53 protein-coding genes (1 of these 53 running past the window's edge) are annotated in these 55,697 nt (G+C 68.2%); 29 read left to right on the plus strand and 24 right to left on the minus strand.

The window, feature by feature from the left end:
• Window positions 1-221: 221 nt before the first annotated feature.
• From ACIGII_RS11200 to ACIGII_RS11215, 4 genes are all read right to left on the minus strand, one after another.
• On the minus strand, window positions 222-2,198 hold the full coding sequence (locus tag ACIGII_RS11200) for a M2 family metallopeptidase (RefSeq protein ID WP_399638144.1): 1,977 nt from the start codon (window positions 2,196-2,198) through the stop codon (window positions 222-224).
• Window positions 2,199-2,274: 76 nt separating this feature from the next.
• Window positions 2,275-3,927, minus strand: a complete 1,653-nt coding sequence (locus ACIGII_RS11205; protein WP_399638146.1) for a phosphoethanolamine transferase — start codon at window positions 3,925-3,927, stop codon at window positions 2,275-2,277.
• A complete protein-coding gene (locus ACIGII_RS11210) occupies window positions 3,924-4,667 on the minus strand; it encodes a phosphatase PAP2 family protein (RefSeq protein ID WP_399638148.1) in 744 nt (247 codons plus the stop codon). Before ACIGII_RS11210 ends, ACIGII_RS11205 begins: the two co-directional genes overlap by 4 nt.
• Window positions 4,668-4,775: 108 nt before the next feature.
• On the minus strand, window positions 4,776-6,488 hold the full coding sequence (locus ACIGII_RS11215) for an ArnT family glycosyltransferase (RefSeq protein ID WP_399638150.1): 1,713 nt from the start codon (window positions 6,486-6,488) through the stop codon (window positions 4,776-4,778).
• 133 nt (window positions 6,489-6,621) lie between these two features.
• Here ACIGII_RS11215 and ACIGII_RS11220 point away from each other — a divergent pair, with 133 nt between their 5' ends.
• The 3 genes from ACIGII_RS11220 to ACIGII_RS11230 all read left to right on the plus strand — a co-directional run bounded on the left by ACIGII_RS11220 (window position 6,622) and on the right by ACIGII_RS11230 (window position 9,963).
• Window positions 6,622-7,323 (plus strand): response regulator transcription factor, encoded by a 702-nt coding sequence (locus ACIGII_RS11220; protein ID WP_399638151.1) that lies wholly within the window; start codon window positions 6,622-6,624, stop codon window positions 7,321-7,323.
• The gene (locus ACIGII_RS11225; RefSeq protein ID WP_399638152.1) at window positions 7,310-8,599 is read left to right on the plus strand and encodes a sensor histidine kinase; all 1,290 of its coding nucleotides are present in this window, start codon (window positions 7,310-7,312) and stop codon (window positions 8,597-8,599) included. The genes ACIGII_RS11220 and ACIGII_RS11225 overlap by 14 nt, the downstream gene beginning before the upstream one ends.
• Before the next feature lie 113 nt (window positions 8,600-8,712).
• A complete protein-coding gene (locus tag ACIGII_RS11230) occupies window positions 8,713-9,963 on the plus strand; it encodes a DUF819 domain-containing protein (RefSeq protein WP_399638154.1) in 1,251 nt (416 codons plus the stop codon).
• A gap of 305 nt (window positions 9,964-10,268) precedes the next feature.
• Here ACIGII_RS11230 and ACIGII_RS11235 read toward each other — a convergent pair whose 3' ends face one another.
• Both ACIGII_RS11235 and ACIGII_RS11240 read right to left on the minus strand, forming a co-directional pair.
• Window positions 10,269-10,493: a YbdD/YjiX family protein gene (locus ACIGII_RS11235; protein WP_068853636.1), complete on the minus strand. Its 225-nt coding sequence runs from the start codon at window positions 10,491-10,493 to the stop codon at window positions 10,269-10,271.
• Window positions 10,493-12,574 carry a carbon starvation CstA family protein gene (locus ACIGII_RS11240; RefSeq protein WP_399638156.1) on the minus strand — a complete coding sequence of 694 codons (2,082 nt, stop codon included), beginning with the start codon at window positions 12,572-12,574 and terminating at the stop codon, window positions 10,493-10,495. Before ACIGII_RS11240 ends, ACIGII_RS11235 begins: the two co-directional genes overlap by 1 nt.
• Before the next feature lie 203 nt (window positions 12,575-12,777).
• On the opposite strand from ACIGII_RS11240, the gene ACIGII_RS11245 reads away from it, so the two are divergent.
• Complete coding sequence (locus tag ACIGII_RS11245; protein ID WP_399638158.1) at window positions 12,778-13,629, plus strand: pirin family protein; 852 nt, start codon at window positions 12,778-12,780, stop codon at window positions 13,627-13,629.
• Between the two features lie 39 nt (window positions 13,630-13,668).
• Here ACIGII_RS11245 and ACIGII_RS11250 read toward each other — a convergent pair whose 3' ends face one another.
• The 4 genes from ACIGII_RS11250 to ACIGII_RS11265 all read right to left on the minus strand — a co-directional run bounded on the left by ACIGII_RS11250 (window position 13,669) and on the right by ACIGII_RS11265 (window position 18,278).
• Window positions 13,669-14,130, minus strand: a complete 462-nt coding sequence (locus ACIGII_RS11250) for a hypothetical protein (protein WP_399638159.1) — start codon at window positions 14,128-14,130, stop codon at window positions 13,669-13,671.
• Between the two features lie 135 nt (window positions 14,131-14,265).
• Window positions 14,266-14,994, minus strand: a complete 729-nt coding sequence (aqpZ, locus tag ACIGII_RS11255; protein WP_399638161.1) for an aquaporin Z — start codon at window positions 14,992-14,994, stop codon at window positions 14,266-14,268.
• Between the two features lie 61 nt (window positions 14,995-15,055).
• Window positions 15,056-15,919, minus strand: a complete 864-nt coding sequence (locus tag ACIGII_RS11260; protein WP_399638163.1) for a pirin family protein — start codon at window positions 15,917-15,919, stop codon at window positions 15,056-15,058.
• Window positions 15,920-16,214: 295 nt separating this feature from the next.
• Window positions 16,215-18,278 carry a 3-hydroxyacyl-CoA dehydrogenase NAD-binding domain-containing protein gene (locus tag ACIGII_RS11265; protein ID WP_399638165.1) on the minus strand — a complete coding sequence of 688 codons (2,064 nt, stop codon included), beginning with the start codon at window positions 18,276-18,278 and terminating at the stop codon, window positions 16,215-16,217.
• Between the two features lie 213 nt (window positions 18,279-18,491).
• On the opposite strand from ACIGII_RS11265, the gene rpoE reads away from it, so the two are divergent.
• The 9 genes from rpoE to recO all read left to right on the plus strand — a co-directional run bounded on the left by rpoE (window position 18,492) and on the right by recO (window position 27,008).
• Complete coding sequence (rpoE, locus tag ACIGII_RS11270) at window positions 18,492-19,112, plus strand: RNA polymerase sigma factor RpoE (RefSeq protein WP_399638167.1); 621 nt, start codon at window positions 18,492-18,494, stop codon at window positions 19,110-19,112.
• On the plus strand, window positions 19,109-19,930 hold the full coding sequence (locus ACIGII_RS11275; RefSeq protein ID WP_399638169.1) for a sigma-E factor negative regulatory protein: 822 nt from the start codon (window positions 19,109-19,111) through the stop codon (window positions 19,928-19,930). Before rpoE ends, ACIGII_RS11275 begins: the two co-directional genes overlap by 4 nt.
• Window positions 19,931-19,997: 67 nt before the next feature.
• On the plus strand, window positions 19,998-21,518 hold the full coding sequence (locus ACIGII_RS11280; protein WP_399638171.1) for a DegQ family serine endoprotease: 1,521 nt from the start codon (window positions 19,998-20,000) through the stop codon (window positions 21,516-21,518).
• A gap of 145 nt (window positions 21,519-21,663) precedes the next feature.
• Window positions 21,664-23,454 carry a translation elongation factor 4 gene (gene lepA, locus ACIGII_RS11285; protein ID WP_399638352.1) on the plus strand — a complete coding sequence of 597 codons (1,791 nt, stop codon included), beginning with the start codon at window positions 21,664-21,666 and terminating at the stop codon, window positions 23,452-23,454.
• A 24-nt stretch (window positions 23,455-23,478) separates the two neighbouring features.
• Window positions 23,479-24,273, plus strand: a complete 795-nt coding sequence (gene lepB, locus ACIGII_RS11290; protein WP_399638172.1) for a signal peptidase I — start codon at window positions 23,479-23,481, stop codon at window positions 24,271-24,273.
• 39 nt (window positions 24,274-24,312) lie between these two features.
• A complete protein-coding gene (locus ACIGII_RS11295; RefSeq protein WP_399638353.1) occupies window positions 24,313-24,690 on the plus strand; it encodes a DUF4845 domain-containing protein in 378 nt (125 codons plus the stop codon).
• Complete coding sequence (gene rnc, locus ACIGII_RS11300; RefSeq protein ID WP_399638174.1) at window positions 24,680-25,360, plus strand: ribonuclease III; 681 nt, start codon at window positions 24,680-24,682, stop codon at window positions 25,358-25,360. Before ACIGII_RS11295 ends, rnc begins: the two co-directional genes overlap by 11 nt.
• Complete coding sequence (gene era / locus ACIGII_RS11305; protein ID WP_399638176.1) at window positions 25,357-26,253, plus strand: GTPase Era; 897 nt, start codon at window positions 25,357-25,359, stop codon at window positions 26,251-26,253. The genes rnc and era overlap by 4 nt, the downstream gene beginning before the upstream one ends.
• A gap of 32 nt (window positions 26,254-26,285) precedes the next feature.
• Window positions 26,286-27,008: a DNA repair protein RecO gene (gene recO, locus ACIGII_RS11310; RefSeq protein WP_399638177.1), complete on the plus strand. Its 723-nt coding sequence runs from the start codon at window positions 26,286-26,288 to the stop codon at window positions 27,006-27,008.
• 23 nt (window positions 27,009-27,031) lie between these two features.
• Here the strand turns inward: recO and ACIGII_RS11315 are convergent, their stop codons facing one another.
• On the minus strand, window positions 27,032-27,760 hold the full coding sequence (locus tag ACIGII_RS11315) for a response regulator (RefSeq protein ID WP_399638179.1): 729 nt from the start codon (window positions 27,758-27,760) through the stop codon (window positions 27,032-27,034).
• 137 nt (window positions 27,761-27,897) lie between these two features.
• Between ACIGII_RS11315 and rlmD the strand changes: the two genes are divergently transcribed.
• The 8 genes from rlmD to ACIGII_RS11355 all read left to right on the plus strand — a co-directional run bounded on the left by rlmD (window position 27,898) and on the right by ACIGII_RS11355 (window position 34,075).
• A complete protein-coding gene (gene rlmD, locus ACIGII_RS11320) occupies window positions 27,898-29,232 on the plus strand; it encodes a 23S rRNA (uracil(1939)-C(5))-methyltransferase RlmD (protein WP_399638180.1) in 1,335 nt (444 codons plus the stop codon).
• A gap of 1 nt (window position 29,233) precedes the next feature.
• A complete protein-coding gene (locus ACIGII_RS11325; protein WP_399638182.1) occupies window positions 29,234-29,722 on the plus strand; it encodes a CYTH domain-containing protein in 489 nt (162 codons plus the stop codon).
• 91 nt (window positions 29,723-29,813) lie between these two features.
• Window positions 29,814-30,821, plus strand: coding sequence for a beta-N-acetylhexosaminidase (gene nagZ / locus ACIGII_RS11330; protein ID WP_399638183.1), 1,008 nt, complete (start codon window positions 29,814-29,816; stop codon window positions 30,819-30,821).
• Window positions 30,821-31,375, plus strand: coding sequence for a hypoxanthine-guanine phosphoribosyltransferase (locus tag ACIGII_RS11335; protein WP_399638185.1), 555 nt, complete (start codon window positions 30,821-30,823; stop codon window positions 31,373-31,375). Before nagZ ends, ACIGII_RS11335 begins: the two co-directional genes overlap by 1 nt.
• 9 nt (window positions 31,376-31,384) lie before the next feature.
• Window positions 31,385-32,131: an S-methyl-5'-thioinosine phosphorylase gene (locus tag ACIGII_RS11340; protein WP_399638186.1), complete on the plus strand. Its 747-nt coding sequence runs from the start codon at window positions 31,385-31,387 to the stop codon at window positions 32,129-32,131.
• Between the two features lie 88 nt (window positions 32,132-32,219).
• Window positions 32,220-32,429: a cold-shock protein gene (locus ACIGII_RS11345; protein WP_399638187.1), complete on the plus strand. Its 210-nt coding sequence runs from the start codon at window positions 32,220-32,222 to the stop codon at window positions 32,427-32,429.
• A 72-nt stretch (window positions 32,430-32,501) separates the two neighbouring features.
• Window positions 32,502-33,761: an FAD-dependent oxidoreductase gene (locus ACIGII_RS11350; RefSeq protein WP_399638188.1), complete on the plus strand. Its 1,260-nt coding sequence runs from the start codon at window positions 32,502-32,504 to the stop codon at window positions 33,759-33,761.
• 59 nt (window positions 33,762-33,820) lie between these two features.
• Window positions 33,821-34,075, plus strand: coding sequence for a hypothetical protein (locus ACIGII_RS11355; RefSeq protein ID WP_399638189.1), 255 nt, complete (start codon window positions 33,821-33,823; stop codon window positions 34,073-34,075).
• Window positions 34,076-34,079: 4 nt separating this feature from the next.
• Here the strand turns inward: ACIGII_RS11355 and pdeM are convergent, their stop codons facing one another.
• The 4 genes from pdeM to ACIGII_RS11375 are packed head-to-tail and all read right to left on the minus strand — an operon-like array spanning window position 34,080 to window position 39,787.
• Entirely contained in the window at window positions 34,080-34,727 is a 648-nt protein-coding gene (gene pdeM / locus ACIGII_RS11360) for a ligase-associated DNA damage response endonuclease PdeM (protein WP_399638191.1), read from the minus strand.
• Window positions 34,717-37,164: a ligase-associated DNA damage response DEXH box helicase gene (locus tag ACIGII_RS11365; protein WP_399638355.1), complete on the minus strand. Its 2,448-nt coding sequence runs from the start codon at window positions 37,162-37,164 to the stop codon at window positions 34,717-34,719. Before ACIGII_RS11365 ends, pdeM begins: the two co-directional genes overlap by 11 nt.
• Before the next feature lie 14 nt (window positions 37,165-37,178).
• Entirely contained in the window at window positions 37,179-38,783 is a 1,605-nt protein-coding gene (locus ACIGII_RS11370) for an ATP-dependent DNA ligase (RefSeq protein ID WP_399638192.1), read from the minus strand.
• Entirely contained in the window at window positions 38,780-39,787 is a 1,008-nt protein-coding gene (locus tag ACIGII_RS11375; protein WP_399638193.1) for a ligase-associated DNA damage response exonuclease, read from the minus strand. The genes ACIGII_RS11370 and ACIGII_RS11375 overlap by 4 nt, the downstream gene beginning before the upstream one ends.
• Before the next feature lie 104 nt (window positions 39,788-39,891).
• On the opposite strand from ACIGII_RS11375, the gene ACIGII_RS11380 reads away from it, so the two are divergent.
• Window positions 39,892-41,523, plus strand: a complete 1,632-nt coding sequence (locus ACIGII_RS11380) for an isovaleryl-CoA dehydrogenase (protein WP_399638195.1) — start codon at window positions 39,892-39,894, stop codon at window positions 41,521-41,523.
• Between the two features lie 43 nt (window positions 41,524-41,566).
• On the opposite strand, the gene ACIGII_RS11385 is transcribed toward ACIGII_RS11380, so the two are convergent.
• From ACIGII_RS11385 to ACIGII_RS11395, 3 genes are all read right to left on the minus strand, one after another.
• Window positions 41,567-41,971 (minus strand): hypothetical protein, encoded by a 405-nt coding sequence (locus tag ACIGII_RS11385; protein ID WP_399638197.1) that lies wholly within the window; start codon window positions 41,969-41,971, stop codon window positions 41,567-41,569.
• A 387-nt stretch (window positions 41,972-42,358) separates the two neighbouring features.
• Window positions 42,359-42,700 carry a hypothetical protein gene (locus tag ACIGII_RS11390; protein WP_068853606.1) on the minus strand — a complete coding sequence of 114 codons (342 nt, stop codon included), beginning with the start codon at window positions 42,698-42,700 and terminating at the stop codon, window positions 42,359-42,361.
• Between the two features lie 124 nt (window positions 42,701-42,824).
• On the minus strand, window positions 42,825-44,000 hold the full coding sequence (locus ACIGII_RS11395) for a thiolase family protein (RefSeq protein ID WP_399638199.1): 1,176 nt from the start codon (window positions 43,998-44,000) through the stop codon (window positions 42,825-42,827).
• A gap of 179 nt (window positions 44,001-44,179) precedes the next feature.
• On the opposite strand from ACIGII_RS11395, the gene ACIGII_RS11400 reads away from it, so the two are divergent.
• The gene (locus tag ACIGII_RS11400) at window positions 44,180-47,020 is read left to right on the plus strand and encodes a S8 family serine peptidase (RefSeq protein ID WP_399638201.1); all 2,841 of its coding nucleotides are present in this window, start codon (window positions 44,180-44,182) and stop codon (window positions 47,018-47,020) included.
• 82 nt (window positions 47,021-47,102) lie between these two features.
• Here ACIGII_RS11400 and ACIGII_RS11405 read toward each other — a convergent pair whose 3' ends face one another.
• Entirely contained in the window at window positions 47,103-48,200 is a 1,098-nt protein-coding gene (locus ACIGII_RS11405) for a Glu/Leu/Phe/Val dehydrogenase dimerization domain-containing protein (protein WP_399638203.1), read from the minus strand.
• 299 nt (window positions 48,201-48,499) lie between these two features.
• Here ACIGII_RS11405 and ACIGII_RS11410 point away from each other — a divergent pair, with 299 nt between their 5' ends.
• Window positions 48,500-49,591 (plus strand): HDOD domain-containing protein, encoded by a 1,092-nt coding sequence (locus ACIGII_RS11410; protein ID WP_399638205.1) that lies wholly within the window; start codon window positions 48,500-48,502, stop codon window positions 49,589-49,591.
• A 33-nt stretch (window positions 49,592-49,624) separates the two neighbouring features.
• On the opposite strand, the gene ACIGII_RS11415 is transcribed toward ACIGII_RS11410, so the two are convergent.
• Window positions 49,625-51,205, minus strand: coding sequence for a phospholipase D family protein (locus tag ACIGII_RS11415; protein ID WP_399638207.1), 1,581 nt, complete (start codon window positions 51,203-51,205; stop codon window positions 49,625-49,627).
• 55 nt (window positions 51,206-51,260) lie between these two features.
• Window positions 51,261-51,971, minus strand: a complete 711-nt coding sequence (locus ACIGII_RS11420; RefSeq protein ID WP_399638209.1) for an rRNA pseudouridine synthase — start codon at window positions 51,969-51,971, stop codon at window positions 51,261-51,263.
• 104 nt (window positions 51,972-52,075) lie between these two features.
• Between ACIGII_RS11420 and ACIGII_RS11425 the strand changes: the two genes are divergently transcribed.
• On the plus strand, window positions 52,076-52,795 hold the full coding sequence (locus ACIGII_RS11425) for an AzlC family ABC transporter permease (RefSeq protein WP_145479660.1): 720 nt from the start codon (window positions 52,076-52,078) through the stop codon (window positions 52,793-52,795).
• Entirely contained in the window at window positions 52,792-53,103 is a 312-nt protein-coding gene (locus ACIGII_RS11430; protein ID WP_399638211.1) for an AzlD domain-containing protein, read from the plus strand. Before ACIGII_RS11425 ends, ACIGII_RS11430 begins: the two co-directional genes overlap by 4 nt.
• Before the next feature lie 3 nt (window positions 53,104-53,106).
• On the opposite strand, the gene ACIGII_RS11435 is transcribed toward ACIGII_RS11430, so the two are convergent.
• On the minus strand, window positions 53,107-53,604 hold the full coding sequence (locus tag ACIGII_RS11435; protein ID WP_399638213.1) for a YgjP-like metallopeptidase domain-containing protein: 498 nt from the start codon (window positions 53,602-53,604) through the stop codon (window positions 53,107-53,109).
• A 72-nt stretch (window positions 53,605-53,676) separates the two neighbouring features.
• Between ACIGII_RS11435 and ACIGII_RS11440 the strand changes: the two genes are divergently transcribed.
• Together ACIGII_RS11440 and ACIGII_RS11445 are read left to right on the plus strand one after the other, a co-directional pair.
• Window positions 53,677-54,237: a DUF2058 domain-containing protein gene (locus ACIGII_RS11440; RefSeq protein ID WP_399638215.1), complete on the plus strand. Its 561-nt coding sequence runs from the start codon at window positions 53,677-53,679 to the stop codon at window positions 54,235-54,237.
• Between the two features lie 132 nt (window positions 54,238-54,369).
• A complete protein-coding gene (locus ACIGII_RS11445) occupies window positions 54,370-54,636 on the plus strand; it encodes a DksA/TraR family C4-type zinc finger protein (protein WP_399638217.1) in 267 nt (88 codons plus the stop codon).
• Window positions 54,637-54,696: 60 nt separating this feature from the next.
• Here the strand turns inward: ACIGII_RS11445 and ACIGII_RS11450 are convergent, their stop codons facing one another.
• Together ACIGII_RS11450 and ACIGII_RS11455 are read right to left on the minus strand one after the other, a co-directional pair.
• Window positions 54,697-55,278 carry a mechanosensitive ion channel domain-containing protein gene (locus ACIGII_RS11450; RefSeq protein ID WP_399638219.1) on the minus strand — a complete coding sequence of 194 codons (582 nt, stop codon included), beginning with the start codon at window positions 55,276-55,278 and terminating at the stop codon, window positions 54,697-54,699.
• Window positions 55,279-55,311: 33 nt separating this feature from the next.
• On the minus strand, window positions 55,312-55,527 hold the full coding sequence (locus tag ACIGII_RS11455; protein ID WP_399638221.1) for a hypothetical protein: 216 nt from the start codon (window positions 55,525-55,527) through the stop codon (window positions 55,312-55,314).
• A gap of 108 nt (window positions 55,528-55,635) precedes the next feature.
• On the opposite strand from ACIGII_RS11455, the gene ACIGII_RS11460 reads away from it, so the two are divergent.
• Window positions 55,636-55,697, plus strand: partial view of an RNA polymerase sigma factor gene (locus ACIGII_RS11460; protein ID WP_399638222.1) — the 5' portion only. 523 nt of this gene lie beyond the right edge of the window; the window shows 62 of its 585 coding nt (coding positions 1-62); it begins with the start codon at window positions 55,636-55,638; its stop codon lies off the right edge, out of view.

Below are 55,697 nucleotides of genomic sequence, written 5' to 3' on the forward strand. Positions count from 1 at the left end.
CGGTAGGTCCCTGGCAAAGTAAAGGAGGAGGTGGCGGCCGCAGGCCGCCGCCGGGGGACATTTGCATAGGGGCCTGCCGGCCGCGGCGGGGCCCCACACGCTCGCGATGAACCTGATCGAAGACCGTACGCCAAGCCTCGACGGACCTTGGGAGCGTGACGTTCCACTCCCTTCCGCGATGAACCAGAAAAAAGCCGGCCATGCAGGCCGGCTTTTTGGGTTCAAGGCGCCTTCGGCGCTGCCGCCGCGGCGGGCGGCTGCCAGCCACACATCTGGCCCTGGTTCTGCTGCTTCAACCACTCGTTGACCGGGGTGAAGTATTCGATCATCGGGCCGGCGTCCAGCTTGTCGCCCCCGGTGATTTCCTTCAGCGTCGCCTGCCACGGCTGGCTGGCGCCCTTGCTCAGCATCGCCCAGAACTTCTGCCCGGCTTCCTTGTTGCCGTAGAAGCTGCACTGGTGCAGCGGGCCCTTGTAACCGGCCGCATCGCACAGGCCCTTGTAGAACTGGAACTGCAGGATGCGCGCCAGGAAATAGCGGGTGTACGGCGTGTTGCCCGGCACGTGGTACTTCGCGCCCGGATCGAAGAACTCCTCGCCGCGCGCGCTGGCCGGTGCCACGCCCTGGTACTTCGCCTTCAGGTCCCACCACGCCTTGTTGTAGTTGTCCGGGGTGATCGAACCATCGAACACGCCCCAGCGCCAGCGGTCGATCATCAGACCGAACGGCAGGAACGACACGCCGCTCAGTGCCATCCGCATCTGCGCGTTGATGGTCGCCTCGCGGCTCTCCTGCGGCTTGTCAACCAGGCCGATCGAGTTCAGGTACTGCGGGGTCATCGCCAGCACGATGGTGTCGCCGATCGCTTCGTGGAAGCCATCGTTGGCACCGCCCTGGAACAACGGCGGCAGCGGGTTGTAGGCCAGGTCGTAATAGATGTGGCCCAGCTCGTGGTAGATGGTGGTGAAGTTTTCTTCGTTCGGCTTGATGCACATCTTGGTGCGCACGTCGCCTTCCATGTTCATGTCCCACGCACTTGCGTGGCAGACCACGTCGCGGTCCAGCGGCTTGATGAACTGGGTCTTGTCCCAGTACGACTTCGGCAGCGCCGGCATGCCCAGCGACACATAGAAGTCCTGCGCGCGTTCGGTCATCTGCTTGGCGGTACGCAGTTCGGCCTCACGCTGCGCCTTGTACAGCGCTTCCACGTTCGCGTTGCTGCCGCCGGCCTTGGCCAGCGCACCGCTCAGGTTGGCCTGGTACTGCTTTTCCAGCGCCGCGGTGATGTCCAGGCTGCCCGCGCCCGGGTACGGCTCAAGCTGGTCCCACAGGTTGGACCAGTCCTGCTGCCACATGTTGCCCAGCAGGTGCGCGGCGATCAGGCCGCCTTCGGTTTCGGCCTTGTCCTTGCCATAGGTGGTGTCCAGCTTGGTACGCGCGTAGCAGTGCAGCTGCTCGTACATCGGCTTGACCTGCTCCCACAGGCGGTCGGTCTCCGGTCCGATCTGCTCGGCCGGCATGTCGTAGCCGCTGCGCCACATCTGCCCGGCATCGGCGAAGCCCATTTCCTTGGCCCCTTCGTTGACCAGGCCCACGAAGCGCTGGTAATCGGCGCGCATCGGCTTGGTGGTGGCGTGCCAGCCCTGCCAGGCGTCCAGCTGCTTGTCGTAGTCGCGGCTGCTGGCCAACACCTGCTCCAGGTCGCCGAGCTGGCGACAGGTGGCCGGGTTCGCCTCGTCGGTGCAGTACTTGCCCGAGCCGTAGGCGCCTTCCATGCGGCTGGCGATGCGGGTCAGCTCGCCCAGCTTGGCCGGGTCGCGCGGCGCCGGCATCGCGGTCATCAGCTTGAGCAGGTGGATCTGGCGCTTGGTGTCCTCGCTCATCGGCTGGCCGTCGTAGGTGCCGGCCTGGGCGATCCAGCCATTGAGGATGGTCAGCCAGCGCTCGTTGGCCTTGGCCGCCACACGCTCGGAATCGTCATTGATGTAGGTCGACGACAGCCACTGGGCCGAGGTCATTTCCGGGTACAGGGCCTTGTACTCGGCGTTGACGCGGGCGATGAACTGATCCGCGGTTTCGGTGGGCTTGGCGGTGCCGGCGGCCGGTGCATCGGCCGGCGACGGTTCCTTCTGGCAGGCCGCCAGGGTCAGCGCGGCAGCGCCGACCGCCAGGGCCAGCAGGAGCGGGCGGTGGTTCACGGGGACATCCTTGGGTGGTGACAGACCGGCGAAGGCTAGTGGGGCGGCCGCCGCACCGCAAGGGCCACAGGTCCCGTCAGCGGGCGCAGCCGGCGAACAGATCGCGGTCGCGCTCGTACAGCGCGGTCTTCACCTGCATCAGGCCCAGGACCGAGGGGAACAGGTTGTCATGGTCGGTGTACTGGCCGGCACGGCGGCGCACGCAGGCCAGGTCCAGCCCACGGCTGGCGGCAAACCCCGGCGAGAACCACATCGTCATCGGCACCCGGGTCTGTTCCTGCGGGGCGATCGCGTAGGGCACCCCGTGCAGGTACAGGCCCTTTTCCCCAAGCGACTCGCCATGGTCGGACAGGTAGATCAGGGCGGTGTCGTAGTCCTGCATGCCCTGCAGCGTGCCGAGGGTGCGGGCCAGCAGCTGGTCGGTGTACAGCAGCGCGTTGTCGTAGCTGTTGGTGATTTCCTCGCGGCTGCACCTGCCCAGGTCCGGGGTGTCGCAGGTCGGGGTAAAGCGGCGGAAGGCCGCCGGGTAGCGTTCGAAGTAGCTGGGGCCGTGGTTGCCCAGCTGGTGCAGCACCACCACCCGGTCGCCCGGCGTTGCACGGACCTGTTCGGCGAGGTGGTCGATCAGGATCTCGTCCATGCAACGGCCGTTGGCGCACAGGGTGGGATGCGTTGCATCGTCCAGTGCCTGCATCGGCAGCCCTTCGCACACGCCCTTGCAGCCGGACTGGTTGTCGCGCCACAGCGTGCCGATGCCGGCGTGGTCGAGCACGTGCAGCAGCGACTGGTGCGCGCGGATATTCTTCTCATCGTAATCGTGGCGGCCATAGGGCGAGAACAGGCAGGGCAGCGACACTTCCGTGCTGGTACCGCACGAATGCATGTCCGGGAAGTTGATCGCGCTGGTCTGCGCCAGCTGCGGCGTGGTCTGCCGGGCGTAGCCGTTCAAGCCCCAGTTCTGCGCACGCGCGGTTTCACCCATCACGATCACCAGCAGCCGCGGCTTGCTGTCGGCCGCGCGCGGGGTGGCCTTGGCGTCCATCCCGATCGGCAGCTTCGGTGCGCGCTGGATCGGGTTGTCGCCGCGCAGCGCCTTGGGCAGGCCCAGCAGGTAGTTGCCCGGCGTGGCCAGGTAGCGCACCTCGCGCTGGTTGCGCATCAGCGCCGACATTTCCTGGAACGACAGCAGCGAACCGCCCAGTGCCACGGCGGCCGACAGCAGCAGGAAGCCGCCACGCCACAGCAGCGCCTTGCCCCAGCTGCGGCGCAGCAGCTGCACGCGCCACAGCACGACCATCGGCAGCGCCGCCAGCAGCACCAGCGGCGCGATCAGGCTGGGAGTGATCAGCTCGCGGCTTTCCTTGTGGTCGGTCGCCAGCACGTTGCGCAGCATGTCCGCATCCAGGTAGATGTGGTAACTGCCCATGTAATGGGCGGCCATCGCCGTGCCCAGCAGCAGCACGCCGACCATCACCTTCGCATTCCAGCGCCACACCAGCAGGCCCATCAGCAGGCTGTGCGCGCCGACCAGCAGCAACAGCAGCGAAAGACCGAAGCGCAGGCTGCCCGGATGGGTGGCCATCGCGCTGTGCCAGAACAGGCCGTTGCAGGCCAGCGCGAAGAACACGCTGGTGAGCGCGATCAGGACTTCCGTGGACCAGGTCGGGCGCCAGTTGCGCACGGTGGTGAACGCGGAGAGGCGTGGCACGCGCGATGCGAGGGTGTTCATGCGCGGACTCCGCGGGCGGTGATGCGGCGTACCAGCAGGAACAACAGCAGCGACACCGTCCAGCAGGTCGCCAGCGTCCACAGGTCATGCGAAAGGAAATGCGCGCCGCGCAGCTGCTGCGCGGCACCGAACACGCCGCCGGCGACCAGCCCCACGGCAAGGCCACGCCATCGCCATGCAGGGCGCACCAGCAGCGCGAAGAAGTACAGGCTCACCCAGGCAAAGCCGGCGCTGGAATGCCCGGCCGGGAAGCACACCCCGCGCGGCATGCCGTGCGGGCGGGTGGCGAACAGGCCCACGTACTCGCGCAGGCCGCCGTAACGCGCCAGGTCCCACGGGCAATCCATGTTGGTGAGCGACTTCAGCAGCGACACCACGCCGGTGCCCAGCGCGACGGCCATTACCAGGTACAGCAGCGGCCAGCGCCATGCGGCCGCGCGTTCGTGGCGCCAGGCGTGGAAGCACAGCACGAGGGTCAGCAGCGTTGCCGCTGCGCTCAGCCACTTGCCACCCTTGTGGATCAACTGGCTCGTCGCCCATGCGTTCTGCAGGAGCCAGTGATGGCCTTCCATGCGGTACAGCTGGTCCGCAAGCCACTGGTCACCCCCGCCCGCCATCAGTGCGGCACTGGCGGCCAGCACGGCCAGCAGCGGCCAACCGAGATGGCGGCGCAGGAACCCGGACGCCTGCGCGGGCGCATCGGAAGCGAGCGGGACAAGTGCAGGGGAAGCAGGAAGCATCAGGCAGGGCCGGCGGGGAAACCGGCGCCATGGTCATCAGCGGCGTGTCGGAGACCGGTCGGAGCGATGTTCCCCGCGCGTTAATCGGCCGCGCCGTGCATCCGCGATTCAGTCACCGTCGTCCACGCCGGCGGCTGCATCCTTGGACAGTTCCGCGTGGCAGGCTGCATTCCATGCCGTGCCGGGTACCAGCCACCAGCGGTTGCGGTTGGCACTTCCGATCATCACCGCCTGCGCGCGATCCACGCACGGACTGATGGCCTGTTCCAGCACCAGCAGCCAGCGGTTGTGCGGCGCCTGCGCCAGCCACGGGCCGGCGTCATGCCACTGTTCGTCCCAGGGGCGCTTGAACCCGAAGTCGGTCACCGGCCGGTCGGCCTGCAGCAGGTTCTGCTCGCGCCAGGCCAGCGCGCCCAGCTCGGCCGACGGGCCGATCCGCTCGCCGACCTGCTGCATCAATGCCGACGAAGAACTGTACGGACCCAATGCAGGCATCAGGCCCCAGCCGTGCAGGTTCCACAACAGCATCGCAGTCAGCACGGCAAGCATGCCGGCACGCCGCTGGCGCAGCCAGGCGGCCAGCAGCAGCACCACAATGCCGAAGCCGAGGAGCCACGCCCCGAGTACCGGCAGCAGGGTTTCCGGCATGCCGCGCTTGGCCAGCTGCGCATGCGCCCAGGCACCGTCGCCCAGCAACTGCGCGCCAATCCCCAGCGCCGCTGCGCCCAGCACCAGCACGTAGGCCAGCAGCAGCCAGCGCGGACCAGCCCGGCGCAGCAGGCCGGGCAACAGCGGCGCCGCGGCCACGCACAGCGCCGGCAGCATCGGGAAGATATAGACCTCGCGCTTGCCGGGGCTGGCACTGAAGAACAGCAGCACCAGCAGCGCCCAACCGAGCAGCAGCCAGTAGCGTCCATCCAGACGCTTCAGCCGCCTCCACCACGCCGGAACCAGCGCGGGCAGCAGCAGGCTGCCGGGCAGCCACAGCGTGGCGATCACCTGCAGGTAATACCAGGCCGGCTGCACGTGGTGCCACGCGTTGGCGTAGCGGGTGCCGGTCTGCTTGAACAGCAATTCGCGCGCATAGCCCTGCAGCTCCGGCGAGGGGTCGTTGAGCAGGGCGATGCCAAGTGGGCCCAGCCACACGGCGGTGCCGAGCAGGAATGCCGGTATCAGCCACAGCAGTGAACGCGCGCGGGGCGGGGCAGCGCCAGGCCGCGGCTGGACCTTCCAGCGCCACAGCGCCCACGGCAGCAGCACCAGCAGCGGCAGGAAGCCTACGCCCTTGGTGACCGTGCCGAGACCCGCGGCGAACCCGGCCACCCACAGCATCCGCGTGTTCGGCCGTTCCAGCAGGTGGCGCAGCAGCGCCCACAACGACAGGGTGGTGAGCGCGACCAGCACCATGTCGATCTGTGCACGCTTGGCCATCAGCCCGAACTGCAGGCAGCTGGCCAACGCCAGCAGCGCCCACCAGGCGATGCGCCGGTTCCACAGGCGCCGCGCCAGGTCCCAGCTCAGCCACAACGTGGCCAGCGCGGCCGCCAGCGAGGGCAGCAGGAAGGCCAGGTTCCAGTTCCCGATGACCTGGTAGGTCGCCGCCTGGATCCACATGAACACCGGCGGCTTTTCGGCGTACAGCTCACTGCCGCGGTGGGGCAGGAGCCACTGGCCGGTCTCCACCATGGCCCGGGCGGCCAGCACGAAACGGGGCTCATCCGGCGGGGTAGGGGCGCGCAGTCCGATCCCTGCGGCAAGGGCCAACAGCAGGGCGAGGCAGGCCAGCAGTCGCCACCGATGGCGGGTCAGGATCGTCGGCAAGGGCAAGGGATCGGTTGGAAAGCCCGCACTGTCGCCCAGCCGATGTAAGAAAGGCGTCGAATCGGGGCGATTGCGACCGGATTCCGACATTGCAGGAGCTACCATGGCGGTATCACCCCCGAGTTCCCGACGCATGCGGCTCCTGGTCATTGAAGACAACCGCCAACTGGTCGCCAACCTGTTCGAGTATTTCGAAGCGCGTGGCCATGTCCTCGACGTCGCCCCCGATGGCGTCACCGGCCTGCACCTGGCCGCCACCCAGAACTACGACGCGCTGATCCTGGACTGGATGCTGCCGCGCATGGAAGGCCCCGACGTGCTGCGCCGCCTGCGAAACGAGCACGGCTCGGAAGTGCCGGTGATCATGCTCACCGCGCGCGATGAACTGCCCGACAAGATCGCCGGCTTCCGCGCCGGCGCCGACGACTACCTGACCAAGCCGTTCGCCCTGCCGGAACTGGAAGTCCGGCTGGAAGCGCTGCGCGTGCGCGCGCAGGGGCGCAACCCGCGCAAGGTGCTGGAAGTAGCCGATCTCACCCTGGACCTGGCCACGCTGGAGGCACAGCGCGACGGCCAGGCCCTGCACCTGTACCCGGCCTGCCGCAAGCTGCTTGAAGTGTTGATGCGCGCCAGCCCGGCGGCGGTCACCCGCCAGCAGCTGGAATTCGCGCTGTGGGGCGATGAGCTGCCCGACGGCGACCTGCTGCGTTCCCACATCTACGAACTGCGCCGCAGCGTGGACGGCCCGTTCCAGCGCAAGCTCATTCATACCCTGCCGCGCGTGGGGTATCGCCTCGGTGCACCGGCCACCGAAGGCCACGATGAAACTGCGTAAACCCGCGCCGCTGCACCGGCGGCTGGTCTGGTGGCTGCTGGGCTACCTCGCGTTGATCTCGCTGGCGGTATTCAGCGTGGGCAACTACGTGCACGAACACGCCGAGCATTCGGCGTGGCGCGCACTGTTGAACTCCGAACTGGACAGCATCGTCAGCCACATCGAACACGAACCGCACTACCGCTGGCAGGACTCGGACACGCTGCGGCTGTTCACCGTCGATGACAGTCCCGAGGTTCCGCCGATCCTGCGCACCCTGCATCCGGGCCTGCACGACGGCGTGGAAATCGCCGGCCGCGCCAGCGCGGTGATGGTGCGCGACACCGCCGGGCAGGGACGTCTCGCACTGGCGCTGGACATCAACGACTTCCACGACCTGGAAGAGTTCGCCACCCGCTGGGTGATGCTGGCCAGCGTGGTGATGATCGTGGTGACCGTGGTGATGGCCTCGTTCGGTGTCAGCCGCCTGGTCAGCCCGCTGCGCTCGCTGGCCCGGCGAATCGACGGCCTCAAGCCCGGCGTGCCCGGCCAGCGCGTCGAAGTCGACCCGCGCGGCAGTTCCGAGCTGTACGTCATCGCCGCCGCACTCAACGACTACCTGTACCGAAACGAGCAGTTCGTGGAACGCGAACGGGTGTTCATCAGCACCGCCAGCCATGAACTACGCACCCCCATCGCGGTGATCACCGGTGCCGCCGAACTGGCACTGGAGCAGCCCGCGCTGCCCGACCGTGCGCGCCAGCAGATGCAGCGCGTGCACCGCACCGCCCAGGGCGTGGAGCAGCTCATCCAGCTGCTGCTGGTGCTCGCGCGCGAACCGGCGCGCCTGGCCGCGTTGAAGGAACGCATCCCGCTGGACCAGCTGGTGCCGGACATCATCGAAGACCATCGCCACCTGATGGGCGACAAGGACCTGCAGATCGCCGTGCAGGGCCTGGCCAACGTGGACATCATCGCGCCCCTGGGCGTGGTCCAGGCCGCGATCGGCAACCTGCTGCGCAACGCCATCGAAAACAGCGGCCGCGGCACCATCACCATCAACGTATCCGACCGTGCCGTGGTCACCCTTCAGGATCCTGGCGAAGGCATGAGCCCCGAAGAAATCGCCGCGGTGTACGCGCGCATGGCCCGCGGTGACCGCAACGGACAGAGCGGCATCGGCCTCGAACTGATCGCACGACTGTGCGAACACCTCGGCTGGGCGCTCACCATCGAACAGAGCGAACCGCGCGGTACCCGCGTCATCCTCGACCTGAGCGCATCGCTGCCAGGGTAGGCGTGGCACTGCGCGGCAGCGCAACGTGGCATGTGGTGAAGACAGTGTTACGCTCAAAGAGGCGTCGCATCATGCGGCGCTTTTTTTTGCCCTTTCGATCGACAGAGGATCGCATGCCGACCGAACCCAGTACTGCCCTCATCACCAACGACATCGTTGGCCTTGGCCTGATCGCCGCCACCCTGGCCCTGATTTTCTGGGCCGCCAGCGGCCCGACCCCCCTGCTGAAGAAAATCTTCGCCTGGGTGCCCGTGCTGCTGCTGTGCTACTTCATCCCGGCCATCTACAACACCGCTGGCCTCATCGACGGCCACGACACCGCCCTCTACAACCCCATCGCCCGCGACGTGCTGCTGCCCGCGGCCCTGGTGCTGCTCACCCTTTCCATCGACCTCAAGGGCATCCTCAAGCTCGGCCCCAAGCTGCTCATCGTGTTCTGCGCCGGCACCTTCGGCATCATGCTCGGCGCCGTGGTGTCGTTCCAGCTGATGTCGTGGATACATCCGGACACCATGGCCGGCGATACCTGGGCCGGCATGGCCGCACTGGCCGGCAGCTGGATCGGCGGCGGTGCCAACATGGTGGCCATGCGCGAAGTATTCGGCACCGACGCCACCACCTTCGGCCAGTTCGCCGTCGTCGACGTCGCCTGCGCCAGCCTGTGGATGGCGGTCCTGCTGTTCCTTGCCAACCGTGCGCAGCAGATCGACAGCCGCAACGGCGCCGATACCCGCGCCATCGATGAAATGAAAGCGCGCATCAGTGCCTACGAGGCCCAGAACGCGCGTATTCCCAGCCTGACCGACCTCATGATGATCGTCGGCGTCGCCCTCGGTGGCGTCGGCCTGGCCCACGCCATCGCCGCCCCCCTGAGCGCCTGGTTCAAGGCCAACATCAGCTGGGCCAGCCAGTTCAGCCTCGACAGCGCCTTCGTCTGGGTGGTCCTGCTCTCCACGCTGCTGGGCCTGGGCCTGAGCTTCACCCGGGCACGCAGGCTCGAATCGGCAGGCGCATCCCGCCTGGGCACCGTGTTCCTGTACTTCCTGATCGCCTGTATCGGCATGCAGATGAACCTGCTGTCGCTGCTGGATCGCCCGTGGCTGTTCCTGCTCGGCGTGATCTGGATGCTGACCCACGTTCTCGTCCTGTGGACCGTCGCCAAGCTGGTCAAGGCGCCGCTGTTCTTCTTCGGCATCGGCTCGATGGGCAACATCGGCGCAGCGGCATCGGCGCCGGTGGTGGCGGCAGCATTCCATCCCAGCCTGGCGCCGGTGGGAGTGCTCCTCGGAACAGTCGGGTACGCCACGGGAACTGCTCTGGCATACGTAACCGGCTTGATCCTTAAATGGATGGCCGGAGCATAACGACACCATCAGCATCGGGAAGGCCAGCCAACGGCTGGCGCTACCTGCTCTAGGTTCCGTCATCTGCCATCTGTGGATGGCGGGGCGGCGGTGGGGGTGCGGGACTGTAGAAAACATGGATGTTTTCTACAAGCCCCCATGGATGGGTTCACGGCGTGTCCCGCACCCCCACCGCCGTCTCGCCAAAGCCGACGGAAATGCAGAGCCAAAAGAAAAGGCGGCGCAGATGCGCCGCCTTTTCGCTTCTAGAAGCCGTCTCGACCAACGGTCGAGACCTACCGTTCAACAGCGCGATATCGCAAATGTCAGCAGCAGCGACCCCCATTGCGGCCGCCGTAACGCGCTTCCTGGCGTTCGCGGAAGAACGTCTTGTAGTCCATCGGCGTGCGATCCGGATGCTTCTCCAGTACGTGCCGTACGTAGTTGTCGTAATCGGGGATGCCGCAGCACAAGCGTGCCGTCTGCACCAGGCGCCGCCAGATCCGGCGGTGCGCCTGGTACTGCCCGACCGGAACCAGACCCGTACTCATCACAGGTCCGCCATCTGGTGCGGTTCCAGCGCCACGTACGGAGTTTCACGGTCCGTGCGCTGCGGTGCGCGACGCGCCACCACGATCGTCTTGATCGCATAGGCCAGGATCGCGAACACCACGAACAGGAACAGCACCGTCAGGCCCGTGTTGACGTACGCATTGACCACGATCTGCTGCATCTGCGCCACCGTCTTGGCCGGCGCCGTGATCGTGCCGCTGGCGATCGCATCCTGGAACTTGTGCGCCTGCGCCAGGAAGCCCTGCGACGGATTGCTGTCGAAGATCTTGATCAGGCCCGCATACGTGGTGCAGATCAGCAGCCATACCGCCGGCACCGCCGTCACCCACGCATAGCGGTCACGCTTCATCTTGAACAGCACCACCGTACCCAGCATCAGCGCGATACCCGCCAGCATCTGGTTGGAGATGCCGAACAGCGGCCACAACGTCTGGATGCCACCGAACGGATCGACCACGCCGGTGTACAGCAGGTAGCCCCACAGCGCCACGCAGCCGGCGGTGGCGATGATGTTCGCCGTCCACGACTCGGTCTTCTTCAACGCCGGGATGAAGTTGCCCAGCAGGTCCTGCAGCATGAAGCGGCCCGCACGCGTACCCGCATCCACCGCCGTCAGGATGAACAGTGCCTCGAACAGGATCGCGAAGTGGTACCAGAATGCCATCATCGCGTTGCTGCCACTCGGGATCGCCTGGTGCAGGATCTGCGCGATACCCACCGCCAGCGTCGGCGCGCCACCCGCACGGTGCAGGATCGTCGGCTCGCCAATCGCCGCCGCCGTCGCCTCCAGCTGCTCCGGCGTGATCGTGAAGCCCCACGTCGTGGTGATGTAGTGTGCCGCCGAGACCGCATCGGCGCCGATCACCGCCGCCGGGCTGTTCATCGCGAAGTAGATGCCCGGATCGATGATCGACGCCGCCACCAGCGCCATCACCGCCACGAACGATTCCATCAGCATGCCGCCGTAACCGATGTAGCGCATGTGGCGCTCATTGGCCAGCAGCTTCGGCGTCGTACCCGACGCGATCAACGCATGGAAGCCCGACACCGCACCGCACGCAATGGTGATGAACAGGAACGGGAACATGCCGCCCTTCCACACCGGACCATCGCCGCTGGCCGCGAACTGCGTCAGCGCCGGCATCTTCAGCTCCGGCATCACGATCAGGATGCCGATCGCCAGCGCCACGATCGTGCCGATCTTCAGGAACGTCGACAGGTAATCGCGCGGAGCCAGCAGCAGCCACACCGGCAGCACCGACGCCACGAAGCCGTAACCGATCAGCATCCAGGTGATCTGGATCCCGGTGAACGTGAAGGCCGGCCCCCAGACCGGGTCCGCCGCCACCTTGCCGCCGTACCAGATCGCCAGCAGCAGCAGGATCAACCCCACCACCGAGATTTCGCCGATCTTGCCGGGCCGGATGTAGCGCATGTACACGCCCATCAGGATCGCGATCGGCATCGTCGCGATCACCGTGAACATGCCCCAGGGGCTTTCCGCCAGCGCCTTCACCACCACCATCGCCAGCACCGCCAGGATGATGATCATGATCAGGAACGCACCGAAGAGTGCGATCGTGCCCGGCACCTGGCCCATTTCCTCGCGGACCAGGTCACCCAGCGAACGCCCGTTGCGGCGGCTGGAGATGAACAGCACCATGAAGTCCTGCACCGCACCGGCCAGGACCACGCCGACCACCAGCCACAACAGCCCGGGCAGGTAGCCCATCTGCGCCGCAAGTACCGGGCCCACCAGCGGGCCGGCGCCGGCGATCGCCGCGAAGTGGTGACCGAACAGCACGTGCTTGTTGGTCGGCACGTAATCCAGGCCATCGTTGTTGAGTACCGCCGGGGTTGCCCGGGTCGGGTCCAGCTGCATCACCTTGTCGGCAATGAACAGGCTGTAGAAGCGATAGGCGATCAGATAGATGGAGACTGCGGCGACCACGATCCACAGCGCGTTGATGTGCTCGCCCCGCCGCAGTGCGACGGTGCCAAGACAGAATGCGCCGAGCAGCGCGAGCGCCGCCCAGCCCAGCTTGGAAAAACCTTTCATGAGATTGCGTCTCCCTGAAGAACTCCGTAAGGGTCCGCCCTGGCAGTGACCGGGTCAATGCGCGTGCGGAGGCTTGCCGCTAGTACTTTGGTCGTACACGGGTACAGAACACCACGCTTGGAACAATCGGTTGCGGGCATGACGGTTGGCGCCTCCAGGGGCTGCGCCCATCTTGTATCCATCTTCCTTTGGCCGGAGTCAACATGAGCAGCCCAACCCCGGTGCGCGTGCAGCGCACCATCCGTGGCATGGCCACCTCCGACGGGGCCGGCGTGCGCCTGACCCGGGTCATCGGCGGCCCCTCGCTGCCGGACCTGGACCCGTTCCTGCTGCTGGATGAATTCGGCACCGACCGCGCCGAGGACTACATCGCCGGCTTCCCCAGCCACCCCCACCGTGGCTTCGAGACCGTGACCTACATGCTCGATGGCCGCATGCGGCACAAGGACAACCACGGCAACGAAGGCCTGCTCACCCCCGGCAGCGTGCAGTGGATGACCGCCGGCCGCGGCCTGGTGCATTCGGAGATGCCCGAGCAGGAGTCGGGGCAGATGCGCGGCTTCCAGCTGTGGGTGAACCTGCCCGCGCGCGACAAGATGACCGACCCGAAGTACCAGGAGTTCGCACCGGATCGCATTCCGGTGGTCACCCCGGCGCCGGGCGTGCAGGTCAAGGTGATTGCCGGGCAGGTGGGCGACACGGTGGGCCCGATCGTGCAGCCGGCCACCGATCCGCTGTATCTGGACATCCAGCTGGACGGCGACGCGGGCTGGGACTACGCGCTGCCGGAAGGCCACAACGCGTTTGCGTACGTGTTCGAAGGCACGCTGGCGATCGGCGAAGGCGAGGATGCCCGCCCGGTCGACCGGCAGGAGATGGCGGTGCTGGGCGGCGGCGAGCTGCTGCAACTGCGCGCCGGTGCCGCGGGCGCGCGGTTGATCCTGGTGGCGGGGCGTCCGTTGCGCGAACCGGTGATGCGCCATGGGCCGTTCGTGATGAATACAAAGCAGGAACTGATGCAGGCCTTCGTGGACTTCCAGGAAGGCCGCTTCTGAAACCCGGTAGCGCCGGCCAACGGTCGGCGCTACCCGATGTCACCGCTCGGCAGCCACCGCGGTGGGATTGAGGCTCAGGCCCTGCGACATCGACTGCAGCGAGCGCAGTTCGCTGGCATCGCTGGGATAGAGCGAAATCTGCGCGTACTGGTTCTTGTCGAACTTGACCACGGTCATGCGGCGGGTGGCATACCCCGGGGGCTCCTGGCCGCCCAGGTCGGGCTGGTACCAGTACAGCGACTCCCCGGCGAAGCCGCCTTTTTCCTGCCGCAGCGATCGGGACAGCGGAATTTCGGGGTCACGACCGGTCAGCATCAAGGTCATCACCTCGCGTCCGCCGGTATCGACGGCCTTGCACAGCACGTACGTGGATTGCGTCGTTTCCTGCCATTGCAGTCCACTGGCGGCGGGCAGGGCAGGACATCTGGCCGCCGACTGTGCCGATGCCACACCGGCCGTGAGTGAAAGCCCCAGCATTACCAAGGCGTGCAGGATCTTCATACGTTCCCCCGTGTCGAATTGGCCGCACCGTCCCCGAGGGGCGTTTCCACCCGCCAGGTGACGGCCTGGTGATTTTGACCTTAACGGAATGTGACTGGATCTTCAAATAACCGTTTCAATTGAATCTGAAGCCGGTTAGCGAGGTGAGGGCTCCGCGCCGATCCATCGGTAGACCATTCCGCCGATCATTCCGCCCAGCAGCGGCGCCAGCCAGAACAACCACAGCTGCCCCAGCGCGCCGCTGCCGGCGAACACCGCCACGGCGGTGGAGCGCGCAGGATTCACCGAGGTATTGGTGACCGGAATGCTGATCAGGTGGATCAGGGTCAGGGCCAGGCCGATGGCCAAGGGGGCGAACCCGGCCGGGGCGCGCCCATGGGTTGCCCCCATGATCACCACCAGGAACATGGCGGTGAGCACCACCTCGCACAGGAATGCGGCCGCCACGCTGTAGCCGCCCGGCGACAGCGCGCCGTAGCCGTTGCTGGCAAACGCACCGGCCTGGGCCCCGTCGATCTGGAAACCGGGGGCGCCGGAGGCGATCTGCAGCAGGATGAAACCGGCCAGCAGGCCACCCAGGACCTGCGCGACAAGGTAGGGCAGCAGCTCGCGTGCGGGGAAGCGGCCGCCGGCCCACAGGCCGACGCTCACCGCGGGGTTGAAGTGGGCGCCGGAGATGTGGCCGAACGCATAGGCGCCGGTCAACACGGTCAGGCCGAAGGCCAGGGCGACGCCAAGGAACCCGATGCCCAGCGGGTTGCCCTCGCCGCCGAAGTGGGCGGCGAGCACGGCACTGCCGCAACCGCCCAATACCAACCAGAACGTGCCGAGGAATTCGGCAACCACGCGCTTGCCCATGCTCATCGGGAATCTCCACGAGTGTCCAAGGGGGAACACGGCGGAAATCGGACAATGCGGCGTGTGCTCAGCGCACCGGCAGTGGAATGAATTCCATGTCATCGCCGGGGATGGTGCCGAAACGTCCGGATTCCCAGTCGTGCTTGGCCTGCTCGATGCGTTCCTGGGAGCTGGAAACGAAGTTCCACCAGAGATGGCGGGGCGCATCCAGCGGTTCACCACCGAGCAGCATGGCCTTCAACGGCGTCTTGGCGCGCAAGCGGCCACGCGCGTTCTTTTCGGGAATCACCAGGTGTTGGGCGGGCAGGTCGACGCCGTCGAGCTGTGCGTCACCCTCGAGGATGTAGAGGGCACGTTCGACGTGACCGGTATCCAGGTCGAGCTCGGCGCCGGGATCAAGATCGATGGCTACATTGAGCGTGCCGGCGAACACCTTCACCGGAGACTCCTCGCCATACGCCGTTCCGGCGATGATGCGCAGCCAGGCGCCGTTGCGCCGTTGCTGGGGCAGGGTGGCGGCGCTGTGGTGGAAGAAGCCGGGATCGGTTTCCTCGAACTCTTTCGGCAGCGCCACCCAGGTCTGCATGCCGTGGATGGGGTGGTCGTGTTCGCGTTCCACCGTCGGAGTGCGTTCGGAGTGGGCGATGCCACGGCCAGCGGTCATCCAGTTGACGTCGCCGGGGCGGATGACCTGGTCCGACCCCAGGGTGTCGCGGTGGCCGATCGCGCCGGACCAGAGGAAGGTGACGGTGGCCAGCCCGATATGCGGGTGCGGACGCACATCGATGCCGGCACCGGCGCCCATCACCGCGGGGCCCATCTGGTCGACGAACACGAACGGGCCCACGCTGCGGGCCTGGATGCTGGGCACGGCGCGGCGCACTTCCAGGCCGCCGATGTCATGGACGCGCGGGGCGATGATGGTCGTCATGCGGGCTTTCTCGCTGGCGGGGACAGGTCGAAAGGATGGCACGCGGGTCGGGCCGGTGCATGGCCCGTTCGGGTAACAGGTTGTTCCAGCCAACCGCAGGTCGCCCGCGTTTGATGTTGGTGGGTTGACCTCGTTGCGCAACCGCCTTCGGATGCTTGGACCGCGCTGCGCGCGGTGTCCGGCCAACGGCCGGGGCTACGAATTGTTACGTAACGTCCGCAGATCGGGATCAACCAACCAACGGCAAACAAAAACGCCACCGGGCGGTGGCGTTTCTGTTTTGGTCAATCAATCGTCAGATCACCGGTTCGCGCAGCACCGCCGCGTCCCACCCCGGGCGCGGGGCAAAACGGTCGCCATGACGCTGCTGCAGCACCTTCAGGCGCTCCACCAGCGCATCGGCGCCGGTGGCGCGGATGTACTGGATCGGGCCGCCGCGGAACGGGGCGAAGCCGGTGCCGAAGATGACACCGGCATCGAGCAGGTCGGCGTCAGCCACCACGCCGTCGTGCAGGCAGGCGACCGCTTCGTTGAGCAGCGGCAGGATCAGGCGGTCTTCCAGATCGTCGGGTACCTGGTAGTTGGCCGGCACGTCCGGCTTCTGCGCGCGGCCGCTGTCCCATTTGTAGATGCCCTGGCCGTCCTTCTTGCCGCGCTTGCCCGGTTCCACGGTCTGCAGCGCGGCGGGAATCTGCAGGCCCAGGAACGGCGCCAGTTCCTTGCCAACGCCAGCGGCGACGTCCAGCCCGACAGTGTCGAGCAGCTCGATCGGGCCCATCGGCATGCCGAACTTCACCGCGGCCTTGTCGATGACCGGGCCGGGGATGCCTTCGGCGTAGGCGGTCGCCGCTTCCAGCATGTACGGGAACAGCACGCGGTTGACCAGGAAGCCCGGCGTGCCGGCCACGGGCACCGGGAACTTGCCCAGCGCCTTGCAGAACGAGGCCAGGCGACGCTCGGTTTCCGCCGCCATGCCATCGTGGTGGATGATCTCCACCAGCGGCATCTGCGCCACCGGGTTGAAGTAATGCAGGCCGGCAAACTGGGCCGGGCGCTGGATGTGGTCGCGCAGTTCCACCAGCGGAATCGACGAGGTGTTGGTGGTCAGCAGCGCGTCGGCCTTCATCCTCGGCTCCAGCGTCTGGTACAGGCCGCGCTTGGCCTCGGCGTCTTCGATGATGGCTTCGATCACCAGGTCGGCCACGGCCACGCCGTCACCGGCCAGGTCGGCCTTGAGCCGCGCGGCGACCGCCGGGCGCTTGGCGTCGTCGCGTACCTTCTTCGCGAACAGCGCCTGGGCCCGCTCCATCGCCGGGTCGATGAAGCGCTGCTCGCGGTCCTGCAGGGTGACCTCGAAGCCCTTGTAGGCCGACCAGGCCGCAATGTCGCCGCCCATCACGCCGGCGCCGACCACGTGCACGTGGCGGATGCCATGGTCCTTCCCGCCCAGCGCCTTGAGACGCTCGGTCAGGAAGAAGATGCGGATCAGGTTGCGTGCGGTCGGGGTGCCGGCCAGCTTGACCACGGCGCGGCGCTCGGCATCCAGGCGGGCCTGGATGCCGCTGCCACCGGTGCGCGCCCAGGTGTTGATCAGCGCATACGGGGCGGGGTAGTGGTCCTTCTTCGCCTTGCGCGCCACCTGCTTGGCCATCTGCGGCGCGAGCAGCTTCCGCGCCAGCCAGGTGTTGGTGGCCCAGGCGGTCAGGCGCTGCCTGAGCGGGCGGGTGGTGCCCGACAGGCCCAGCGCGACGGCGGTATCCAGCAGCACCGCCGGGGCCACGACCTTGTCGACCAGGCCGATGTTGCGGGCGGCCGATGCCGACAGGTTGCGCCCGGTCAGCATCATGTCCATCGCGGCCGGCGCGCCCACCAGGTGTGGCAGGCGCGCGCTGCCGCCCCAGCCCGGGAAGATGCCGAGCTGGGTCTCGGGCAGGCCGATCCGGGTGGACGGGTCGTTGGAGGCCACGCGGTAGCGGCAGGCCAGGGCCAGCTCGGTGCCGCCGCCCAGGCAGTGGCCATGGATGGCCGCCACGGTGGGGCAGGGCAGCTCGGCCAGCTTCTGGTAGGTGGTCTGGCCACGGCGGATGGCGTCGTTGACGGTACCGCGGCGATCGAATTCCTGGAATTCCTTCAGGTCGGCGCCGGCGATGAAGCCTGCCGCCTTGATCGACTGCACCACCACCGCCTTGGGCGGGTCCAGGGCCAGGCGTTCCACCAGATCGCCCAGTTCCAGCAGCACGTCCTGCGACATCGCATTGACGCTGCTGTCCTGGCGGTCGAGGCTGAGCACCACGACACCATCGTCACGGATCTCGGGGTGCCAATGTGAGAAGCGGAGCCCATCGAAGCCTGAAAGCATGGGGACGTTCCATCCGGTTGTGTATGGAGAAGGGGGCTATGATCCAGAGGTTGTTTCCCCCCCGTCAAATCCCAATAGCAGGGGGAGAAAGGGAACCTTAACGGAACCGTAGTTAAAAGCTGGTGCGGCGTTCACGGATGGGCGCTGAACTTTTCCCGGGATTGGCAGTCTCATTGCCCGACGTCGGTTGGGCTGACAGGAGTGCGGCCCCCCATGGCCGAGGTTGAAACACCACAGGAGCTGGACCTGGAGCTGGTCCGGCGCGTGCAGCGCGGCGAAAGCGCGGCGTTCGACGTACTGGTGCGCAAGTACCAGCACCGGATCGTTGCGTTGATCGGGCGCTACATCGCCGACTGGAGTGAATGTCAGGACGTCGCCCAGGACACGTTTGTTCGCGCCTACCGCGCGATCAACAGTTTCCGCGGGGATGCGCAGTTCTATACCTGGTTGCATCGGATTGCCGTGAACACCGCCAAAAACCACCTTGCCGCCCATAACCGCCGCCCGCCCACCGATGACATCGACATCGGCGATGCCGAGCAGTTCGACAGCGGTACCCGCCTGCGCGACACCGACACGCCCGAACGCGAGCTGATGCGCCAGGAACTGGAGAACACGGTGATGAAGGCGGTGGCGGCGTTGCCGGAGGAGCTGCGGTCGGCCATCACCCTGCGCGAGGTGGACGGCCTGAGCTATGAGGACATCGCGCAGAAGATGGGGTGCCCGATAGGCACCGTGCGGTCGCGGATCTTCCGCGCCCGCGAGGCGATCGACACTGAACTTCGGCCGCTGCTGGACATCGGCAGCGCCACCCGCGAGAAGAGCCGCGCATGAGCAATCAACATCCCGACACATTCGACGCCCACCACCGCCAGCAGCTGTCGGCGCTGGTCGACGGTGAGCTGCCGCTGGAGCAGGCGCGTTTCCTGGTGCGTCGGCTGGAACACGATGACGACCTGTCGCGCTGCCAGGAGCGCTGGCAGCTGCTGGGCGACGTGCTGCGCGGGCAGGCCTGTGCGCCTGCACCGTCGGGCTTTGCCGAGCGTATCCAGCTCGCCGTGGCCGCCGAGCCGCGCCCGATGGAGTCGAATGCGACACCGACGACACCGACGACGCCGGTGCGCCGGCGCGGCTGGCTGCGCATGGGCGGCGGTGCGGCGCTGGCCGCCTCGGTCGCCGCCATTGCCCTGTTCATCTCCCGCGAGCCGCTGCCCGGCGAGACCGCGCCGGTCCCGTCGACCACGGTCATCGCCAGCCAGGCGCAGCTGCCCCCGGCACCGCCGCGCGCGCCCGCTTCGCCGTCCGTGCCGGCCGTCGTGGCAGACGCCGCCCTGGCCGTGGCGACCGTGCCTGCCGCGGCCACCGCGCGCCGCAACAGCGCCACCCGTACCCAGCAGGCCGCGCGCAGCGTGGCCAGCCGTAGCGTCGAACCGATCCGTGCCGTCGCCAGTCAGGCGCCTCTGGCGCCGACCGTACCGGCCGCGACCGGCCGGTCGTTGCCGTTCGGCGATGTCAGCAGCCTTCAGGCGCGGCCCTGGCCTCGTTCGAGCCTGGGCGAGCAGGGCGCGCTCAATGCCAGTTTCCGTTCCCAGCAGCCGCAGGCCGCGTTCTATCCGTTCGAACCGCGCCTGCAGGATGACGGCGCCGATTGAGCCCGGTTCGATCTCCTGCTGCCGTCCCTTTCCCCCTGATGACCCCTGACCCGGAGGTTCGAGTCTGATGACCGCCCGTATCCGTACGCACGCCTTGGCCCTGCTGGCCATCACCCTGCCGCTGGTGGCCTGCGCGCAGTCCCCGTCTCCCGCGGCACCTGCCGCCCAGGCCGCCGCCCCGCGTGCCCCGGCCGCGCCGCTGGTCAGTGGCCTGCCGGACTTCACCCAGCTGGTCGAGCAGGTTGGGCCGGGCGTGGTGAACATCGAAACCACCATCGTGCGCAGCAACCGCCAGGCGCGCGGCGCCGGTCCGGGTCCGGGCGAGGATGAAATGCCCGAATTCTTCCGCCGCTTCTTCGGCCCGGACTTCCAGATGCCGGGCCAGCCCGGTGGCGAGGACCCGGGCCCGAGCATCCGCGGCCGCGGCATGGGGTCGGGCTTCATCATCTCGCCCGACGGCTACGTGCTGACCAACCACCACGTGGTGGCCGACGCCGGTGAGGTGAAGGTCAAGCTGGGTGACCGCCGCGAGTTCACCGCCAAGGTGGTCGGCAGCGACCAGCAGTACGACGTGGCCCTGCTCAAGATCGATGCGAAGAACCTGCCCACCGTGCGCGTGGGCGATTCCAACACGCTCAAGCCGGGCCAGTGGGTGGTCGCGATCGGTTCGCCGTTCGGGCTGGACCACTCGGTCACCGCCGGCGTGGTCAGCGCGGTCGGGCGCAGCACCGGTGGCCAGGACCAGCGCTACGTGCCGTTCATCCAGACCGACGTGGCGATCAACCAGGGCAACTCGGGCGGTCCGCTGCTCAATACCCGGGGTGAAGTGGTCGGCATCAACTCCCAGATATTCTCCGCCTCAGGCGGCTACATGGGCATCAGCTTCGCCATTCCGATCGACCTGGCCATGGGCGCGGTCGAGCAGATCAAGAAGAACGGGCGGGTCAGCCGGGGCCAGCTGGGCGCGATCGTCGGCGCGATCACCGGCGACGTCGCGCAGGGCTTCAACCTGCCCGACAGCCGCGGTGCGCTGGTCAATGATCTGGTCCCGGGCAGTGCCGCGGCCAAGTCCGGGCTGGAAGTGGGCGATGTGATCCGGTCGGTCAACGGTACCCCGATCAACACCTTCAGCGACCTGCCGCCGTTGATCGGCGCGCAGGCGCCGGGCAGCAAGGTCCGCCTGGGCGTGCTGCGCGACGGGCGCGAACGCGAGATCACCGCCACCCTGACCGAGCTGGCCGAAGATGCCGAACGCGGCGCCGCGGCCCCGGCCGCCGCCGACGCCGCGCCGCAGGCCGGCGCCAATGCCCTGCTGGGCCTGGAGGTGGCCGACCTGACCGCGCCGCAGCGCCAGCAGCTCGGCCTGGAGTCGGGCGAGGGCGTACGCATCACCGGGGTGAACGGCCAGGGCGCCCGCGATGCCGGCCTCTCGCCGGGCATGGTGGTGCTGCAGGTCGGCCGGACCCCGGTCGGCAGCGTCGCTGCGCTAAACAAGGCGTTGGCCGGCTACAAGAAGGGCGATGTGGTCATGCTGCTGGCGCGTACCCGCAACACCACCGGCTTCGTAGCGGTCAAGACCGGGCAGTAAGCCCCGCCAGTGCTGCGTTTCCGGGCCCGCTTCGGCGGGCCCGGTCGTTTCCGGCCCCCGGCACGCGGGAAGGGGCCGGCCATGCGATAATGTGCCGTTATCCTGACGACGCGCCGCGCCGCCGCCACCTATGTCCTCTGATTCGATGCGGAATATCCGCAACTTCTCCATCATCGCCCACGTCGACCACGGCAAGTCCACGCTGGCCGATCGCATCATCCAGCTTTGCGGTGGCCTCCAGGCCCGCGAGATGGAGGCGCAGGTGCTCGACTCCAATCCGATCGAGCGCGAGCGCGGCATCACCATCAAGGCGCAGTCGGTGTCGCTGCCGTACGTGGCCAAGGATGGGCAGACCTACCACCTGAACTTCATCGACACCCCCGGCCACGTCGACTTCTCCTATGAAGTCAGCCGTTCGCTGGCGGCCTGCGAAGGCGCCCTGCTGGTGGTCGATGCCGCACAGGGCGTGGAAGCGCAGTCGGTGGCCAACTGCTATACCGCCGTCGAACAGGGCCTGGAAGTGGTGCCGGTGATCAACAAGATCGACCTGCCCACCGCCGATATCGAACGCGCCAAGGCCGAGATCGAAGCGGTCATCGGCATCGATGCCACCGACGCGGTTCCGGTCAGTGCCAAGACCGGCCTGAACGTGGTGGACGTGCTGGAGGCGATCGTGCATCGCATCCCGGCCCCGCAGCCGCGCGATACCGACAAGCTGCAGGCGCTGATCATCGACTCCTGGTTCGACAACTACCTCGGCGTGGTCTCGCTGGTGCGCGTCATGCAGGGCCAGATCAAGGCCGGCGACAAGCTGCAGGTGATGTCCACCGGCCGCAACCACCAGGTCGACAACGTCGGCGTGTTCACCCCCAAGCGCAAGGTGCTGCCAGCCCTGCGCGCGGGCGAGGTGGGCTGGGTCACGGCCAGCATCAAGGACGTGCACGGCGCGCCGGTCGGCGACACCCTGACCCTGGCCGCCGACCCGGCACCGACCCCGCTGCCGGGGTTCCAGGAAATGCAGCCGCGCGTGTTCGCCGGCCTGTTTCCGGTCGACGCCGAAGACTACCCGGACCTGCGCGAAGCGCTGGACAAGCTGCGGTTGAACGACGCCGCGCTGCGTTTCGAGCCGGAAAGCTCCGAGGCCATGGGTTTCGGCTTCCGTTGCGGCTTCCTGGGCATGCTGCACATGGAAATCGTGCAGGAGCGGCTGGAGCGCGAATACAACCTGGACCTGATCAGCACCGCGCCGACGGTGGTCTACGAAGTGCTCAAGACCGACGGCACCATCATCAACATGGACAACCCGGCCAAGCTGCCGCCGGTGAACATGGTGAGCGAGATCCGCGAGCCGATCATCCGCGCCAACGTGCTCACCCCCGAGGAGTACATCGGCAACATCATCAAGCTCTGCGAGGAAAAGCGCGGCAGCCAGATCGGCATCAATTACCTGGGTAGCCAGGTGCAGATCAGCTATGAGCTGCCGATGGCCGAAGTGGTGCTGGACTTCTTCGACAAGCTCAAGTCCGTCAGCCGCGGCTATGCCTCGCTGGACTATTCGTTCGTGCGCTTCGATGCCGGCCCGTTCGTCCGCGTGGACGTGCTGATCAACGGCGACAAGGTCGACGCGCTGTCGCTGATCGTGCACCGCAGCCATGCCGACCGGCGCGGCCGCGAGCTGTGCGAGAAGATGAAGGACCTGATCCCGCGGCAGATGTTCGACGTGGCCATCCAGGCCGCCGTCGGCTCGCAGATCATCTCCCGAACCACGGTCAAGGCGATGCGCAAGAACGTCCTGGCCAAGTGCTATGGTGGCGACGTTTCGCGCAAGAAGAAGCTTCTGGAAAAGCAGAAGGAAGGCAAGAAGCGCATGAAGCAGGTGGGCCGCGTGGAGATTCCGCAGGAAGCCTTCCTGGCCGTGCTGCAGATGGACAAGTAAGGCTCCCGTTCCCAAGGACACTGCATGAAACTGTTTGAAATCCTGCTGGTCGTACTGACCCTGGCGTCGGGCCTGATCCTGCTCGCCGACAAGCTGTATTTCGCCCGGCGCCGCGCCCGGCGGGCCGGCCTGCTGGACAGCGAGCCGGTGCTGGTGGATTACTCCCGGGCGTTCTTCCCGGTGCTGGCGATCGTGCTGGTGGTGCGCAGTTTCATTGCAGAGCCGTACAAGATTCCGTCCAGCTCGATGATGCCCAACCTGCTGATCGGCGATTTCATCCTGGTCAACAAGTTCGCCTACGGCCTTCGCCTGCCGCTGAACAATGCCAAGGTCGTGCCGATCGGCGAACCGGCACGCGGCGACGTGGTGGTGTTCCACTTCCCGGGCCACTCCGACAACGATCCCAACAAGGGCGAGAACTTCATCAAGCGCGTGATCGGCGTCCCGGGCGACGAGATCGCCTTCCAGGGCGACCAGGTGATCCTCAACGGCACCCCCCTCAAGTACGAGAGCAAGGGGTTGTATGCTGGGCACCGTGGCCAGGGCGAAGGCGCGTCACTGCTGGTGGAGCACCTGCCGGGCCGCACCCATACCGTGCTGGAGACCGACTACCCGCGTGGCGAGGGGCAGTGGACCGTACCGGCGGGCAAGTACCTGGTGATGGGCGACAACCGCGACAACAGCGACGATGGCCGTTTCTGGGGCCTGCTGCCGGAAGAGAACCTCCGCGGCAAGGCGTTCCTGATCTGGCTGAACTGCTCGGGCTGGTTCTGCAAGGATGGCTTCGAGCCGTCCCGCATCGGCACCGGCATCAACTGATTCCATGTCTAACGCGCATCTGGGGAGATCGCAATGAAGATGATGAAAACGCAGCGTGGCATGACCCTGACCTCGTTCCTGGTCGTGTTGGCGGTGGTGGGGTTCGGTCTTTACATCGGCATGAAGCTGTTTCCGATGTATTCCGAGTTCTATGCAGTGAAGACCGCGCTCAAGGGCCTGGCCAAGGAGCCGGGCATCGCCAACAAGGAGCCCGGCCAGGTCCAGGAGATGTTCTTCCGCCGCCTGGACGTGAGCTACTCGGAAAGCGTCAAGCCGGCCAACGTCAAGTTCGAGCGCGTGAGCGGTGGCTGGAACATGAAGGTCAACTACGAAGTGCGTCGCCCCCTGGTGGGCAACCTCGACGTGGTTGGGAAATTTGATGCACATCAGGAATTGACCCTCAGCGGTGCCGAATAACTCTTTCAAACGTGGTGACCGCATCGGTCACGTCTTCCAGGATCCGGGCCTGCTCCAGCAGGCCCTGACGCATCGCAGCGCCGGCACGCCCAACAACGAACGGTTGGAGTTCCTGGGCGACAGCGTCGTCAACATGATGGTCGCCCATGCGCTGTACCAGCGCTGGCCGAAGGCCGACGAAGGCGCGCTGACCCGCGCCCGCGCCGAGCTGGTGCGTGAAGGCGCACTGGCGGTGATCGCCCGCACCCTGGAACTGGGCGAGCGCCTGACCCTCGGGCCGGGCGAAATGAAGTCCGGCGGCCATCGCCGTGACTCGATCCTGGCCGATGCGCTGGAGGCGGTGGTCGCCGCGATCTACCTGGACGCCGGCTTTGCGGCCTGCCAGGCGGTGGTGCTGCCCTGGTTCGCCGCCTCCATGGAGGCGCTGCCGGCGACCGGCAAGCCGGAGAAGGATCCCAAGACCCGCCTGCAGGAATGGCTGCAGGGCCGACAGAAGGCGCTGCCGCAGTACGAATTGGTGTCAGAATCGGGCGACGATCATGCCAAGACGTTCCGCGTGCGCTGCGGCGTAGCCGATCCCGCCGTCAGCACCGAAGGCGAAGGTGCCTCGCGACGGCTGGCCGAACAACAGGCGGCCGCCGCCGCCCTCGAGCAACTGGATTCCAAGTGAGCGAAGCAATTCCCCATCATTGCGGCAGCGTGGCCGTCATCGGCCGTCCCAACGTCGGCAAGTCGACCCTGACCAACGCCCTGGTGGGCGCCAAGGTCAGCATCGTCTCCAACCGCCCGCAGACCACCCGCCACCGGCTGCTGGGCATTGCCAGCTATCCGGAAGGCCAGCTGGTGCTGGTCGACACCCCCGGCCTGCACCGTGTGCAGAAGCGCGCGATGAACCGGGTGATGAACCGCGCCGCGCGCGGCTCGCTCGAAGGCGTGGACGCCGGCATGCTGGTGATCGAAGCCGGTCGCTGGGACGAGGAAGACACCCTGGCCTTCAATGTGCTCAGCGACGCCGGCATTCCGGTGGTGCTGGTGGTCAACAAGGTCGACCGGCTCAAGGACAAGGCCGCGCTGCTGCCGTTCCTGCAGCAGGTGACCGAGGGCCGCAGCTTCGCCGCCGTGCACCCCATTTCGGCGCAGAAGCGCAATGGGCTGGAAGCGCTGGTGCGCGACCTGCTCAAGCTGCTGCCCGAGGCCCCGCCGATGTTCGGCGAGGATGAGATCACCGACCGCAGCCAGCGTTTCCTGGCCGGCGAACTGGTCCGCGAGCAGCTCATGCGCCAGCTGGGCGAAGAGCTGCCGTATGCGACCACGGTGGAAATCGAGCGCTTCGTCGAAGACGGCAACCTGCTGCGCATCGGCGCGGTGATCTGGGTCGAGCGCGAGGGCCAGAAGGCCATCGTGATCGGCAAGGCCGGCACCCGCCTGAAAGACATCGGGGCCAAGTCGCGCCTGCAGATGGAGCGTCTGTTCGGGGCCAAGGTGTTCCTGGAAACCTGGGTGCGCGTGCGTGAAGGCTGGTCGGACGACGAAGCCGCGCTGAAGGCCTTCGGCTACGAGTAAGCCCGGCAGGGTAGCCTCGCCACGTCCAGGCCATGCGTATCGACGATGAACCGGCCTTCGTGCTGCATGCCCGCTCCTGGCGGGAGACCAGCCTGCTGGTCGAAGTGCTCAGCGAACAGCACGGTCGGCTGGGCCTGCTGGCCCGGGGGGTAAGCAGTCCGCGCAGCCAGGCGCTGCGCGCGGCCCTGCAGCCGCTGCAGTGGATCCGCTTCAGCGCCGTGCAGCGCGGCGAACTGGCCCAGCTGCGCGGCGCCGAGGCGCTGGACGCCGCGCCGCGCCTGAACGGCGATGCCATGCTCGCCGGCTTCTATGTCAATGAACTGGTGATGCGGCTGGCGCCGCGCCAGGACCCGCTGCCCGACCTGTACGACCACTACGCGCAGGTGAGGCAGCGGCTGGCGGCGGCCGAGCCCTTGGCCTGGACGCTGCGCCGCTTCGAACGCGACCTGCTGGAGGCGCTGGGGTTTGGTTTCGACCTGGCCCATGGCAATGACGGCGAAGCGATCGATCCTGCAGCCCGGTATGAGCTGGATCCGCTGGAGGGACCGCGACGGCTGTTGAGCGAGCGTGGGGTGGACCCGCGGCGGGGCACGGCGACCGGGAGTGCGCTGTTGGCGTTGGCCGGCGATGTCGCGCCCGGGGCGGAGGATCTGGCCAGCCTGCGCCGGGGGATGCGTGCGGTGCTGCTGCACCATCTGGGCGGGCGTGGGCTGAAGTCGTGGGAGATGCTGGAGGATCTGGCGCGCAGGCGGTGATGGGGGGCGTATCTGCGGGGTGCCTAATGCAACAGGGAATCCACCGCCGCCTTGAACTGGGTGTGGGCGCCGTTGGACTCGGGGGCCTGGTGCAGCTGGCGTACCGCGCGCGCGAGGCGCGCGGCGCCGACGAAGCCGCAGCTGGCCTGCAGGCGGTGCAGCTGGCCCTTCAGGGTGCCCAGGTCGTGCTGCTGGACCGCCTGGGCCACGGCGTCGCGGACGCCGGGCAGCTCGGCCAGGAACAGCTCGCGCAGGGCGATCAGGTGCTGGCGCTGCCCATTCAGGGCCGCCAGGGCGGTGATCTCGTCCCAATCCTCGCGCTCGGTGTCGGTCCCCGTGCCGGTGGACGCCGCTGCGGCACTGCCGGGACTGTTGACCAACGCCCGACGGACCGCCTGCAGCAACTGCTCGCGGGACAGCGGTTTGACCAGGGTTTCGCTGAATCCGGCATCGCGCAGCCGCGCGTGGATGCTGGTGTCGCCATCGGCCGTATGGGCCAACGCCGGGGTGTCCGGGCGCGACACGCGCAGGGCGCGCAGCAGCTCGCTGCCGTTGCCGTCGGGCAGGTTCACGTCGATCAGCCAGAGATCGTGTTCGCTGCCTCGGCCGCGTTCCAGCGCCGAGGCCAGTGAATCGGCGGTGTCCACCTGCGCCGGCAGGGTTTCCAGCGCGGCCCGGAAAAAGCCGCGGCTGATGGTGTCGTCCTCGACGAGCAGGAATCGGGGCATGGGAACCCTCGGGGTCATCTGCATTGGGGCTGCCTCCATGTCAGCGATGTGCATATTAAACACGATATGGCGTCCTGCAAGCGTCGGCGCCTGAACGCACGGCAGTCCACGCTGCGTATCTGCGACAATACGCACCCTTTTCGCCCGCAGCCTGTTGCCACGTGGCCCGATCCCGCTCCCGACTCGACCGTACCCCCTTCCAGACCGACATCCTCGACCTCAGCCATGACGGCCGCGGCGTTGCCCGCCGTGAAGGCGAGGGTGGGAAGGTCACGTTCATTTCCGGCGCCCTGCCGGGCGAGGTGGTGCGCGCCGAACCGACCGCCCGCAACCGCCACTTCGATGAAGCCCGGACCGTCGAGGTCCTGCAGGCGTCACCGCAGCGCGTCACCCCGCGCTGCCCGCACTTCGGGGTCTGTGCCGGCTGCGTGCTGCAGCACCTGGCCGAAGACCAGCAGATCGTGGCCAAGCAGCGCGTGCTGCTGGACAACCTGACCCGGATCGGTCACGTCAGCCCCGGCACCGTGCTGCCACCTCTGGTCGGGGAGAGCTGGGGCTATCGCCGCAAGGGGCGCTTCTCGGTGCGCCGGGTGGAAAAGAAGGACAAGACCCTGGTCGGCTTCCGTGAGCAGGATCCGCGCTTCGTCGCCGACCTGAGCCAGTGCCTGACCGTGATCCCGGAAATCGGGATGAAGGTCGCCGCACTGTCGGCCTTCATCGAAACCCTGGATGGCAAACGCGACATCCCGCAGGTCGAGTTCATCGCCGGCGACGATGCCATCGTCCTCACCATCCGCCACATGCAGCCGCTCAGTGACGCCGACAAGGCCGCCTGGGCCGGCTTTGGTGCCGAACACGGCTTCGCGATCTTCCTGCAGCCCGGCGGCGTTGAATCGGTGCATCCGCTGCTGCCCGGCGAGGTGCCGCTCTCGTTCCGGCTGGCCCCGTGGAACGTGGAGCTGGCGTTCCGGCCGCTGGACTTCATCCAGGTCAATGCCAAGCTCAACGAAAAGATGATCGCCCTGGCGCTGGAGCTGCTGGACGCCGGTCCCGACGAGCGCGTGCTTGACCTGTTCTGCGGGCTGGGCAACTTCACCCTGCCGCTGGCGCGCACCGTGCGCGAGGTAGTGGGCGTGGAAGGCGAGGCGGGGCTGGTGGCGCGGGCCAGGGAAAACGCCGCGCGCAACGGCCTGGACAACGCGCAGTTCTTCGCCGCCGACCTGACCCAGGACCAGCGCCAGACCCCGTGGATGCGCCAGGGCTTCGACAAGCTGCTGCTGGACCCGCCGCGTTCGGGTGCGATCGAAGTGCTGCAGCAGCTGCCGCTCAAGCAGTTCAAGCGCATCGTCTATGTCAGCTGCCACCCCGGCTCGCTGGCGCGCGACGCCGGCTACCTGGTCAACGAGCAGGGCTTCACCCTGGTGTCGGCCGGTGCGATGGACATGTTCCCGCATACCGCGCACGTGGAAAGCATCGCCGTGTTCGAGAAGCGCTGAGATGGGCGTGGAGATCGAGCGCAAGTTCCTGGTCAGCGGCGAGGGCTGGCGTGCCGCCGCGCACGCGGTGATCCCGATGGCGCAGGGGTACGTCAACGACACCGCGTCGATTGAAGCGGGTACGCAGAAGGCCTCGGTGCGGGTGCGTGTCCAGGGCGATGCGGCGTTCCTCAACCTGAAATCGCGCGAGATCGGCCACACCCGCCAGGAGTTCGATTACCCGATCCCGGTGGACGACGCGCGGGCGCTGCTGGCGCTGTGCGTCGGCGGGCTGATCGACAAGCGCCGCCACCTGGTCCGCCACGGCGGCCTGCTGTGGGAAGTGGACGAGTTCCTGGGCGACAACGCCGGGCTGGTGGTGGCCGAAGTCGAGCTCGAACAGGCGGACCAGGCCATCGACCTGCCGGACTGGGTGGGCGAGGAGGTCACCGACGACGTCCGCTACTACAACCTCGCCCTGGCCGCCCATCCCTACTGCCGCTGGCCCTGAATAGGCGCCCCGCGCCCGTGGCCTCCCACATGCGGCTTCTGCGACAATGCGGCAGTGCGCCATCATGGCGCCCCGTTTTGGAGATCGACCCATGCTCGTGATCGGCGTTGCCGGGACCGAACTTACCGCCCAGGAACGCGATTGGCTGCAGCACGATGCCGTGTCCGGCGTCATCCTGTTCAAGCGCAATTTCGCCTCGCGCCAGCAGGTCGCCGCGCTGTCGGCCGCGATCCGCGCCGCCGCGCCGCGCCCGCTGCTGATCTGCGTGGACCAGGAGGGCGGCCGCGTGCAGCGCTTCCGCGAAGGCTTCAGCGCGTTGCCGCCGCTGCAGGGCTTCGACTCCCTGTACGCACAGGACCCCGAGGCAGCCCTGGCCCTTGCCGAACAACACGCCTGGCTGATGGCCAGCGAAGTGCGCGCCAGCGGCGTGGACCTCAGTTTCGCCCCGGTGGTCGACCTGGGCCGCGGCAACCGCGCCATCGGCGACCGTGCCTTCAGTGCCGACCCGGCGGTCGTTGCCGCCTTCACCCGCGCCTACGTGCGCGGCATGCACAGCGTCGGCATGGCCGCCACCCTCAAGCATTTCCCCGGGCACGGCAGCGTGCTGGAAGACACCCATGTGGCCGCCGCCAGCGACCCACGCCCGCTCGAGGAACTGCGCGCGCTGGACCTGGTGCCGTTCGCCGCCGGCATCGACGCCGGTGCCGACGCGGTGATGATGGCGCACGTGGTCTACCCCCGGGTCGCGCCGGAACCGGCCGGCTACTCGGCGCGCTGGATCCAGCAGATCCTGCGGGGCGACATGGGTTTCCGTGGCGTGGTGTTCTCCGACGACATCGGCATGGCCGCCTCGTTCTCTGCCGGTGGCGTGGCCGCGCGCGTGCATGCCCACCTGGATGCCGGCTGTGACGTGGTGCTGGTCTGCCACCCGGAACTGGTCGACGACGCGCTGCGCGCGGTCGACGGCCGCCCCCTCAATACTGCCGCGCTGCTGGGCCTGATCGGGCGTGGCGCGCTTGGCTGGGACGGCCTGCTCGCCGACGCCCGCCATGGCAGCTCCCAATCCCGTTTGCTCGACACCCTTGGAAGAACCGTCTGATGCCCAACCTCACCATTTCCCAGGCCCTGGCCCAGGCCGACCTGCTGGTCGACCGCCCCACCATCGATGCGGCCATCGCACGCATCGCCGATGGCATTGCGGCTGATTACAAAGGCGAGGTGCCGCTGTTCCTGTCGATCATGCACGGCGCGCTGCCGTTCGCCGGCCAGCTGGCGCTCGAGCTGGGCGCACGCGGCCAGGACCTGCAGTTCGATTACCTGCATGCCACCCGCTACCGCGGCGAACTGACCGGCGGCGAGCTGGTCTGGAAGCACAAGCCGGCCACCTCGCTGTTCGGCCGCCGCGTGCTGCTGGTCGACGACATCCTGGACGAAGGCTTCACCCTGCAGGGCGTTCGCACCTGGTGCCTGGAGCAGGGCGCCACCGACGTGCGCATCGCCGCGCTGACGGTGAAACAGCACGACCGCGCGCTGCCTGACGTCAAGGCCGATTACGCCGGCGTCGAGCTGCCCGACCGCTACGTGTTCGGCTTCGGCATGGATGTCAACGAAGGCCTGCGCGGCGTGCCGGCCATCTACGCGATGAAGGAATAAGCAGCGCCCATGGAACCCATCAGCCTGGCCGTGATCGGCGGCACCGGTGTGTACAAGCTGGCCCAGCTCGATGACGTAAGCAGCCATGCGGTGGAAACCCGCTATGGCACGCCGTCCGGGCCCATCCGGGTCGGCACGCTGCTCGGCCAGCGCGTGGCCTTCCTGGCCCGTCATGGCGAGGGGCACTCGCTGCCGCCGCACAAGATCAATTACCGCGCCAATCTTGCGGCACTGCAGCAGATCGGTGCCACGCGCGTGCTGGCGTTGAACACCGTGGGCGGCATCACCGAACACTTCGGTCCGCGCGTGCTGGCGTGCCCGGACCAGCTGATCGATTACACCTGGGGTCGGATCTCCACGCTCAGCGAAGAGCCGGGCAGCGAGGTGCTGCATGTCGATTTTGGCCACCCCTACACCCCGATGCTGCGCAGCAAGGTACTGGCCGCAGCGAAGGTCACCGGCGTGCGCCTGCAGGAGGGTGGCTGCTACGGCGCCACCCAGGGCCCGCGGCTGGAAACCAATGCGGAGATCGCGCGGATGCGCCGGGATGGCTGCGACCTGGTCGGCATGACCGGCATGCCCGAAGCCGGGCTGGCCCGGGAACTGGGGCTGGACTACGCCTGCCTGGCCATCGTGGCCAACTGGGCGGCCGGGTGTGGCGATGGCGACGAGATCACCATGGCCGAAGTGCTGGCCAATGTTGACGCGGCTTCCGCGGGATTGCCGGAACTGATTGGCGAATTGGCACGCGGGTGATTGTCATTGCCTGACAAGCTTTGCATACTCCGGCAGTGCGCTGGTTGAGCGTACACCACCCATTCATTGAAGAAGGTCTTGCATTACCATGCCGAACGGTACCGTCAAGTGGTTCAACGACGCCAAGGGATTTGGCTTTATTTCGCCGGAGGACGGCAGCGCAGACGTCTTCGCGCACTTCTCCGCGATCAACGCCAAGGGCTTCCGCAGTCTGCAGGAAAACCAGAAGGTCACCTATGACGTGACCCAGGGCCCGAAGGGCGCCCAGGCCTCGAACATCGTGCCGGTTGCGGAGTAATTTCCACGACCGCGCATTGAAAACCCCGCTCCGGCGGGGTTTTTTTTGGACCGGGACAGGACAGGACGTCGGATGACACGACCACGCACCATCGCCATCGTCGGGTATGGCACCGCAGGGCAGGCGCTGTCGGTCCTGCTTTCACGCGACGATCACGTCGTCCACGTCTACGAGCGCGCGCCGACGCCGGGGCCGGTGGGCGCGGGGTTCCTGCTGCAACCCAGTGGGCTGGACGTGTTGTGGCAGATGGACCTGCTGCCGCCGGTGCTGCAGCATGGTGCAGCGGTGCGTCGCCTGTACGGCGAAACCCCGTGTGGGCGCGCGGTGATGGACATGCGGTACGCGGCCCTGCATGCGCACCTGCACGGCGTCGGCATGCAGCGCGGTGCGCTGTTCTCGATGCTCGCAGACGCCTGGGAACAGCCGGGCAACCTGCAGGCCGACACCACGATCGTCGACGTCGACTGCGCCAACGGGCGCGTGCGCGACGCGCGCGGGCACTGGCATGGGCCCTATGACCTGGTCATCGCCGCGGACGGATCGGCGTCGACGCTGCGCGCGCGGGTGCAGGCCACGCGGCTGGACCGCGAGTACCCGTGGGGGGCGTTGTGGTGCCTGCTGCCGCGCGGCGACTGGCCGCATTACGACGAATTGCGGCAACGCTACGTGGCCGCCCGCAAGATGATTGGCCTGCTGCCGGTGGGCACGCGTCCAGGTGACGCACAACCGCGACTCAGCTTCTTCTGGAGCCTGCCACGTGACCGGTTCGCCCAGTGGGAGCGCGATGGCCTGCCGCGCTGGCTGGAGGAGGTCCAGGCGTTGTGGTCACAGGCGCATCCGCGCCTCCAGGGCGTCACGGACGGTGCCCAGCTGGCGCGTGCCGGCTATCGCGATGCGGTGATGACGCGCTGGCACCGCGACCGGCTGGTGCTCGTCGGCGATTCGGCCCACGCCATGAGTCCACAACTGGGGCAGGGCGTGAACATGGCGCTGATGGATGCACTGGCGCTGCGAGACGCATTGCGCGCGCACCCGGCCACGCCTGCCGCGCTGCAGGCGTACCAGGCGCAGCGCAGCGCACACGTGGGCATCTACCAGTTCTGGAGCCGCTGGCTGACGCCGGTGTTCCAGTCCGAGCGGGACCTGCTGGCCGGCGCACGCAACGTCCTGTTCAAGCCGATGGGCAACCTGCCGGGCGGACGGGGGCACATGCTGCGCGTGCTGAGCGGCACCCAGCGGGGCTGGTGGGGAAGGCTGGGTCTGTCGCCCGGGTTCGTCGCTGCGATGGCGGCGAACCCGGGGGCGGATGAACGAAGCCCTCCCCTTCATTGACGGGGGAGTCACCTCGCTCGTGGCAAAAGGGTCGGGTACCCCTGAAGGAGAAACACATCATGCTGTTCCGGCCCGACGTTCTCGACTCCGAACTCTGCAAACTGCGTGGTCTGTTGCAGATGCTGCATGAGGACCAGCCGGATGTGATGGAAGAGGTGTTCGATTTCCATGTCACCAGCCTGATCACCCATGCCGCGCCGGAACACCATGCGCGCATCCGTTCGGTAGCGCGTTCCATGCTGGCCGAGGTGGTGGGCCAACCGGTGCGGCGCAATCCGCACGCACCGGAAATCCGGTTGATGGACGCTGCCTGACGGCCTAGCGCTGGAGCGGCAGCGCGATGGCGGCATCTTCCACGCAGGCCACCAGGCGTTCGCCCGCATCCAGTACCGGCGCGATTCCCGCAGTGAAATGCGAATAGGCCGGAAGCACGGTCAGGCGCTCGCGCAGCCAGAACGCAGGCCATCGCCGCTGCATGCCCGGCAGCCGCGCCAGCGGGTGCAGATGACCGCACAGCACATGCAGGGTAGGGTGCGGCTGCGGATCGTGGCGCAGCAGGAACGGCCCTTCCTGCACGCGTTCGCCGAGCAGGCGGATGCCAAGGTCCGCCTTGGGCAGCACGCGGTCGTGGTTGCCCGCCAATGCGCCGATATCCAGTGCCTGGTGTTGCTCCCGCCACCCCTGCCATTGCCGGTACCAGGACGCGCGGTGCGCGGCTCCGTGCAGCACGTCGCCGAGTATCCACAGCGTGCGCACCGGATGCTGCCGGACCAGTCGGGTCAACCGCGCCAGGTCATCGCCGGTGCCGCCGCTGGGCAGCCCGATGCCGGCCCGCCGGAACAGGTCGGCCTTTCCCAGGTGGAGGTCGGCGATCAGCAGGGCGTGGCGTGCGGGCCAGTACAGGGCACGCTCGCCCAGCAGATGGACGGGCTCGCCCGCGAGGGTGATGGCGCAGTCAGTCGGCATGGCGTTTCTCCAGCTGGCCGACCGCACGCAGCACGCGGGTCTTCCAGTCTTCATTGCTGAGCTGGCCGCGCAGCCGTTCGGCCCACAGCGGGAACGACAACGGCCCCAGCGTTGCCGGCTGCTGCACGCATACCGTGCGCGACTGGCAGCGGCGCAGGGCATGGGCCAGGTTGCCCAGCTCAAGCTGGGTGTGCAGGACTTCGCGGTCGGCCAGGCCGAGCAGGATATGGTCCGGATCATGCTGGCGCAGCACGTCGTAGAGCAGGCCGGCCGAGGCCTGCAGCTGGCGCATGCTGCGCGGCGTGCGCCCGGGCAGCGCCGGAATCAGCAGGCCCGACACGCGCGCGATGTCGCGGAACTGGCGGCGGGCCAGTTCGCTGAGGTTGAGGCTGTCGCGCAGATCCTCGAACAGGCCCTCGGGCTGCAGCAGCACGCCGACGCGTTCGGCATCGAGCTCGACCGCGCGCGCCGGTGCCAGCACGAATCCGTAATCGTTGGCCGCGTAGCCGAACGTGTTGGCCTGCAGCCGGGTCCAGCGCAGCGCCATCAGCGCGGCCATGCCCTCGTTGACCTGGCGGCCGGCGAACGGATACACGAACACGAACTGGCCCTCGCGGCGACGCACCTGTTCCACCAGCAGCAACGAGGGGCCCGGCAACGCCGACACGCGCGCCTGCAGTCGCAGCAGCGGCTCAAGCCAGCGCATCTCCGGGCTGTCCGCGCTGCTGGCGAGTACGCTCTCCATTTCCTGCCCCAGCGCTTCCGACAGCGGCAGGCGCCCCCCCTGCCAGCGCGGCACCACGCCGTCGCCGCCCTTCGCCGTCTTCACGTACGCCGTCAGGTTTTCAAGCCGGACCAGTTCAAGCAGGCGCCCGGCGAACTGGAAGCGATCGCCCGGGCGCAGGCGGCCCACGAACTGTTCTTCCACCGTGCCCAGTCGCCCGCCGCGCAGGAACTGCACCACCGCGCTGCCATCGCTGGTGATGGTGCCGATCGACAAGCGATGGCGCAGGGCCACGCGGCGGTCGTGGACGCGGTAGATGCCATCGTCGTCGCGCACCACCTTGTGGAAGTCGGGGTACTGCGCCAGCGCCCGCCCGCCCTGCACGATGAAGTCGAGCACGCCTTGCCAGTGCGCGTCGTCCAGCGCAGCGAAGGCATGCGTGCGCCGCACCTGGGCCAGCAGCGCATCGGCGTCGAATCCGCCGCCCAGCGCGCAGCTCACGCAGTGCTGGGCCAGCACGTCCAGCGACAGCTGCAGCGGGCGCCGCGCTTCGATCACCCCGCTGGCCAGCGCGCGCCGCGCGGCCGCGTATTCGACCAGCTCGAGCGCATGCGAGGGCACGCACACGATGTGCCCTGATTCGCCTGGACGGTGGCGGGCGCGTCCGGCGCGCTGGACCAGGCGCGCGATGCCTTTCGGGCTGCCGATCTGCAGTACCTGGTCCACTGCCGGAAAATCCACGCCCAGGTCGAGGCTGGAGGTGGCGACCACGCACCGCAGCGCGCCATCGCGCAGGCCCTGTTCGACCACGCGACGCTGCGCCGGGTCCAGCGAACCATGGTGCAGGGCCAGCGTGGCCGCGTCCTCCGGCCACACGGCGGCCAGCGCCTGGTGCCACAGTTCGGCCTGCGCGCGGGTGTTGGTGAACAGCAGGCTGGTGCCTACGGCGAACAGCTTCTGCTGCACGCGCTGCAGCTGCGACAGTCCAAGGTGGCCCGCCCACGGGAAGCGCTCGCCGTGCGCCGGCAGCAGCGTTTCCACCGCGACCGGGCGCGGCCGCGCACCCGCGACCAGCGGCGCGTCGGGCCGATCGGGCAGCAGCACCTGGCGCGCCTCGTCCAGGTTGCCCAGTGTTGCCGACAGGCCCCACACCTGCAGCGCGGGCAGCGCATCGCGCAGCCGGCGCAGGTTCAACTGCAGCAGCACGCCGCGCTTGTTGCCAAGCAGTTCGTGCCACTCGTCCACCACCACGCAGCGCAGCCGGCGCAGCTTTTCCGGGGTGTCGGGGTAGCTCAGCAGCAACGCCAGCGATTCGGGCGTGGTCACCAGCACATCGACCCGGCCCTCGCGCGCCAGCCGCTTGTCGCGCGCACTGGCATCGCCGGTGCGCAGCCCCACCTGCCAGTCCAGTCCCAGTGCGGACAGCGGCTCGCGCAGCGCGCGGGCGGTGTCGCTGGCCAGTGCGCGCAACGGGGTGATCCACAGCACCTGCAGCGCCGGCACGGTCTTGCCACCGCGGCCGCCCTTTGCGCGCGGCACCGGGTCGGCCAGTGCCTGCAGCAGCGGGCCGCCGAACATCGCCAGGGTCTTGCCGCTGCCGGTGGGCGTGTGCAGCAGTCCGGACTCGCCGGCCAGATAGTGTCGCCACATCGTTTTCTGGAAGGGCAGGGGAGCCCAGCCGCGACTGGCGAACCACGCGGCCAGCCGTGCCATCGCCTCGCGGCGCGTCACCGGGCCAGGGCCTGCAGCTGGGCCAGGGTGTCGGCTTCGCTGGCCGGTTTGTCATGGCGCCAGCGCAGGATCCGTGGGAACCGCACTGCGATGCCGGACTTGTGCCGGCTGCTGCGGTTGACGGCTTCGAAACCCAGTTCGAACACCTGCTCGCCCCGCACGCTGCGCACCGGACCGAAACGTTCGACGGTGTTGGCGCGGATCCACCGGTCCAACGCCAGGATTTCCTTGTCATCCAACCCCGAATACGCCTTGGCCACCGGCACCAGCCGTTCGCCGTCCCAGACCCCGAAGGTGTAGTCGGTGTAGAGCGTGCTGCGCCGGCCATGGCCGGCCTGCGCGTAGATCATCACCGCATCGATGGTGAGCGGTTCGATCTTCCATTTCCACCAGTCGCCGCGGCGTCGGCCGCTCTGGTAGGGCGAATCGCGGCGCTTGAGCATCAACCCTTCCACGCCGCGCTCGCGGGCCTGCGTGCGTTGCACGGCGGCGTCGTCCCAATCGGCCGCCCGCAGCGTGGGCGACAACAGCAGCCGGCGGTCGTCCAGGCGGTCCAGCAGGTCGGCCAGCCGCGCGCGGCGCTCGGCCAGCGGGTGGGTGCGCAGGTCCTGGCCGTCCAGTTCCAGCAGGTCGTAGGCCAGTACGCGGACCGGGGTATCGGCCAGAGTTTTCGGGCCTGGCTTGCGGCGCTGGATGCGCGTCTGCAGTGCGGTGAACGGCAACGGTTGGGTGTCGCCGTCGCGCCAGGCCAGCAGCTCGCCGTCGATCACCGTGCCGTCCGGCAGCCCCATCGCCGCCGCCTCGATTTCCGGGAAGCGCCCGTCCAGGCGTTCCTCGCCGCGCGACCACAACGCGGCTTCGCCCTGGCGACGCAGCAGCTGCAGGCGGATCCCGTCCCACTTCCATTCCAGTATCCAGTCGTCCACGGACCCCAGGCGTTCGACCTCGGCTTCCAGCGGCGAGGCAAGGAAGAACGGATAGGGCTGCTGACGGTCCTGCGGCAGCTCCTCGGTGCTCAGCAGCGAGGCGAGCAGGCCCGGGGACGGCACCCAGTCGCCCAGCATGCGCTGGGCGATGCGCGCGATGTCGATGCCCGACAGCTCGGCCAGTGCCTGCTGGACCAGGCGCTGCGACACGCCGACCCGCAGCGCGCCGGTGAGCAGTTTGTTGAACACCAGCCGCTCGCCCGCAGGCAGCTGCGCCCACCCCGCTTCGACCGCAGCGCGGCGTACCGCTTCGGGTTGATTGGCCACGCCCAGCAGATGCACTTCGATCCACTCCGCCAGGGGTCGGTCCGGCGCCGCGTCGAGCGGATCATCCAGCAGCAGGGTCAGGGTTTCGGCCAGGTCGCCGACCTGGTCGTAGCTGTCGGCCACCAGCCATGCCGGCAGCGCCGCGGCCTCGGCGATCCACGCACGCAGTTCGCCGCTGGCGGCAATCTTCCGGCGCGCGCCACCGACTTTGCCACCGCTGAGCAGGTACAGCGCCCATGCCGCATCGTGCGGGCGTGCGTCGCGGAAATACGCGACCAGCGCGGCGCGCTTGTCCAGGGTGGCGGTGCTGCGGTCCAGGCGCTGGTACAACGCGGCGAACGCCCTCATTCCTCGCTCCCGAAATCGGTGCGGAAGGCCTCGGCGGCGACGCCCCGTTCGCGCAGGAACGGAATCAGCGCATCGGTGTTCCCATGCGTGGCGATCACCCGGCGCGCGCCGGTCTGTTCGATGGTCTGCAGCAGGGCGGGCCAGTCGGCATGGTCGGAGACCACGAAACCGCGGTCGTAGTTGCGGCGGCGGCGGTTGCCGCGCAGCCGCATCCAGCCCGAGGCGAAGCCCAGCTGGTGCTTGCCGAAGCGACGCAGCCACGGGGTACCGGCCGCCGAGGGCGGTGCCAGGATCAGTTTGCCGGCCGCGTCGGGCGCGCGCCCCTGCTCGGCCACGGTATGCGTGTCCAGCATCGCAACCCCCGCCTCGCGGTAGACCGCCACGCCCTTGGCGATGGCGCCGTGCAGCCATGCCGCTTGATCATCCAGCGGCAGCAGTTCGGCCAACACCCGCTGCGCCTTGCCCAGCGCGTAGCAGAGCAGAATCGCCGCTTCGCCCCGCTGTTCGCACTCGCGCCGCCAGGCGACGATCTCGGCAGCGACCTCGGCGGTGTCCTGCCAGCGGTAGATCGGCAGGGCGAACGTCGCTTCGGTGATGAAGACATCGCAGGGCACCACCTCGAATGGCGCGCAGGTCGGGTCGGGCTGGCGCTTGTAGTCGCCCGAGGCCACCCAGACCTGTCGCCCATCGTCGATGCGGACCTGGGCCGAGCCAAGCACATGGCCGGCCGAGTGCAGCGACACCCGCACCGCGCCCAGGGTGAAGGGTTCACCGTAGTCGAAGGCCTGCAGGGGCACATCGCCCAGCCGCCAGCGCAGGATCGGCACGCTGCCGGTGCTGCTGTAGTACTGACCCATGCCGCTGCGTGCATGGTCGCCATGGCCATGGGTGATCACCGCCCGCGGCACCGGGCGCCAGGGATCGATATGGAAATCGCCTGCGGGGCAGTACAGGCCCTCCGGACGCAGTACCACCAGGTCGTTGTCTGCAGCAGTCGTGCTCATGCCTGCACTGTGCCGCCGCACTCGTGCAGGAGGTGAGAATCCAGCTGAACGGCGCCCCGCCCGCGGATGCGGCAGAATCGGGCGATCCGCACGAGGCCTGCACCATGACACCTGCGCCCACCGCATTCGAGACCCACGAGGTCGACAACCAGCCGCCCCCCTTCGCCGGCCGCAATCTGTGGGCGGACGACGTGGCGTTGGCCGAGGCCGTGCAGCGTGAAGGCGGCGCAGCCTTCATCGACGCGCTGCAGGCCTATGGCGCGATCGCCGGCGACACGCTGTACCGGCTGGGCTTCGAGGCCAACCGCGACAGGCCACGTCTGCGCACGCACGACGGCCAGGGCCACCGCATCGACACCGTGGAATTCCACCCGGCCTACCACCAGTTGATGGACCTGGCCAAGCGCAACGGCGTGGCCGGGCTGTCCTGGCAGGACGGTCGACCCGGCGCGCATGTCGCACGCGCGGCGCTCAGTTTCCTGCATCACCAGGCCGAAGCGGGTACCAGCTGCCCGTTGACCATGACCCATGCGGCCGTTGCCGTGCTGCGCCAGGATCCGCTGCTGGCCGAGTGGGCCGACAAGGCGGCCGCGCCGGTCTACGACCCGCGCGACGTGCCGATGGCCGACAAGGCCGGCATCACCCTGGGCATGGGCATGACCGAGAAGCAGGGCGGCTCGGACGTACGCAGCAACACCACCCGCGCCGAACTGCGCGAAGACGGCAGCTACGCGCTGGTCGGGCACAAATGGTTCTTCTCCGCGCCGATGTCCGACGCGTTCCTGGTGTTGGCGCAGGCGCCGGCCGGGCTCACCTGCTTCCTGATGCCGCGGCGGCTGGGCAATGGCAATCGCAACGCGTTCCGGCTGATGCGGCTCAAGGACAAGCTTGGCGACTGGTCGAATGCCTCCAGCGAAGTGGAGCTGTGCGGTGCGTGGGCGCGGCGCGTGGGCGAGGAGGGCAGGGGCGTGGCAACCATCATCGGCATGGTGATGATGACCCGGCTGGACTGCATGCTGGGCGCCGCCGCCGAGATGCGCATGGCGCTGGCACAGGCGCTGCACCACACCCGCCACCGCAGTGCGTTCGGTCGGCGCCTGAGCGGGCAGCCGCTGATGGCCAACGTGCTGGCCGACCTGGCGATGGAATCGGAGGCGGCCACGGCCTTTGCGATGCGCGTGGCGCGCGCGGTCGACCAGGCCCCGCACGATGCGCAGGCTGCGGCGTTCGCGCGCATCGCCACCGCGGTAGGGAAGTATTGGGTGTGCAAACGCGCGGCGGTGTTCGTCAATGAAGCGCAGGAGTGCCTGGGCGGCGCCGGCTACGTGGAAGAGTCGATGCTGCCGCGGTTGTACCGGCAGGCGCCGTTGAACTCGATCTGGGAAGGCAGCGGCAACATCCAGTGCCTGGATGTGCTGCGTGCGCTGGCGCGGGAGCCGCAGGTGCTGCCGGTGCTGGAGGCGGAACTGGAGGCGGTGGCCGGGCGCGATGCCGACTACGATGGTGCGCTGCAGTCGCTGCGCGCGCTGCTTGCCGCTGCGCCGGCCGAGGCGCAGGCGCGGACGGTAACCGAACGATTGGCGCTGTTGCTGCAGGCGGCGGTGCTGTTGCGCAGCGGCAGCCCGCTGGCGGAGGCGTTCGTGAGGTCACGCCTGGGGGGACGGCACGGGATGGCGTTCGGCACGCTGGATGACGCGGTGGACTGCCAGGCGATCATGCAGCGCGCGCTGCCATGACGCCGCGCGCGGTGGGAACTGCGCGCGGCGATCACGCCCTCCCTCAATGCTTGGCGTCGTCCGCGTTCTGGCGGGCGTCATCGGCCACGTCGCGGGCTTTGTCGGCGACCTTTTCCGCCGCATTGGCGGTGGCGTCGCTGGCATTGGCAGCGGCATCGCGCGCGGCGACCTTGGCATCGGCCGCCGCCGCTGCGGTGGCGTCGGCAGCGCGATCCAGTGCGGGCTGCACATCGGCGGCAGCGCGTTCGGACGCGGCAGCGGCCTCGTCTGCGGCGTTGCGGGTGGAGGCGGCGGCCTGGTCAACCGCTGCACGCGCCGCCTCGCCGGTGCTGTCGGCCGCCTGCGCGGCGTCGGCGCGGGCCTGCTCGGCTTCCGGGCCCTTGCATGCAGCCAGCGCCAGCAGCAGCGAAGCCGCCATCAGCGGCGTGGTGATCGAACGAATCTTCATGGCGCTCTCCATCAGGGTTCCAGGGAGAGCCGATCCTATTTAGCCGACCGTGAAGGCGCGGTCGGCACCCGCGAAGCCGGGCGGTACCCACCGTTGGTCGGTACACGCGAAGCCGGCAGGTACCGACCGTTGGTCGGTACGCGCGGAACCGGTAGGTACCGACCGTTGGTCGGTACGCGCGGAGCCGGTAGGTACCGACCGTTGGTCGGTACGCGCGAAGCCGGCAGGTACCGACCGTTGGTCGGTACGCGCAAAGCCGGTAGGTACCGACCGTTGGTCGGTACGCGCGAAGCCGGTAGGTACCGACCGTTGGTCGGTACGCTTCCCCAAAGAAAAAGCCGCTGGCGAACCAGCGGCTTTTTCAGACTTGCCTGAAGAAAGAAGTGATTACTTCTTGGCTTCTTCAGCAGCGTCCTTGGCCTGCTCGGCGGTGGCTTCACCGGCCTTGGCAGCGTCGGCAGCGGCGTCGGCAGCAGCGTCGGTGGCAGCAGCGCCAGCCTGGGCAGCGGCATCAGCCGAAGCGTCAGCAGCGGTGGTGGCGGTGTCGGCGGCAGCCTGGGCAGCGTCGGCGGTCTGGGCGCCAGCAGCAGCGGCCTGGTCGGCAGCGACCTGGGCGTCGGCAGCGGCTTCGTTGGCCGAAGCAGCGGCGTCAGCAGCCTGTTCCTGCTTCGAGCAGGCGGTCAGAGCCAGGCCCAGGGCCATTGCGATCAGCAGCTTGTTGATGCTCATTAGTGTGAATCCTCGTCGTTAGATTAGGCAACGCGCTATTGCGCGCCCGGCAACATGATGACAAGCCACGATGGGCTGTCAAGCGATCCCGCATTCATTTTTGCGAAACGGGTGTTAATTCCAATCAAATCAATTCGATGGCGATGGCCGTGGCTTCGCCGCCACCAATGCACAGTGTAGCAATTCCGCGCTTTGCATCACGCTTGCGCAGCGCGTTGACCAAGGTGACCACCAGGCGCGCACCGGAAGCGCCGATCGGGTGACCCAGTGCGCAGGCACCGCCATTCACGTTGACCTTCTCGTGGGCGATGCCCAGCTCGCGGATGGGCGCCATCGCCACCACCGCGAACGCCTCGTTGATTTCGAACAGGTCCACCTCGTCCAGATGCCAGCCGGCCTTGGCAAGCACCTTGTGGATCGCCCCGATCGGCGCGGTGGTGAACCACTCCGGCTCTTGGGAATGGGTGGCATGTGCCACGATCCGGGCCAGCGGCTGCACCCCACGCGCGGCGGCATCGTCTTCGGCCAGCAGGACCACGGCGGCGGCACCGTCGGAGATGCTCGACGAACTTGCGGCGGTGACCGTACCGTCTTTCCTGAAGGCCGGGCGCAGGGTGGGGATCTTGGCGATATCCGAGCGTCCGGGCTGTTCGTCCTGGCGGTATTCGACCTCGCCCTTGCGGCCGGCCACCTTCACCGCAACGATCTCATCGTCGAAGGCCCCGGCGGCCTGCGCGGCCTGCGCACGGCGGACCGATTCGATGGCGTAGGCGTCCTGCTCCTCGCGCGTCACCTGGTACTTGTCCACCGCACATTCGGCGAATTCGCCCATGGCCTTGCCGTCGTACGCATTGACCAGGCCGTCGTGGGCCATGTGGTCCACCGCCTGGAAATTGCCGAAGCGGTTGCCGGTCCGCGAGTTGGGCAGCAGGTGCGGCGCATTGGACATCGATTCCATGCCGCCGGCCACCACGATGCTGGCGGTGCCGGCCTTGATCAGGTCGTGCCCGAGCATGATCGCCTTCATGCCCGAGCCGCAGACCTTGTTGAGGGTGGTGGCGCCGGTGGAGTAGGGAATGCCGGCGGCGACCGCGGCCTGGCGCGCCGGCGCCTGGCCCAGGTTGGCCGGCAGCACGCAGCCCATGATCACTTCGGTAACATCCGCCGCCGGCACGCCGGACTGTTCCAGCGCGGCCGCGATCGCGGTGGCGCCCAGGGCAGGGGTGGGCACGCCGTTGAACTGGCCGAGGAAGGAACCGATGGCGGTCCGCTTGGCAGCGGCGATGACAATGTTGGACATGGCAATCTCGTTTGTTGCGTGAGCGATTTACGAAAAGGAAACGCAGGGCATGGTATGGCGACGCGTTTCCCGGCAGACTGCGTGGGGGTGACCCAGTATAGAGGGTCAGGGTTTACCACCGGTGTCGGCCGGAAGGGCCGGAAACCGGGGGTGGTTTTCATTTATTTCGGGGAACAGGGATGAAGCAGGCAGTTTTCAGCAGGAACGTGCTGGCCGGTGCGCTGGCCGTGGCATTGAGCGCGTGTGGCGGTGGGGGTGGCGGCGGAAATACCCGCGGGGACATGCCGGTTGCACCGGTGGTGCCGCCGGTGACGCCACCGGTCACGCCACCGGTGACGCCGCCGGTCACGCCCACGCAGCCGTCGATCGACGGGCATCTCACCCTGATCAATGCCGTGGAGCGCCAGGGGTTGACCGGCAGCGGCGTGCGTATCGGCATCGTCGATTCCGGCGTGAACCGCGCGCATCTCACCCTGGCCGGTCGGGTCGTGTCCAGCCATACCTACGTCGATCCGAAGGTCAACAATCTCGCCGTGGATGACGTCGTCGGCCACGGCACCAGCGTGGCGTCGCTGGCGGCCGGCAGCGCCTTCGGCAACTGGCCCGGTGGCGTGGCGCCCGGCGCGGAGATCGTGTCGGCCCGCATCATCGCCGACAAGGCGCCGGCCGACGACGGCACCGGCAACGGCAACCAGGTCAATGGCGCGCTGGGGCTGGCGCCGGTGCATCAGGATCTGATCGCCGACGGCGTGAAGATCATGAACAACTCCTGGGGCGGGCTGTACTGGACCAACGCCTCCGCCACGGCGTCCATCGCCGCGGAGTACCGTCCGTTCATCATCGCCAACGATGGCCTGGTGGTGTTCGCCACGGGTAATGAGAAGAAGGCCGATCCCTCCAACATGGCGGCGCTGCCCAGCCAGCCCGGCCCGAACAACACGCGTCCGGCCGCCGACCTGGAGCGCGGCTGGCTGGCGGTGACCGCCGTGGACTTCGCCAAGCCGGACACCCTGTCCAGCTACGCCAATGCCTGTGGCATCGCGGCCAACTACTGCCTGGCCGCACCCGGCGAAGCAGTGTTCGTCGACCCCAAGAGCACCGGCGGCACCCCCAGCTACCTGTGGGGCGGCGGCACCTCGTATGCGGCACCGCTGGTCTCCGGTGCGGCCGCGCTGGTCTGGCAGAGCTACCCGTACTTCACCAACGACATGGTGCGGCAGACCCTGCTGGGCACCGCCACCGACCTCGGCGAGCCGGGCGTGGACGCGGTGTTCGGGCATGGCCTGCTCAACGTCGGCAAGGCCATCAACGGCCCCGGTCGGTTCGACTGGGGCACCATGGTGGTCAACGTGCCCGGGGAAAATTCGCTGACCGAGTGGGGCAACGACATCAGTGGTGCCGGCGGGCTGGACAAGTCCGGTGCCGGAACGCTGATCCTGACCGGCAAGAATTCCTATACCGGCGGCACCATCGTCCGCTCGGGCGCGCTCTCGCTGCGTGACGGCGCATCGCTGGGGTCCAGCGTGCAGGTGCTGCCGGCCGGTGGCCTGCAGTTCCGTACGGGAAGCACCCGGGTCTCCGGCAACCTGGTCAACAGCGGTACGTTGTACATGTTCGAGGCGGGCGTGAACGCGCTCATCGACGGCAACTTCACCCAGGAGGCCACCGGCGTGTTCTCGACCGCGCTGGGCGCGCAGTCGTTGAAGGTGAGCGGTACGGCACAGCTCAACGGCGGCAACGTGGTCATCGACCGCGTCGTGGAAGGCTACGTGCCGCAGGCCGGCATCCGGCAGGAGCTGATCGTCGCGGCCCAGGGCGTGAATGGCGCCTTTGCCCGCTACACCGCGCTGGGCGACATCGTGCTGCTGGATGCGACGTTCTCCTACGACAAGTACACCGCTGGGCTGAACATCAACCGCGTGAGCGTGACCGGCGCGGCCGCAGCGGCCGGTCTGGGGACCATTTCGGCTGCATCGGCCCTGCGCGTGGAACAGGCCTTCGACGTCCTCGACACCGGTACCGGCATCGGGACGCCAGGCTTCGCCGACGCGGCCGGCGAGCTGCAGCGGGTGCAGGGAGCTGCCGGTCTGCAGGCCAGCCTGGAGAGCCTGTCGGGCAAGGCGCACAGCCTGGCCAACGGCATGACCTTCGACAACCTGGACATGAATCGCCGCGCGCTGTCGACGCGATTCGACACGGTATCGGCGGCGCCCCGTCTTCGCGGCGCGTGGCAGAGTGCGCTGGGTGAGGCCGGGCAGGGCAGCTTTGCCGGCAGCGGCTTCCAGACCCAGGGCTGGATGATGGGCCAGGACATGGCGCTGGGCAGCAACGGCGTGATGGGCTTTGCCTTCGGTGAGACCCGCAGCAACAGCAGTCGCGAGTGGGGCGGCGACAGCGGTCGTGACCGTCAGTCGCAGGCGCAACTGTATGCCGGCTGGAACAGCGGCGCGGCCTACACGCTGGCGCAGCTGGGCGCGGGCCAGTTCACCCGCGAGATCGACCGCCAGCTGTTGCTGGGGCCGGGGCAGTATGGTGTCAATGCCCGTTACGGCGGCGACTTCAGTACCGCCAGCGTGGAGTCGGGTTACCGCTTCGGCGGCGCTGGGGCGTCGTTGACCCCGTACCTCGGCGCCGACTACGCGCACCTGCGCAGCGACGGTTTCAGCGAGAACGGCGGCTTCGGGTTCGGTCTGCGTGCCGACAGCCGCGCGTCGAGCCGCAGCCAGGCACTGGCCGGCCTGCGGGCCGAGACGCGCCTGCAGGGTTGGTCGCTGCGCGGCTACGCCGAATGGCAGCAGACCCTGTCCAGCGATGGCCTGGCATTCGATGCCAGCTTTGTCGGCGTCGATGCCTGGGCACCGGTTGCCGGGTTGCAGCCGGCGCGCTCGGGCGGTCTGTTCGGCGTGTCCGTACAGTCCTGGCTGACCCGTAACTCGCAGCTGTCGTTCGGCTACGACCAGCGTTTCGGCCCGCGTGGCGACCTGAGCCAGGTAGCCCTGCGCTATTCGGCCGCGTTCTGATCGCATCGCGGCGGCCGGCGCCGCCGCGGCAGGGAAAAAGGGCGCGACAGGGTCGCGCCCTTTTTTTTCAGCTCCGGCAGGTTCAGCCGCCGCGCAGCGTACCCAGCCGTGGCCGGGCCCGGCCCAGCGGCATCTTCAACTTGCCGATCGACTGGATGCGCGTCTCGGCGATGCGGTCGGCGGCGCGTTGCGGTGCGATGTTTTCCTGCTGGGACAGCGCGAAGATGCGCCCCAGGTTGTGGTAGATGCTGCGGATCAGCCGCATCGCGCGTTCGCGGTTGTAGCCGTCGATTTCCAGCGACACATTCATCACTCCGCCCGCATTGACCGCGTAATCCGGGGCATACAGGATGCCCCGGGCGTGCAGTTCGTCGCCGATCTCCGGGCTGGACAGCTGGTTGTTGGCGGTGCCGCAGACGATCCTGCACTTGAGGCGCGGCAGGGTCTGCGGATTGATCGCCCCTTCCAGCGCGCAGGGCGCGAACACATCGGCGTTGACGTCGTAGATATCGTCCGGCTTCACCGCCTCGGCGCCGTACTCGGTCACCGCACGTTCGACCAGCGCGCTGTCCAGGTCGGTGACGAACAGCTTGGCGCCGCGATCGCGCAGCAGCTTCACCAGTTCCATGCCGATGTGGCCCAGGCCCTGGACCGCGATGCTGACCTTGCCCACTTCCTCGTGGCCCAGCTTGTGCTGCATGGCCGCCATCAGCGCCTGCAGCGCACCGTAGGCGGTGAATGGCGCCGGGTCGCCGGAGCCACCATGCACCTGGTGCACGCCGGTCACGTACTCGCTTTCGAGGTAGATGCTTTCCATGTCATTGACGTCGGTGCCCACGTCTTCGGCGGTGATGTAGCGGCCGCCCAGCGAATCCACGTAGCGACCGAACGCGCGGAACAGCACTTCGGTCTTGTCCCTGCGCGGATCGCCGATGATCACCGCCTTGCCGCCGCCCACGTTCAACCCGGCCAGCGCGTTCTTGTAGGTCATGGTGCGGCTGAGCCGCAGCGCGTCCGCCAGGGCCTCGTCGGTGCTGGCGTACGGGCGCATGCGCACGCCGCCCAGCGCCGGGCCCAGGGTGGTGTTGTGGATGGCGATGATCGCCCTCAGACCGGCATCGCGGCTGTGGCAGAACACCACCTGTTCGTGACCGGTCGTTTCGAGGGTTTCAAATAACATGGTGACTCCGATGCTGCGAACGTCGGCAAACGCCGGCGAACGCGGCAGGAAATGGTTGGGTGTAAAACAAAAAAGGCGACGTCACGGGTTGGCCGGGACGGTCGCGCGGCGCCATTCTAGTGCATTCCGTCGGACGGCGTTGTCTGCAGGCGGTGACCATTGCAGGTCGGCGCTAAAGTTGCCGGGCGCGCGGCCGATGCCGTGGCAACGGTGCGCGGTACCGGCAAGCCAGGACGGAACGACGTGGGTGCAGTGGCAACAATGCGCGTGAACAGCCGCGCCGTGACGGGACCGTGCCGATGACCGGCCTCCTGGTCGGGGCCGCCGGGCTGCTGGTGGCGGCCGGCGTTGGTTGGGGCCTGTACCGGCGCCCGGCCGCGGCACCCGTGGTCCGGGCCCGGGTCGAGCCGGGCGCGCGCCCGGCCGCGCCGACGGCAGGCCCCACCGAGGGCGATACCGGGGCGATCCTGCAGGCAGGCCTGCATGCGCTGGCGCTGGCGCCTGGTGGGGGTGTCGAGCGTGCTACCCGCGCGCAGGATGTCGCGCTGCAGGCGGCCGTGGCGGCGGCGCTGGACGCCCAGGACTGGTCGGCCCGGCATCTGCCGCGCCGGCCGCAGTTGCTGCCCCAGCTGATCCAGACCGTGAACGACAACGATGCGTCGGCGCGCAGCATGGCGGCCATCATCGGCCAGGACGCGGTGCTGACCGGCAACCTGCTGCGTATCGCCAACAGCCCGGTGTACCGCCTGCAGGCCAAGCCGGTGGACAGCCTGCAGCGCGCGGTGACCCTGGTCGGCACCGACGGCATCCGCCAGATCATCAGCGCGGTGCTGGTCCAGCCGGTGATGCAGCTCCACAGCGACGCCTTTCCGCAGTTTGGCACGGTGGTGTGGGAACACGCATTGCTGGCCTCGCGGGCCGCGGCCGACCATGCGCGGCTGGTCACCCACGAGGATGGCTTTGCCGCGCAATGGATGGGACTGACCCAGGGCCTGGGCGCGGCCCTGGTCATGCGGCAATTGCTGGATGCGGCCTGGCAGCAGGGCGCGGTGCCGTCGCAGGCGTTGGCCACCGGACTGCTGGACAGCTGGAGCCTGCCGGTCGCCAGTCGCATCGCTGCCGCCTGGGAGCTGCCGCCGTCGGTGCACGAGGCATTGCTGCGCGATCCCGAGCCCAGCGGCGCCGGGCTGGCGGCCAGCCTGCAGTTCGCCCGCGCTGCGGCCTCGGCCAGTCTGCTGTGCCGCCATGGCCGGATCAGCCAGGCCCAGGCGATGGCGCTGCTGGAGCAGCTGCCGGGAACCCCGGCGCACGCCCTGCAATGGATCTGGCGGCGCCTGCACGGGCGCGGCGTGGAGACATTGGATGCCGAAGAGGACGCCACCGAGGCGTAGCGCCCTGCGTGGCTGCCGCTGACATGGTGGCCGCTACAGCTGCGACTCCAGCGGCAGCCAGCCGATCGCGCGGGCGATGGCGCGCTGACGCCATGAGGTGTCCGGTTCGTGGTCCAGCATCCGCGGCGGCTGCGCGGCGCGATCCAGCCAGCGCACCTGGTTCCCGGGCGTGCGGGTGACCCAGTAACTCAGGTCAGGGCCAGCCAGGCGCAGGTATTCCCCGCGCAGCTGCGCGGCCAGCGCCGGGTCCTCGAACATCACGCCCATCTCGGTATTGAGGTAGGCCGAGCGCGGGTCGAGGTTGAACGAGCCGACGAAACCGCGGCGGTCGTCGAGCATGAACGCCTTGGTGTGCAGGCTGGCGCCGCTGCTGCCGAACGGCCCGCTGCCACCGCCGGCATGCCCGCGTGACTTCAGTTCGTACAGGTGCACGCCATCCTGTAGCAGCGGCAGGCGGTAGTGCATGTAGCCGCTGTGCACCGCAGCCACGTCATTGGCCGCGAGCGAGTTGGTCACCACCCCGACCGAGGCACCGCGCCGCACCAGCTCGCCGAGTCCACGCGCTCCGGCGTCGCCGGGCACGAAGTAGGGCGATATCAGCAACGCCTTGTGCCGGGTGGCCTCGATCTCACGCACCAGGCGGGTGACCAGCCAGTTTCCCGGGTCGTCGCGGCGATGCTTCATCGGCGGGTCGGACAGGATCTCCACCTGCGCCGACCAATGCAGGTCCACGGCATTGCGGTAGTAGGACTGCGCCGACGCCGCGCGCTGCACCCGTTGCAGGAACGGCTGCGCTGCCGCCAGCTTGGCTTCGTTGTCCGATTCCAGCAGCAGCAGGCGCAGTTCGGCGGGAGTATGGAAGGCCAGGGCGGCGATTGGCACCGCCGCATCGCTGTTCCAGTAGTCGTCGAAGATGGCGTTGGCCTGGCGCACGGCCGTGCCCGCCACCAGCAGGTCCAGGTCGCGGAAGTTCACATCGCTGCGCGCGCTGAAATACTCTTCGCCGATGTTGCGCCCGCCCACGATGGCGACCCGCCCGTCGGCGATCCACTGCTTGTTGTGCATGCGGTGGTTGACGCTGAAGAAGCGCTGCACCATCTCCACCAGCCGCCACAGCCCGTCGCGGTTGCGGAACGGGTTGTACAGGCGGATCTCGATGTTGGGGTGTTCGTCCAGCGCCATCATCAGCGCATCCTTGTCCAGCGCGTTCATGTCGTCCAGCAGCAGGCGCACGCGCACGCCGCGTTCGGCGGCCTGGTACAGCTCGCGGGCCATCAGGTGGCCGATCAGGTCGTCCTTCCACATGTAGTACTGCAGGTCCAGGCTGCGCGCCGCGTGGCGGGTGACCACCGCGCGCGCGGCATACGCATCCAGGCCTTCGGCCAGGAACGCCACCCCGGAGCGACCGGGATGCTCGGCCTGCAGCCGCGCCACCTCGCGGTCGATCGGGCCCTGCGCCGGCTGCAGCGGCAGCACCGTGCTGTGGGGGCCCATCGCCTTGGGGGTGAGGTGGTCGCCCAGCAGCAGGCCGCTGAGCACCAGCAGGATCAGGATCGCCAGCACTACGCAGATGCCGCGCAGCAACCGGCGCCACAACGGCTTCTTTTCGGTCATCGCATGATCGTAAGCGGCCTGCCCGTACACTGCGAGTGCACGGCCGGCGCGCGGATCAGAAGCGTTCGTCGGGCGCCAGGTAGCGCCACTGGCCCGGGGCGAGCTTGCCCAGCGCCACCCGGCCGATGCGCAGGCGACGCACGCTGACCACGTCCAGCCCCACCTGGCGGCACATGTCGCGCAGCTGGCCGGGGGCGACCGGCTTGATCGCGAAGCGCAGCCGGGTTTCGTTCTGCCAGCTGACCTTGCACGGCGGCAGTGGCCAGCTGCGGAAGCTCAGGCCGTGGGCGAGACGCTTCATGCCGTACGGCACCAGTTCGCCGCTCACTTCCACCAGGTATTCCTGCTCCAGCGTGGCGCCGCGGTCCTTCAGGTGCGAGAGCACGCGACCGTCCTGGCTGACCACCACCAGGCCGCTGTCTTCGGCGGCCAGCGGCATCGCCAGCTGCAGGGCGTGGAAATGCCGCTGCAGCAGGGCCACGCCGGTGGCGTCCAGTTCACTGCGGCTGTCCGGGGTGACCATCGCGCACAGCTCGGCGGCGGGGACGCCGGCGGGTTTGTACAGCAGCATGCTCACCGTCTCGGCGCGGGTCGCTTCGGCGTTCTCGCGCAGCACCACGGCTTCGTCGGTCACCATCGCCTGCGGCTGCTCCACCACCACGCCATCGACGGTGACCCAGCCGCCCTCGATGTAGCGCTGGGCGTCGCCCCGGGAGCAGCCGATCAGCTGGGTCAGGCGTTTGTCGAGTCGGATCGGGTCGGTCATCAGGGGGGCAACAGAAGGCAGGACGCGGGCGGGGAGTGTACTGGCTTGGCGCCGGCCGCGCCGTGCGCGCTGCGCTGGCGCGTCGGTGCTGGCATGATCCGATGATGAACTGGCGCGCATCCCCTGCCGTGAAAGTCGGCCTCTCGATTGCCGTGGCGACTGGCCTGTATGGCATTTCCTTCGGTGCCCTGGCAGTGGCTGCCGGGCTCAGCCCGTGGCAGGCGCAGGCGCTGAGCCTGTTGATGTTCACCGGCGGCTCGCAGTTCGCCTTCATTGGCGTCATCGCCGGCGGCGGCGCCGGGTCGGCGGCGTTCACCGCCGCCACGCTGCTGGGCGTGCGCAATGCGGTGTACGGCATGCAGATGAACCGGATGCTGGGACTGCGCGGCTGGCGGCGCTGGCTGGGCGCGCAGGTCACCATCGATGAATCGGCGGCGACCGCGTCCAGCCAGGTCGTGGCGCTGGAACAGCGGCGGGGGTTCTGGGCCGCCGGTATCGGCGTGTTCGTGCTGTGGAATGTGTTCACCGCAGTGGGCGCGCTGGCCGGCGATGCGCTTGGCGACCCGCGCCGCTGGGGACTGGACGGGGCCGCGGTGGCGGCATTCCTGGCGCTGTTGTGGCCGCGCCTGCGCCAGCGCGATGCAGTGGCCATCGCGATCGTGGCCGCGCTGGTTACGGTGCTGGCGCTGCCGTGGGTACCGCCCGGCATTCCGATCCTGTTGGCCGCCGCCGTGGCCGCGCTCTGGGGCGCGCTGGTGCCGGGGCCACGTGACGAGGGGCTCGAGCCGGATGTCGAGCCACGTTCGACGCAGGAGCGCGCATGAGCCTGTGGGGGTGGCTGTTGGTGGCCTGCGCGGCGGCCTATGCGATCAAACTGGCCGGCTGGCGGGTGCCGGCGCGCTGGCTGGAATCGCCGCGCATGACACGGGTTGCCGGCACCCTCACCATTGGCCTGCTGGCGTCGCTGACGGCAATGAATGCGGTGGCCGATGGCGCGGCGGTCGCGCTGGATGCGCGGCTGGGTGCGCTGGCCGTGGCAGCGCTGGCACTGCTGCTGCGGCTGCCGTTCCTTCTGGTGGTGGTGCTGGGCGCGGCAGCGGCGGCACTGCTGCGCTGGGCCGGGGTCGGGTAGGCGTCAGCCGTTGCCGCGTTCCAGGTGGGTCAGGTACAGGCGCAGGTCGAATTCCAGCTGGTGGTAATCCGCTTCCATGTGCGTGCACAGCTGGTAGAACGCCTTGGTGTGGTCCGATTCCTTCAGGTGCGCCAGTTCGTGCACCACGATCATCTTCAGGAACGGCGCCGGGGCCTCGCGGAACACGCTGGCGATGCGGATTTCGCGACTGGCCTTGAGCCGGCTGCCCTGTACCCGCGATACGGTGGTGTGGGTGCCCAGGGCATGCTTGAGCACCTGCAGGCGGCTGTCGTAGATCACCTTGGACAGCGGCACCGACTGCCGCAGGTAGCGTTCCTTCAGCGCCTGGGTGTAGTCATACAGCTGGCGGTCGTTGCGGACCGTGTGCAGCTCGGCGTAGCGCTGCTCCAGCCACGGTCCCAGGCGGTCGGCCGCGATCAGCTCGCGCACCTGCTGCTGCAGGGCGTCAGGGTAGCCGGCGAGGTACTTCAGGGCGGTCATGCGGCGGTTGGGGAGCGGTGGCCAGGGCAGTATGATGGCGCCAGGAATCCCGCAACAACAAATGCACAGGCAATGGCGAAGGCAAATCCCCTGCAGGAACAGCTGCTCAAGGCCGGGCTGGTCAAGAAGTCCCAGGTGTCCCAGGCCGCGCGCGAACAGGTGAAGGCCCGCCACGGCAAAGCCCCGCAGGCGCCCACCGACAGCCAGCGCGACGCCGAGCGCCTGCGCGTGGAAAAGGCCGAGCGCGACCGCGCCATCGAAGCCGAGCGCAAGGAAAAGAACCGCCAGCAGGAACTGCAGGCGCAGGTGCGGCAGATCATTGAAAGCAACCGGGTCAAGCGCGAAGGCGAAAGCGAGTACCGCTTCAACGACGGCACCCGGATCCGCACGCTGCTGGTCAACGAAGCACTGCGACGCCAGCTGGCGGCGGGCAGCCTGGTGATCGTGCGCCTGGGCGAGGGCGTCGAGCTGGTACCGCGCCCTGCCGCCGACAAGATCCGCGAACGCGATGCATCGGCGATCGTCGTGGACAACGGCAAGGACCGCGGGGCCTCGACCGAGCCCAGCACCGGCAATGCCGACGACGATGCGTATTACGCGCAGTTCCAGGTGCCTGACGACCTGATCTGGTAACGCGCGCGCCCGCATGGCTGCGGCGCGATGCGCCTGAAGCATTCAGTCCCGCCCCCGGCATTCAGCCAGCCTTCGCACCACCTGCATCACCCGGGACTAAAGTGATCGCAGGCGGTTATCGGGAGAGAGGCCATGGCGACAGGTTGGGCAGGAGACGGCGCGGTCCAGGACCAGATCGACGCCACCGTCGACGACGCCATCCAGCGTGCCCGTGCGCGGCTGCGGCACGGCCCCGGGCTTACCCATTGCGAGGAATGCGAAGCGCCCATCCCGGAAGCGCGCCGACGGGCCGTCCCCGGCGTGCGCCTGTGCGTGCGCTGCCAGGAAGCCGAAGACGCCTCCCACCACGACGCGGGCGGGGTCAACCGGCGCGGCAGCAAGGACAGCCAGCTGCGCTGACGGTCATTGCGTATCCGATTGCGTATCCGGCAGGTGCCGACCGTGGGTCCGCACGCGCGATCAACCGTCCCCCTGGATTCCACCCGGCGCCTGCGACGGGTCGCGCCACCGCCGCACCGTACGCTGGAAGAACATGTTGTTCGGAATCTGCAGCACCGTGCCCTCGTGCCCGCCGCTGTTTTCCTGCAGGGTGGTGTAGATCAGGTTGACGTCGATCACCCGACCCTTCAGCCCGGGCTTTTCGCCGTTTTCCAGCACCTCGATGTAGTCGTGCAGGCGGAACGGGCGGGTGGTGAAAATCAGCAGCGTGCAGAAGATGTTGGACAGCACGCTCCACGCGGCGAAGAAGGCCACCGCACCCACGGCGGCGAAGCCGGTGAAGGCCGTCCACAGCACGCTGGCCTGCACGCCGATGATCTGCAGCACGACCATCAACACCGCGAAATACACCACGAAGGTGAACACCCGGCGCGCGCCCATGACCATCTCCGGCGGCAGGGTGTAATGGTCGCCCACCCGGCGCAGCAGGCGCCGCGCCACCAGGCGCAGCAGCCATGCCACCAGCAGGGTCACTACGATCTGCAGGGCAGGCACCCCGTAGTGCAGCCACTCGTGGGTCCAGGCAGGCAGGTGTTCTTTCATGGACAGCGAAGGACGTGACGTGGGGTCCGCAGTTTACCCCGGCCCGTTGCGACGGACTGCGAGGTCGCGCCGGGCTCCTCCCGGCTGGACCCACGCGATGATCGCCGCAACGCACACCGGCGCCTCCTGCCGGTAGCGCACGCACAGGTCCGGCTGTGGGGGCAGCGAGACACGCACGGTCACCGGACTGCCCGGCAGCGTGCAGGCGCTGGCCAGTGACAACAGCAGGGCAAGGCAACGGTGTGGCATGGAACGCTCCTGACCCGCGCGGGTGACGCAAGTTTGGATGCGGCCGGAAGCGAAAAGGTTTAACCGCTCGGGTTTAAACCTTTTCGATCGTCGCTGCATCCAACGGCTATGCTCGATACGACCATGCCCGCCCACCGTGCCGCCCATGACGCCGACCCTGCCGACGACGC

It is taken from the genome of Stenotrophomonas sp. NPDC077420, assembly GCF_044543385.1.
GTDB lineage: Bacteria > Pseudomonadota > Gammaproteobacteria > Xanthomonadales > Xanthomonadaceae > Stenotrophomonas.

Bases quoted from the DNA above. Each gene is read 5' to 3' on its own strand.
- ACIGII_RS11205 (WP_399638146.1), bottom strand. From the start codon at position 3,927: ATGAACACCCTCGCATCGCGCGTGCCACGCCTCTCCGCGTTCACCACC.
- ACIGII_RS11210 (WP_399638148.1), bottom strand. From the start codon at position 4,667: ATGCTTCCTGCTTCCCCTGCACTTGTCCCGCTCGCTTCCGATGCGCCC.
- ACIGII_RS11220 (WP_399638151.1), top strand. From the start codon at position 6,622: ATGCGGCTCCTGGTCATTGAAGACAACCGCCAACTGGTCGCCAACCTG.
- ACIGII_RS11225 (WP_399638152.1), top strand. From the start codon at position 7,310: ATGAAACTGCGTAAACCCGCGCCGCTGCACCGGCGGCTGGTCTGGTGG.
- ACIGII_RS11230 (WP_399638154.1), top strand. From the start codon at position 8,713: ATGCCGACCGAACCCAGTACTGCCCTCATCACCAACGACATCGTTGGC.
- ACIGII_RS11235 (WP_068853636.1), bottom strand. From the start codon at position 10,493: ATGAGTACGGGTCTGGTTCCGGTCGGGCAGTACCAGGCGCACCGCCGG.
- ACIGII_RS11240 (WP_399638156.1), bottom strand. From the start codon at position 12,574: ATGAAAGGTTTTTCCAAGCTGGGCTGGGCGGCGCTCGCGCTGCTCGGC.
- ACIGII_RS11245 (WP_399638158.1), top strand. From the start codon at position 12,778: ATGAGCAGCCCAACCCCGGTGCGCGTGCAGCGCACCATCCGTGGCATG.
- ACIGII_RS11250 (WP_399638159.1), bottom strand. From the start codon at position 14,130: ATGAAGATCCTGCACGCCTTGGTAATGCTGGGGCTTTCACTCACGGCC.
- aqpZ (WP_399638161.1), bottom strand. From the start codon at position 14,994: ATGAGCATGGGCAAGCGCGTGGTTGCCGAATTCCTCGGCACGTTCTGG.
- ACIGII_RS11260 (WP_399638163.1), bottom strand. From the start codon at position 15,919: ATGACGACCATCATCGCCCCGCGCGTCCATGACATCGGCGGCCTGGAA.
- ACIGII_RS11265 (WP_399638165.1), bottom strand. From the start codon at position 18,278: ATGCTTTCAGGCTTCGATGGGCTCCGCTTCTCACATTGGCACCCCGAG.
- rpoE (WP_399638167.1), top strand. From the start codon at position 18,492: ATGGCCGAGGTTGAAACACCACAGGAGCTGGACCTGGAGCTGGTCCGG.
- ACIGII_RS11275 (WP_399638169.1), top strand. From the start codon at position 19,109: ATGAGCAATCAACATCCCGACACATTCGACGCCCACCACCGCCAGCAG.
- ACIGII_RS11280 (WP_399638171.1), top strand. From the start codon at position 19,998: ATGACCGCCCGTATCCGTACGCACGCCTTGGCCCTGCTGGCCATCACC.
- lepA (WP_399638352.1), top strand. From the start codon at position 21,664: ATGCGGAATATCCGCAACTTCTCCATCATCGCCCACGTCGACCACGGC.
- lepB (WP_399638172.1), top strand. From the start codon at position 23,479: ATGAAACTGTTTGAAATCCTGCTGGTCGTACTGACCCTGGCGTCGGGC.
- ACIGII_RS11295 (WP_399638353.1), top strand. From the start codon at position 24,313: ATGATGAAAACGCAGCGTGGCATGACCCTGACCTCGTTCCTGGTCGTG.
- recO (WP_399638177.1), top strand. From the start codon at position 26,286: ATGCGTATCGACGATGAACCGGCCTTCGTGCTGCATGCCCGCTCCTGG.
- ACIGII_RS11315 (WP_399638179.1), bottom strand. From the start codon at position 27,760: ATGCAGATGACCCCGAGGGTTCCCATGCCCCGATTCCTGCTCGTCGAG.
- ACIGII_RS11325 (WP_399638182.1), top strand. From the start codon at position 29,234: ATGGGCGTGGAGATCGAGCGCAAGTTCCTGGTCAGCGGCGAGGGCTGG.
- nagZ (WP_399638183.1), top strand. From the start codon at position 29,814: ATGCTCGTGATCGGCGTTGCCGGGACCGAACTTACCGCCCAGGAACGC.
- ACIGII_RS11335 (WP_399638185.1), top strand. From the start codon at position 30,821: ATGCCCAACCTCACCATTTCCCAGGCCCTGGCCCAGGCCGACCTGCTG.
- ACIGII_RS11340 (WP_399638186.1), top strand. From the start codon at position 31,385: ATGGAACCCATCAGCCTGGCCGTGATCGGCGGCACCGGTGTGTACAAG.
- ACIGII_RS11345 (WP_399638187.1), top strand. From the start codon at position 32,220: ATGCCGAACGGTACCGTCAAGTGGTTCAACGACGCCAAGGGATTTGGC.
- ACIGII_RS11350 (WP_399638188.1), top strand. From the start codon at position 32,502: ATGACACGACCACGCACCATCGCCATCGTCGGGTATGGCACCGCAGGG.
- ACIGII_RS11355 (WP_399638189.1), top strand. From the start codon at position 33,821: ATGCTGTTCCGGCCCGACGTTCTCGACTCCGAACTCTGCAAACTGCGT.
- pdeM (WP_399638191.1), bottom strand. From the start codon at position 34,727: ATGCCGACTGACTGCGCCATCACCCTCGCGGGCGAGCCCGTCCATCTG.
- ACIGII_RS11365 (WP_399638355.1), bottom strand. From the start codon at position 37,164: ATGGCACGGCTGGCCGCGTGGTTCGCCAGTCGCGGCTGGGCTCCCCTG.
- ACIGII_RS11370 (WP_399638192.1), bottom strand. From the start codon at position 38,783: ATGAGGGCGTTCGCCGCGTTGTACCAGCGCCTGGACCGCAGCACCGCC.
- ACIGII_RS11375 (WP_399638193.1), bottom strand. From the start codon at position 39,787: ATGAGCACGACTGCTGCAGACAACGACCTGGTGGTACTGCGTCCGGAG.
- ACIGII_RS11380 (WP_399638195.1), top strand. From the start codon at position 39,892: ATGACACCTGCGCCCACCGCATTCGAGACCCACGAGGTCGACAACCAG.
- ACIGII_RS11385 (WP_399638197.1), bottom strand. From the start codon at position 41,971: ATGAAGATTCGTTCGATCACCACGCCGCTGATGGCGGCTTCGCTGCTG.
- ACIGII_RS11390 (WP_068853606.1), bottom strand. From the start codon at position 42,700: ATGAGCATCAACAAGCTGCTGATCGCAATGGCCCTGGGCCTGGCTCTG.
- ACIGII_RS11395 (WP_399638199.1), bottom strand. From the start codon at position 44,000: ATGTCCAACATTGTCATCGCCGCTGCCAAGCGGACCGCCATCGGTTCC.
- ACIGII_RS11400 (WP_399638201.1), top strand. From the start codon at position 44,180: ATGAAGCAGGCAGTTTTCAGCAGGAACGTGCTGGCCGGTGCGCTGGCC.
- ACIGII_RS11405 (WP_399638203.1), bottom strand. From the start codon at position 48,200: ATGTTATTTGAAACCCTCGAAACGACCGGTCACGAACAGGTGGTGTTC.
- ACIGII_RS11410 (WP_399638205.1), top strand. From the start codon at position 48,500: ATGACCGGCCTCCTGGTCGGGGCCGCCGGGCTGCTGGTGGCGGCCGGC.
- ACIGII_RS11415 (WP_399638207.1), bottom strand. From the start codon at position 51,205: ATGACCGAAAAGAAGCCGTTGTGGCGCCGGTTGCTGCGCGGCATCTGC.
- ACIGII_RS11420 (WP_399638209.1), bottom strand. From the start codon at position 51,971: ATGACCGACCCGATCCGACTCGACAAACGCCTGACCCAGCTGATCGGC.
- ACIGII_RS11425 (WP_145479660.1), top strand. From the start codon at position 52,076: ATGAACTGGCGCGCATCCCCTGCCGTGAAAGTCGGCCTCTCGATTGCC.
- ACIGII_RS11430 (WP_399638211.1), top strand. From the start codon at position 52,792: ATGAGCCTGTGGGGGTGGCTGTTGGTGGCCTGCGCGGCGGCCTATGCG.
- ACIGII_RS11435 (WP_399638213.1), bottom strand. From the start codon at position 53,604: ATGACCGCCCTGAAGTACCTCGCCGGCTACCCTGACGCCCTGCAGCAG.
- ACIGII_RS11440 (WP_399638215.1), top strand. From the start codon at position 53,677: ATGGCGAAGGCAAATCCCCTGCAGGAACAGCTGCTCAAGGCCGGGCTG.
- ACIGII_RS11445 (WP_399638217.1), top strand. From the start codon at position 54,370: ATGGCGACAGGTTGGGCAGGAGACGGCGCGGTCCAGGACCAGATCGAC.
- ACIGII_RS11450 (WP_399638219.1), bottom strand. From the start codon at position 55,278: ATGAAAGAACACCTGCCTGCCTGGACCCACGAGTGGCTGCACTACGGG.
- ACIGII_RS11455 (WP_399638221.1), bottom strand. From the start codon at position 55,527: ATGCCACACCGTTGCCTTGCCCTGCTGTTGTCACTGGCCAGCGCCTGC.